At 75.1% G+C, this 57,033-nt stretch carries 47 protein-coding genes (2 of these 47 only partly in view); 20 read left to right on the plus strand and 27 right to left on the minus strand.

The features are described from left to right. A protein-coding gene (locus AB0881_RS00750) for a roadblock/LC7 domain-containing protein (protein WP_366613144.1) crosses the window boundary here: on the plus strand, positions 1-373 show its 3' portion. Its footprint begins 65 nt before the window's first position; 373 of the gene's 438 nt are visible here — the last part of the coding sequence; the start codon falls outside the window, past its left edge; the stop codon is at positions 371-373. A 63-nt stretch (positions 374-436) separates the two neighbouring features. Then, positions 437-1,660 (plus strand): MFS transporter, encoded by a 1,224-nt coding sequence (locus AB0881_RS00755; protein ID WP_366613146.1) that lies wholly within the window; start codon positions 437-439, stop codon positions 1,658-1,660. On the opposite strand, the gene AB0881_RS00760 is transcribed toward AB0881_RS00755, so the two are convergent. Further along, complete coding sequence (locus tag AB0881_RS00760; protein WP_366613148.1) at positions 1,617-2,588, minus strand: WYL domain-containing protein; 972 nt, start codon at positions 2,586-2,588, stop codon at positions 1,617-1,619. The genes AB0881_RS00755 and AB0881_RS00760 overlap by 44 nt on opposite strands. A gap of 62 nt (positions 2,589-2,650) precedes the next feature. Between AB0881_RS00760 and AB0881_RS00765 the strand changes: the two genes are divergently transcribed. Next, positions 2,651-4,006, plus strand: coding sequence for an FAD-binding oxidoreductase (locus AB0881_RS00765; RefSeq protein ID WP_366613150.1), 1,356 nt, complete (start codon positions 2,651-2,653; stop codon positions 4,004-4,006). 19 nt (positions 4,007-4,025) lie between these two features. Here AB0881_RS00765 and AB0881_RS00770 read toward each other — a convergent pair whose 3' ends face one another. Then, positions 4,026-4,979: a DUF5954 family protein gene (locus AB0881_RS00770; protein ID WP_366613152.1), complete on the minus strand. Its 954-nt coding sequence runs from the start codon at positions 4,977-4,979 to the stop codon at positions 4,026-4,028. 306 nt (positions 4,980-5,285) lie between these two features. Beyond that, positions 5,286-6,155 carry a hypothetical protein gene (locus AB0881_RS00775; protein WP_366613154.1) on the minus strand — a complete coding sequence of 290 codons (870 nt, stop codon included), beginning with the start codon at positions 6,153-6,155 and terminating at the stop codon, positions 5,286-5,288. Between the two features lie 117 nt (positions 6,156-6,272). On the opposite strand from AB0881_RS00775, the gene AB0881_RS00780 reads away from it, so the two are divergent. Beyond that, the gene (locus tag AB0881_RS00780) at positions 6,273-6,728 is read left to right on the plus strand and encodes an RNA-binding S4 domain-containing protein (RefSeq protein WP_366613156.1); all 456 of its coding nucleotides are present in this window, start codon (positions 6,273-6,275) and stop codon (positions 6,726-6,728) included. Here the strand turns inward: AB0881_RS00780 and AB0881_RS00785 are convergent. Next, a complete protein-coding gene (locus AB0881_RS00785; protein WP_366613158.1) occupies positions 6,725-8,674 on the minus strand; it encodes a serine/threonine-protein kinase in 1,950 nt (649 codons plus the stop codon). The genes AB0881_RS00780 and AB0881_RS00785 overlap by 4 nt on opposite strands. Positions 8,675-8,736: 62 nt before the next feature. Then, positions 8,737-9,318, minus strand: a complete 582-nt coding sequence (locus AB0881_RS00790) for a TetR family transcriptional regulator (protein WP_366613160.1) — start codon at positions 9,316-9,318, stop codon at positions 8,737-8,739. A gap of 136 nt (positions 9,319-9,454) precedes the next feature. Here AB0881_RS00790 and AB0881_RS00795 point away from each other — a divergent pair, with 136 nt between their 5' ends. The 4 genes from AB0881_RS00795 to AB0881_RS00810 all read left to right on the plus strand — a co-directional run bounded on the left by AB0881_RS00795 (position 9,455) and on the right by AB0881_RS00810 (position 13,515). Next, complete coding sequence (locus AB0881_RS00795) at positions 9,455-11,002, plus strand: carboxylesterase family protein (RefSeq protein WP_366613162.1); 1,548 nt, start codon at positions 9,455-9,457, stop codon at positions 11,000-11,002. A gap of 123 nt (positions 11,003-11,125) precedes the next feature. After that, positions 11,126-11,674 carry an NAD(P)H-dependent oxidoreductase gene (locus tag AB0881_RS00800; protein ID WP_366613164.1) on the plus strand — a complete coding sequence of 183 codons (549 nt, stop codon included), beginning with the start codon at positions 11,126-11,128 and terminating at the stop codon, positions 11,672-11,674. A gap of 12 nt (positions 11,675-11,686) precedes the next feature. Further along, on the plus strand, positions 11,687-12,673 hold the full coding sequence (locus tag AB0881_RS00805; RefSeq protein ID WP_366613166.1) for an ATP-binding cassette domain-containing protein: 987 nt from the start codon (positions 11,687-11,689) through the stop codon (positions 12,671-12,673). Beyond that, the gene (locus tag AB0881_RS00810) at positions 12,670-13,515 is read left to right on the plus strand and encodes an ABC transporter permease (protein ID WP_366613168.1); all 846 of its coding nucleotides are present in this window, start codon (positions 12,670-12,672) and stop codon (positions 13,513-13,515) included. The genes AB0881_RS00805 and AB0881_RS00810 overlap by 4 nt, the downstream gene beginning before the upstream one ends. Before the next feature lie 39 nt (positions 13,516-13,554). Here AB0881_RS00810 and AB0881_RS00815 read toward each other — a convergent pair whose 3' ends face one another. Then, the gene (locus AB0881_RS00815) at positions 13,555-16,719 is read right to left on the minus strand and encodes an AAA family ATPase (protein WP_366613170.1); all 3,165 of its coding nucleotides are present in this window, start codon (positions 16,717-16,719) and stop codon (positions 13,555-13,557) included. Positions 16,720-16,835: 116 nt separating this feature from the next. On the opposite strand from AB0881_RS00815, the gene AB0881_RS00820 reads away from it, so the two are divergent. Together AB0881_RS00820 and AB0881_RS00825 are read left to right on the plus strand one after the other, a co-directional pair. After that, the gene (locus tag AB0881_RS00820) at positions 16,836-18,002 is read left to right on the plus strand and encodes an acyl-CoA dehydrogenase family protein (protein WP_366613172.1); all 1,167 of its coding nucleotides are present in this window, start codon (positions 16,836-16,838) and stop codon (positions 18,000-18,002) included. Positions 18,003-18,028: 26 nt separating this feature from the next. Next, positions 18,029-18,586 (plus strand): TetR/AcrR family transcriptional regulator, encoded by a 558-nt coding sequence (locus AB0881_RS00825; protein WP_366613173.1) that lies wholly within the window; start codon positions 18,029-18,031, stop codon positions 18,584-18,586. Between the two features lie 17 nt (positions 18,587-18,603). Here AB0881_RS00825 and AB0881_RS00830 read toward each other — a convergent pair whose 3' ends face one another. The 4 genes from AB0881_RS00830 to AB0881_RS00845 all read right to left on the minus strand — a co-directional run bounded on the left by AB0881_RS00830 (position 18,604) and on the right by AB0881_RS00845 (position 23,311). Beyond that, on the minus strand, positions 18,604-19,464 hold the full coding sequence (locus tag AB0881_RS00830) for a transporter substrate-binding domain-containing protein (RefSeq protein ID WP_366613175.1): 861 nt from the start codon (positions 19,462-19,464) through the stop codon (positions 18,604-18,606). A 41-nt stretch (positions 19,465-19,505) separates the two neighbouring features. After that, positions 19,506-20,852, minus strand: coding sequence for a hypothetical protein (locus tag AB0881_RS00835; protein WP_366613177.1), 1,347 nt, complete (start codon positions 20,850-20,852; stop codon positions 19,506-19,508). Between the two features lie 82 nt (positions 20,853-20,934). Further along, positions 20,935-22,482 carry a sulfatase-like hydrolase/transferase gene (locus AB0881_RS00840; RefSeq protein ID WP_366613179.1) on the minus strand — a complete coding sequence of 516 codons (1,548 nt, stop codon included), beginning with the start codon at positions 22,480-22,482 and terminating at the stop codon, positions 20,935-20,937. Between the two features lie 304 nt (positions 22,483-22,786). Then, positions 22,787-23,311: a hypothetical protein gene (locus AB0881_RS00845; RefSeq protein WP_366613181.1), complete on the minus strand. Its 525-nt coding sequence runs from the start codon at positions 23,309-23,311 to the stop codon at positions 22,787-22,789. A 171-nt stretch (positions 23,312-23,482) separates the two neighbouring features. On the opposite strand from AB0881_RS00845, the gene AB0881_RS00850 reads away from it, so the two are divergent. From AB0881_RS00850 to AB0881_RS00865, 4 genes are all read left to right on the plus strand, one after another. Continuing rightward, positions 23,483-26,149 (plus strand): DUF4132 domain-containing protein, encoded by a 2,667-nt coding sequence (locus tag AB0881_RS00850; protein WP_366613183.1) that lies wholly within the window; start codon positions 23,483-23,485, stop codon positions 26,147-26,149. Then, positions 26,146-29,079, plus strand: coding sequence for a DUF4132 domain-containing protein (locus AB0881_RS00855; RefSeq protein WP_366613185.1), 2,934 nt, complete (start codon positions 26,146-26,148; stop codon positions 29,077-29,079). The genes AB0881_RS00850 and AB0881_RS00855 overlap by 4 nt, the downstream gene beginning before the upstream one ends. Before the next feature lie 83 nt (positions 29,080-29,162). Further along, positions 29,163-29,669: a SigE family RNA polymerase sigma factor gene (locus AB0881_RS00860; RefSeq protein ID WP_366613187.1), complete on the plus strand. Its 507-nt coding sequence runs from the start codon at positions 29,163-29,165 to the stop codon at positions 29,667-29,669. Further along, entirely contained in the window at positions 29,659-30,921 is a 1,263-nt protein-coding gene (locus tag AB0881_RS00865; RefSeq protein WP_366613189.1) for a hypothetical protein, read from the plus strand. Before AB0881_RS00860 ends, AB0881_RS00865 begins: the two co-directional genes overlap by 11 nt. Positions 30,922-30,965: 44 nt before the next feature. Here the strand turns inward: AB0881_RS00865 and AB0881_RS00870 are convergent, their stop codons facing one another. After that, on the minus strand, positions 30,966-32,573 hold the full coding sequence (locus AB0881_RS00870; RefSeq protein ID WP_366613191.1) for a right-handed parallel beta-helix repeat-containing protein: 1,608 nt from the start codon (positions 32,571-32,573) through the stop codon (positions 30,966-30,968). A 114-nt stretch (positions 32,574-32,687) separates the two neighbouring features. Between AB0881_RS00870 and AB0881_RS00875 the strand changes: the two genes are divergently transcribed. Then, entirely contained in the window at positions 32,688-33,638 is a 951-nt protein-coding gene (locus AB0881_RS00875) for an alpha/beta hydrolase (RefSeq protein WP_366613193.1), read from the plus strand. On the opposite strand, the gene AB0881_RS00880 is transcribed toward AB0881_RS00875, so the two are convergent. Genes AB0881_RS00880 through AB0881_RS00910 form a run of 7 tightly spaced genes read right to left on the minus strand, consistent with a single transcriptional unit; the run spans position 33,607 to position 41,616 of the window. Further along, positions 33,607-34,293: a putative N-acetylmannosamine-6-phosphate 2-epimerase gene (locus AB0881_RS00880; protein WP_366613195.1), complete on the minus strand. Its 687-nt coding sequence runs from the start codon at positions 34,291-34,293 to the stop codon at positions 33,607-33,609. The genes AB0881_RS00875 and AB0881_RS00880 overlap by 32 nt on opposite strands. Next, entirely contained in the window at positions 34,290-35,111 is an 822-nt protein-coding gene (locus tag AB0881_RS00885; protein ID WP_366613197.1) for an ROK family protein, read from the minus strand. Before AB0881_RS00885 ends, AB0881_RS00880 begins: the two co-directional genes overlap by 4 nt. Then, a complete protein-coding gene (locus AB0881_RS00890) occupies positions 35,108-36,061 on the minus strand; it encodes a dihydrodipicolinate synthase family protein (RefSeq protein ID WP_366613199.1) in 954 nt (317 codons plus the stop codon). Before AB0881_RS00890 ends, AB0881_RS00885 begins: the two co-directional genes overlap by 4 nt. Beyond that, a complete protein-coding gene (locus AB0881_RS00895; RefSeq protein WP_366613201.1) occupies positions 36,058-37,071 on the minus strand; it encodes an oligopeptide/dipeptide ABC transporter ATP-binding protein in 1,014 nt (337 codons plus the stop codon). Before AB0881_RS00895 ends, AB0881_RS00890 begins: the two co-directional genes overlap by 4 nt. Beyond that, positions 37,068-39,029, minus strand: coding sequence for a dipeptide/oligopeptide/nickel ABC transporter permease/ATP-binding protein (locus AB0881_RS00900; RefSeq protein WP_366613203.1), 1,962 nt, complete (start codon positions 39,027-39,029; stop codon positions 37,068-37,070). Before AB0881_RS00900 ends, AB0881_RS00895 begins: the two co-directional genes overlap by 4 nt. Next, entirely contained in the window at positions 39,026-39,985 is a 960-nt protein-coding gene (locus tag AB0881_RS00905) for an ABC transporter permease (RefSeq protein WP_366613205.1), read from the minus strand. Before AB0881_RS00905 ends, AB0881_RS00900 begins: the two co-directional genes overlap by 4 nt. A gap of 38 nt (positions 39,986-40,023) precedes the next feature. After that, on the minus strand, positions 40,024-41,616 hold the full coding sequence (locus tag AB0881_RS00910) for an ABC transporter substrate-binding protein (RefSeq protein ID WP_366613208.1): 1,593 nt from the start codon (positions 41,614-41,616) through the stop codon (positions 40,024-40,026). Positions 41,617-41,815: 199 nt separating this feature from the next. On the opposite strand from AB0881_RS00910, the gene AB0881_RS00915 reads away from it, so the two are divergent. From AB0881_RS00915 to AB0881_RS00925, 3 genes are all read left to right on the plus strand, one after another. Then, positions 41,816-42,559 carry an FCD domain-containing protein gene (locus tag AB0881_RS00915; protein ID WP_366613210.1) on the plus strand — a complete coding sequence of 248 codons (744 nt, stop codon included), beginning with the start codon at positions 41,816-41,818 and terminating at the stop codon, positions 42,557-42,559. A 102-nt stretch (positions 42,560-42,661) separates the two neighbouring features. Further along, on the plus strand, positions 42,662-44,419 hold the full coding sequence (locus AB0881_RS00920) for a sialidase family protein (protein WP_366613212.1): 1,758 nt from the start codon (positions 42,662-42,664) through the stop codon (positions 44,417-44,419). 168 nt (positions 44,420-44,587) lie between these two features. Further along, positions 44,588-45,067 (plus strand): hypothetical protein, encoded by a 480-nt coding sequence (locus AB0881_RS00925; RefSeq protein ID WP_366613214.1) that lies wholly within the window; start codon positions 44,588-44,590, stop codon positions 45,065-45,067. Between the two features lie 159 nt (positions 45,068-45,226). Here the strand turns inward: AB0881_RS00925 and AB0881_RS00930 are convergent, their stop codons facing one another. From AB0881_RS00930 to AB0881_RS00945, 4 genes are all read right to left on the minus strand, one after another. Further along, positions 45,227-46,045, minus strand: coding sequence for an FAD:protein FMN transferase (locus tag AB0881_RS00930; RefSeq protein WP_366613216.1), 819 nt, complete (start codon positions 46,043-46,045; stop codon positions 45,227-45,229). Then, entirely contained in the window at positions 46,045-46,542 is a 498-nt protein-coding gene (locus AB0881_RS00935; RefSeq protein ID WP_366613218.1) for an FMN-binding protein, read from the minus strand. Before AB0881_RS00935 ends, AB0881_RS00930 begins: the two co-directional genes overlap by 1 nt. Positions 46,543-46,575: 33 nt before the next feature. After that, positions 46,576-48,111 carry a ferredoxin reductase family protein gene (locus AB0881_RS00940; protein WP_366613220.1) on the minus strand — a complete coding sequence of 512 codons (1,536 nt, stop codon included), beginning with the start codon at positions 48,109-48,111 and terminating at the stop codon, positions 46,576-46,578. A gap of 131 nt (positions 48,112-48,242) precedes the next feature. Further along, positions 48,243-48,536, minus strand: a complete 294-nt coding sequence (locus AB0881_RS00945; protein WP_366613222.1) for a hypothetical protein — start codon at positions 48,534-48,536, stop codon at positions 48,243-48,245. A gap of 83 nt (positions 48,537-48,619) precedes the next feature. Here AB0881_RS00945 and AB0881_RS00950 point away from each other — a divergent pair, with 83 nt between their 5' ends. Further along, positions 48,620-51,775, plus strand: a complete 3,156-nt coding sequence (locus AB0881_RS00950; RefSeq protein WP_366613223.1) for a DUF4132 domain-containing protein — start codon at positions 48,620-48,622, stop codon at positions 51,773-51,775. Here the strand turns inward: AB0881_RS00950 and AB0881_RS00955 are convergent. Both AB0881_RS00955 and AB0881_RS00960 read right to left on the minus strand, forming a co-directional pair. Continuing rightward, a complete protein-coding gene (locus tag AB0881_RS00955) occupies positions 51,772-53,193 on the minus strand; it encodes a M20/M25/M40 family metallo-hydrolase (RefSeq protein ID WP_366613225.1) in 1,422 nt (473 codons plus the stop codon). The two genes, AB0881_RS00950 and AB0881_RS00955, sit on opposite strands and share 4 nt — an antisense overlap. A gap of 94 nt (positions 53,194-53,287) precedes the next feature. After that, positions 53,288-54,490 (minus strand): cysteine desulfurase-like protein, encoded by a 1,203-nt coding sequence (locus AB0881_RS00960; RefSeq protein WP_366613227.1) that lies wholly within the window; start codon positions 54,488-54,490, stop codon positions 53,288-53,290. Positions 54,491-54,618: 128 nt separating this feature from the next. Here AB0881_RS00960 and AB0881_RS00965 point away from each other — a divergent pair, with 128 nt between their 5' ends. After that, complete coding sequence (locus AB0881_RS00965) at positions 54,619-55,413, plus strand: SAM-dependent methyltransferase (RefSeq protein WP_366613229.1); 795 nt, start codon at positions 54,619-54,621, stop codon at positions 55,411-55,413. 29 nt (positions 55,414-55,442) lie between these two features. Here the strand turns inward: AB0881_RS00965 and AB0881_RS00970 are convergent, their stop codons facing one another. The 3 genes in view from AB0881_RS00970 to AB0881_RS00980 are tightly spaced (at most 53 nt apart) and all read right to left on the minus strand, a layout consistent with a single transcriptional unit that may run on beyond the window. Next, the gene (locus tag AB0881_RS00970; RefSeq protein ID WP_366613231.1) at positions 55,443-56,246 is read right to left on the minus strand and encodes an enoyl-CoA hydratase; all 804 of its coding nucleotides are present in this window, start codon (positions 56,244-56,246) and stop codon (positions 55,443-55,445) included. Positions 56,247-56,299: 53 nt separating this feature from the next. Further along, the gene (locus tag AB0881_RS00975; protein ID WP_366613233.1) at positions 56,300-56,674 is read right to left on the minus strand and encodes a DUF4180 domain-containing protein; all 375 of its coding nucleotides are present in this window, start codon (positions 56,672-56,674) and stop codon (positions 56,300-56,302) included. 25 nt (positions 56,675-56,699) lie between these two features. Continuing rightward, a protein-coding gene (locus AB0881_RS00980; protein ID WP_366613235.1) for an alpha/beta fold hydrolase crosses the window boundary here: on the minus strand, positions 56,700-57,033 show its end. It continues 506 nt past the right edge of the window; 334 of the gene's 840 nt are visible here — the last part of the coding sequence; its start codon lies off the right edge, out of view; it ends in the stop codon at positions 56,700-56,702.

Below are 57,033 nucleotides of genomic sequence, written 5' to 3' on the forward strand. Positions count from 1 at the left end.
CGAGAGCGTGCCGCAGGTGACCAGGGCGGTGGTGCAGTCCGCGGACGGCCTGCTCATGGGCGCCTCCGCCGGCCTGAGCCGGTCCGACGCCGAGCATCTCTCCGCGCTGGCCGCCGGGCTGCAGAGCCTCGCCCAGGGCGCGCGCCGCCGGTTCGACGGCGGCGAGGTGCGCCAGACCGTCATCGAGATGCGCGACGCGGTCCTGTTCGTCACCGCCGCCGGGGAAGGCGCCTCGCTGACCGTCCTGACGGACGCGGACGTCGACCCGGCCCGCATCGGGTACGAGATGGCCGTCCTGGTCAGGCGGGTCGGCGAGCACCTGTCGTCCAGGCCCCGCCCGGACGCGGCCGCCGGCCCCGCCGTGACCACATAAGGTCGCCTCCGGGACTCCCCGGTACCTCTGCGTGAGGAATCGTGAGCACTTAGTGTTCGCATGGTGTCGTTCGCGCTGATCAGGGATCGTTCGGTGGCGCCGCTGCTCGCGGCCCGGCTGGTGGGGAACGCGGGGGACGGGTTCGGGCAGCTGGCGCTCGGCTTCGGGGTGCTGGAGCTCGGGCACGGGCCGGGCGGGCTGTCGGCCGTGGTGGCGTGCAAGGCGCTGCCGATGCTGCTGGTGCCGGCCGGCGGGGTGGCCGGGGACCGGTTCCGGCGGCACCGGGTGATGGCCGCCGCGGAGGTGGCGGCGGCGGTCGCGTGGGCGGGGCTGGCCCTGTGCCTGCTCGGCCGGGCGCCGCTGGCGGTGGTCTGCGGGCTCGCGCTGGGCGCCGGGCTGGCGCGGGCGGTGCTGCTCCCCGCGGAGCGCGGGATCGTCGCGGACCTCGTGCCGGAACGGGACCGGCAGGTCGCGAACGCGCTGGTGGGGCAGACGGTCGCGGCCGGGCTGCTGGTCGGGCTCGGCACGGCCGGCCTCGTGGTGGCGGCGGCCGGGCCGGGATGGGGCGCCGCGGTGAAGTCGGGGACGGCCGTCGCGGGCGCGGTGCTGCTCGGCCGGCTGCGGACGCCCGCGCGGGCGGCGGAGCGCGCCGGGCCGCTCGCGGAACTGCGCGGCGGGTGGCGGGAGTTCACCGCGCACCCGTGGGTGTGGGCGCTCACGGCCCAGTTCACGGCGGTCGCCGTGGCGGCCGGAGCGTTCGCCGGCGTCATCGGGCCCGTCTACATGGAACGGGGCCACGGCGGCGCCGGGGCCTGGGGGCTGGTGGTGGCGGCCGAGGCGTCGGGGGCGCTGCTCGGCGGGCTGGTGGCGGTGTGGTGGCGGCCGCGGCGCGCCCGGGTGGTGCTGGCCGTGCTGCCGGTGGCGGCGGCCGGGCCGATGCTGCTGGCGGGCACGGGCGCCTCGTGGGCGGTGCTGGCGGCGCTGATGACGGTGCCGGGGGCGTGCCAGACGGTCTACGGGGTGCTGTGGACGACGTCGGTGCAGGCCGCGTTCCCGCCGCACGTGCTCGCGCGCGTCAACAGCTGGAACGTCCTGGGCGCGGCCGCGGTCACGCCGGTCGCGGTGCTGGCGGCCGGGCCGCTGATCGAGGCCGTCGGGGTGCGGGCGGCGGCGGCCGGTGCGGGGTGCGCGGTCACCGCCGTGACGGCGGGGGTGCTGGCGTCCGGCTGGTTCGCCGGGATCTTCAGCGAGCCAGCGCGAGGCCCAGTCTCCGTACCCGGCCGGTGATCTCCTCCGGCGCGTCCAGCGTGAAATCGGCGCCCAGGCTCGCGAGCGCGGCGACGTACTGGACGACCAGTTCCGCCGAGTCGGCCGTGAGGCGGACGGCGGAGGCGCCCGGGCAGGCCGGTTCGATCGTCCCGGGGAGCGTCGCGAAGAGCCGCGAGCGGATCTCCTCAGGAGGAAGGCGCACGGTCATCCGCGCCGTGTAGCGGTACGAGGCGGTCGCGAACGAGCGGGTCAGGTACGCGGCCGCGTCCGGGGCGGGCAGCTCGCGCGGGGCGAACCGGCGGTGCGTGCGGACCGGGCGCTCGATGCGGTCCACGCGGAAGGTCCGCCAGCCGGCCCGGTCCGGGTCGTACGCGAGCAGGTACCAGTGGGCGTTCAGCGTCACCAGGGCGTACGGCTCGACGCGGCGCGCGGTGCTCGCCCCGGAGCGGGCGCGGTGGTCGAAGGACAGCACTTCGTGGTCGCGGGAGCAGGACGCGAGGACGGCGAGCACGCCGGGGTCGACGTGCGGGGCCTTGGGGTGGGGGACGGCCGCGGTGACGCCGCCGAACGACGCCAGCCGGGGGCGCAGCCGGGCGGGCAGGACGCGTTCGAGCTTCGCCAGCGCCCGCATCGCGATCTCCTCGATGCCGGGGACGCTGCCGGCGGCGGTCGCGAGGCCGAGCGCGACGGCGACCGCCTCGTCGTCGTCCAGCAGGAGGGGCGGCAGGTCGCGGCCGGAGACCAGCCGGTAGCCGCCGGCGGTGCCGGTGACGCCCTCGACCGGGTAGTCCAGGGCGCGCAGCCGGTCGATGTCGCGGCGGACGGTGCGGTCGGTGACGCCGAGGCGTTCGGCGAGCTCGGCGCCGGACCATTCGCGCCGGCTCTGCAGCAGGGACAGCAGGCGCAGCATGCGTCCCGGCATGTCCCGGGGGGTGCGGTCGCTCACACGACCAAGATTGCCACGCTTGCGGACAAGTTGTGTCCGGAACGGTCCCTAGCGTGGGCCCCATGAACGAGCAGAGCAACGCGCTTTCCGTGGACGGGCCCGTCTTCCGGCCGGAGGACGGCGGATACGACGAGGAGAGGACCGGCTACCAGCTCCTGTCACCGCACCGCGCGGCGGTGATCGTGGGCGCGACGAGCGCCGAGGACGTGCGGGCGGCGGTCGCGTACGCGGCCGGGAACGGGCTGAAGGTCGCGGTGCAGGCGAGCGGGCACGGGCTGGCCGGCGCGCTGGAGGGCGGCGTACTGATCACCACCGGCCGGATGTCCGGGGTGCGGGTGGACCCGGCGGCGCGCACGGCGTGGATCGAGGCCGGCGCCAAATGGGAGCAGGTCGTCGCGGCGGCCGCCCCGCACGGGCTGGCGCCGCCGGCCGGCAGCGCGCCCAGCGTGGGCGCGGTGTCGTACACGCTCGGCGGCGGCGTGGGCCTGCTCGCCCGCCGGCACGGGTTCGCCGCCGACCACGTGCGCCGCTTCGAGATCGTCACGGCCGACGGGAGGCTCCGCGAGGTGACGGCGGAGAGCGACCCCGACCTGTTCTGGGCGCTGCGCGGCGGCGGCGGGAACTTCGGCGCCGTCACCGGCGTCGAGATCGGCCTGTTCCCGGTCGAGAGCGTCTACGCCGGCGTCCTCCACTTCGACGTCGGGCAGGTCCCCGACGTGCTGGACGGCTGGCGGCGCTGGACGGCCACCGTCCCGGAGGAGACGACCTCGGGCGTGGCCATGCTGGTCTACCCGCACCTGCCGATGATCCCGGAACCGCTGCGGGGCCGGCACGTCGCCCAGATCCAGATCTTCCACCTCGGCACGCCCGAGGACGGGGAACGGCTGGTGGAGCCGCTGCGCGCGCTCGGGCCGCTGATGCGCGACTCGCTGCGCGAGCGGCCGCTCGCCGAGGCAGGCGAGGCGTTCGAGGAGCCCGTCCGGCCGCACGCGTACCGGTCGGACAACCGCCTGGTGACCGGCCTGTCCCCGGCGGCACTGGCGGGGCTGGTGAAGGCGGCGGGCCCGTCCGCGCCGGTGATGTGCGTGGTCGGGCTGCGGCATCTCGGCGGCGCGCTCGCCCGCCCGCCGGCGGACCCCGGCCCGGTCGGCCACCGGGACGCCGCGTACCTGGTGTCGGTGCTCTCGCCGGTCGAGCCGGGCGAGGAGCGCACGGCACGGGACCTGCACCGCGAGGCGCTCGCGCCGTTCGAGGACGCGGCGCTCGGCCGGTCGCTGAACTTCGCGTTCGGCCCGCTGGACGAGGACCAGGTGCGCACCGCGTACGCGCCCGGCGACTACCGGCGGCTCACCGAGCTCAAGGCCCGGTACGACGGCGGCGTCCTGTTCCACGCCAACCACGCGATCCCGCCGCGCTGAGCCGCCGGCGGGGCGACGGTCAGCCGGACGTCCCGGCGAGCCCGTACCGCTCCTGGTCGGACGGGCGGGGCGCCTCCGGGCCGTCCCGCCCGAGCCGCAGCATCCGCGACACCCGGACGGTCCGGAACGTCCGGCCCAGCGCCGTGTACACGGGCCCCGCCGACGCCAGGATCTCGCCGGCGGCCGCCTCCCACTCGGCGATCTCGGCGGGCGCGGCCGGGTCGCCGTGGAACTCGCGCAGCCGGGGGAGCAGCCCGGTGAAGTAGCCCGCCAGCCGGTCGCGCGCCTGGAGGGGGTCGTCGCCGCCGGTCAGCGGCTCCCAGCGGCCGTCCTCGACCTCCACCACCGTGAACGTGGGCGGCAGCAGCACCACGCCGGGATGCGTGCGGACCGCGTGCAGCGCCTCGGTCCGGACGATGTCCGGGACGGTGCCGGGGATCGGCAGGTGCCCGGACAGGTTGAGCCGCAGCTGCGCCTCCCACAGCCCCGCGGGGGCCAGCGGGTCGACGGCGAGGCCGTCCAGGGCGTCCCGGGCGCAGTGGAGGGCGTCGGTCGAGCGGGGCGGCTCCATCAGCCCGTTCCCGATCAGCGTGAACTTCTCGATCCGGATCACCCGGTAGCGGCGGTCGCCGATCTCCCACTCGTCCTTGGCGAGCTGCTCGCCCTCCTCCGGGTCCAGCCGGCCGGCCGCCGCCAGCATGGCCGGGGCTTCGCCGGGGTCGTCCCGCGCGAGCATCCGCAGCCGGTGCCCCAGCGTGTAGCGGGCGGCCGCGGGGTCGAGATCGCCCGCGCATTCGATGCGCCAGCCCTCCTCGTCCTGCACCGCCAGCCCGAAGTCGGGGGAGCCGGCCGGGAACAGCTTGGGGAATTCGCGCATCCGGTCGCCCAGCTCCCCGTCGCGGACGGCCGCGACGGGGTCGAGTTCGGCGACGACGTTGATGTGGTCGTACCCGTGCGTCAACGGGAAGCTCATGCCCCCATCCTGCGCAGAGATCGCCCCGTCACGCAGCGGAACGACACGATTCCCGAACGTGATCGCTATGCCGCTCATGCCCGGTTCGGGCGTCAGGCCATCGGGAACGAGGCCACCGCACGCACCCGGATCAAGGTGACCGCGCCGCAGGTCCTCGCGACCGGAGAACCCGGCCCGCGGCTAGCCGCTGCGGGCCGGGTTCTCCAGCTTGAAGAAGTCGCTCGTCATCCCTCGTGTACGTGCGTTCCGTCTCCGGCCGGCCCTCCAGGACCCACCGGCAGGTTCCTGTGCTGACCTGCGGGTTCCTCACCAGAAGGCGCCGGACTCCTGCGGGCGCGTCTCGGGATGCCGGGACGGGCCCGGCCCGCGGGCCGCGCGGACGGCCATCGTCCCCAGGAGCAGTACGGCGGGCAGCCCGAGGGGGACCGCCGCCAGCGGCGCGACGGTGGCCAGATCGAGCGCCCGGCCGTCCAGCAGGCCCGCCACGCCGAGGTTCTCGCCCTGCCGCCCCGCCGAGAACGCGATCGCCGCGGCGGCCCCGGCGACCGCCGTCCCGGCCGCCGGCACCGCGACCAGCCGCCGCCGCGCGAAGAACGCCAGCGCCACGCCGGCCGCGCCCGCCACGGGAAGCGCCATCGCCCCGTACCAGCGGGCGGGCTCCGGCCTCATGACGATCTCCAGTTCGGGCGCCGGCCGGTCCTTCCGCAGCCGCCAGCCGAGCCTCTCCGAGTCCGGGTCGTGCGGCGCCGCCTCCACGGCGGCCGGGACCGCCGGCAGGTAGAGGCGCAGCCCCGCTTGCTCGAACCCCTGCGCGCTGATGTGCCGCCACGCCCCGGCGGTCGCGATCCGCAGCGACGCCGTACGGCCCGGACGGTACGCGCCGGCGACGTCCGCCCGCGCGAACGGCCGCCCGTGGCTGCTCGCCATGCGCACCCGGAACCCCGCCGCCTCCGGGAACGCCTCCCCGGCGACCCGCCGCGCCAGCGCCACCACGTCGGCGTCCGTGCGGATCCGCCGTCCCGACGCGAACAGGTCGAGCTGCGCGTCCCCGTTCGGCAGCAGGGCGATGTGCACCCAGGCCCCCGGTTTCCGCGGCTCGGGCGCCGCCCCGCACGAGGCCGGCGCGAGCAGCGCGAGGGTCGCCAGACCCGCCGAGATCCACCGCCGTACGGACATCCGAGCCCCCTCCGCCGCCGACCGCCGTCCCGGTCCAGCGTGCGGGCCGCGGGTCGCGCCGGTGTCTCGGTCCGGCGGTGTTTCCGCAAGTTCCGGGACGCGCCATAGAGTGCGTGCATGGCTGGTGAGGGCGAATCGGTACGGGTCGATCTGTGGATCTGGTCCGTGCGGCTGGTCAAGACGCGCTCGATGGCGACCGACGCCTGCCGCGGCGGCCACGTCCGGGTGAACGACGTCCGGGTCAAGCCCGCCGCGACGGTGCGGCCCGGTGACGAGGTGCGGGTGCGGCTCGACGGGCGGGAGCGGATCGTCGTCGTGCGGAAGATCGTGCGCAAGCGGGTCGGGGCGCCCGCCGCCGCCGAGTGCCTGCTCGACAAGAGCCCGCCGCCACCGCCGCGCGAGGCGCTGATGCCGGTGGCCCGCCGGGAGCGCGGCGCGGGCCGCCCGACCAAGCGCGACCGGCGCGAGCTCGACCGGCTGCGCCGCGTCCACGCCCGGGCGACGGCCGCCGGAGCCGAGCCCGCCGGGCCCGAGTCCGCCGAAGCCGGGTTCACGGAGCCGGACGGGCGCTAGGTCAGCTTCCAGAGCCGGACGGTACGGTCCCCGCTCGCGCTGGCCAGCGCCGTGCCGCCGGGGTGGAAGGCCAGCGCGGCGACCGCGCCCGTGTGCCCGTTCAGCGTGCGGTCGACCTCGCCGGTGGCGACGTTCCACAGCGTGATCTCCTCGGGGCCGTGGCCCTCCTCGCCGGGCGCGGTCGCCAGCAGCCGGGCGTCGCGGCTGAACGCGATCGGCCCCGACGAGTTGCCCATCCCGGTGAACTCGCGGACCTTCCTCCCGGTCGCGAACTCCCACAGCGCCGGCGGCCCCTCGGCGCCGCTCGCGGCGAGGAAGCGGCCGTCGGGCGAGAGCGCGATGAGGTGCACGGCGCCGCGCATGCCGGGGAACGTCCGCAGGGCCCGTCCCGTGGCGACGTCCCAGAGCCGGATGCTCTCGCCGCCGCCCGCCAGCGCGCGGCCGTCTGAGGTGAAGGCGAGCGAGTTGGCGGCGTTCCCGGCGAACGACCGGACGGTCCTGCCCGTGGCGATGTCCCAGAGCAGCGCGCTCCCGTCCGGGCCGTCCGTGGCCAGGTAGCGCCCGTCGGGGGTGGCGGCCAGGGTGACGAGCGCGGAGTCGAATCCGCTGCGGTCGCGTCCCTGGGTGGCGATGCTGCCCGTCTCGCGGCCCGCCGCCATGTCCCACACGCGGACGATCTCGGCGCCGGACACCAGGGTCCTGCCGCCGCGGGTGAGCTCCATCGCCACCACGGGATAGGTGTGCCCTTCGAGCGTGCGGATCCGCCGGCCCGTGGCCGTGTCCCACAGCATGATGGGGCCGTTGACGCCGCCGCTGAGCAGCGTCGCGCCGTCCGGGGTGAACGTCACGCGGCTCACCCCGGCGCCGTGGCCCGTGAGCACCCCCGCGTGGACGGGCCTGGGCGGCGAGGCCGAGGGCCGCCGCGGCGCCGCCTTCGCCCCGGAGTCGCGGGTCGCGATGATCACCGCGGGAACGGCCACCGCGCCCGCGCCGGCGGCCGCGAGGCCGCCCAGCAGCAACCGCCGGCGGGTGAGCGAGGTGCCGGCCGCCGGGCCGTCCGCGACCGGCGAGGTGCTCACCGGGGCGCCGCCGCGCGGCCCCGTGGCGGGCGAGGCGGCGGGCGGGACGGGGAAGGCGGACTCGGGGGCGCCGCCGGACAGGCCGGCGAGGATGGCCGCGGCGGTCGGGCGGGCGGCGGGATCCTTGGCCAGGCAGGCGGCGATGAGGCCGCGGAGGCCGCCGGTGACCGTGCCGAGGTCGGGTTCGGCGTTGACGATCCGCAGGACGGTCGCCGGGAGCGTGCCGGCGGCGAACGGGCTGCGGCCGGTGGCGGCGTACGCGAGCACCGCGCCCAGCGAGAAGATGTCGCTGGCCGGGCCCACGTCGCCCGAGCTGACCTGCTCGGGCGACATGAACGCGTACGTCCCCACCACCGCGCCGTCCTCGGTCAGCACGCTGGCGCCGTCCATTCGGGCGATGCCGAAGTCGATGATCCGGGCCCCGCCGGCCGCCATGATCACGTTGCCGGGCTTCAGGTCGCGGTGCACCAGCCCGCAGGCGTGGATGGCGGCCACGCCCTCGCTGAGCTGCGCCGCCAGCGCGCGCACGTTCTCCGCGGAGAACGCCCCGACCTCCTTCACCAGCTGCTGGAGGGACGGCCCGGGGATGTACTCGGTGACCATCCACGGGGGGTCGGCGTCCGGGTCCGCCGCCACGACCTGCGCGGTGTGGTAGCCGCCGACGCGCTGCGCGGCCGCGACCTCGCGGGCGAACCGGCGGCGCGCCTTCGGGCTGCCGGCCAGCTCGCTCCGGACGACCTTCACCACCACCTCGCGGCCGCCGGGCGAGCCGGCCAGGAAGACCTCGCCCATCCCGCCGGCGCCGAGCCGGCCGCGCAGCCGGTACGGGCCGACCTGGCGCGGGTCGTGCGGCCGCAGCTCTTCCATGCGCGTCGTCCACCCCCGGAGAGAAAGCCAAGGGATCATGCTAGGGCCGGGGCGCGGGCGGGTTACCCGGGATCGGCGATCTTCGCCAGGGCGCGCAGGCCGGCCAGCACCTCGGCCGCGGTGGGCGCCTGGCCGGGCGGCGCGCTGAGGGACTGAACCATCACGCCGGTCATCAGCGCCGTCTGGATCATCCCGAGGGTGCGGGCGGAGCGGTCGGAGACGGCGTCCTCAGGGACGCTCTCCAGCATCGCGGCCATGCCCCGCCAGCCCTGCTCGACGCCGCCCGCCAGCTGCTCGCGCAGCTCCGGCTGCCGCTGCGCCTGCATGAACAGCTCCACCGTGGCCAGCCACAGGTCCGGATGCTCCCGGAACTGCTCGACCAGGCCGTCCCACATGCGCTCGAAGCCGCGCGCGGCGTCGTCGCCCGCGCCGGGCGCGAGCGCGCGGCCGAGGCCGTCGCCCCACTCGTCCAGGAGGGCGAACAGCGCCTGGCTGAGCAGCGCCTCCCGCGACCCGTAGTGGTAGCCGATCGCGGCCATGCTCACCCCGGCGGCGGTGGCGATGTCGCGGACGCTCGTGCGGTCGTAGCCCTTCTCGCGCAGGCACCGCTTGGCGCCGGCGAGCAGATCCTCGCGGTTCCCCATGCGCGGCACCCTACCAAGCGGCTGGCGCGAACGCCTTAGGCGATCGTCTTGCGCGGTCGTCTTGCGCGATCGCCTTGCACGTTCGCCCAAATCCCGGCTACGGTTCTGCCATCGCCCGACCGACGAGGAGCAGGACATGAAGAAGATCGCGCCGCTGGGCCTCGGGCTCGCGCTGCTCGGCACGCTCGTACCGGCCGCCGCCGCCCAGGCCGCCCCCGACCCCGACCCGGCGGTCGTGGTCACCGCGCAGGGCGCGGTACGCGGTGAGGCGGGCCCGAAGGTGCGGTCGTTCCAGGGCATCCCGTACGCCGCGGCCGCCCGCTTCGCCGCCCCGCGCCCGGTCCCCGCGTGGACCGGAGTACGGGACGCCACCGAGCCCGGCAAGGTGTGCGCGCAGCCGGCCGGCTACCCGATCGGCAAGGCCAGCACCGACGAGGACTGCCTGAACGTCAACGTGACCGCGCCCGCCGGCAAGCGCGGGAGGCTGCCGGTGATCGTGTTCATCCACGGCGGCAGCATGATGTTCGGGATGGGCGACCTGTACGGCCCCGACCGGCTGGCGGCGGGCGGTGCCGTCGTGGTGTCGATGAACTACCGGCTGGGCGTCACCGGCTTCCTGACCCACCCCTCGCTGAAGGAGTCGGGCGGCCTGGCGCTGGACGACCAGCGCGCCGCGCTGCGCTGGGTGCGCCAGAACATCGGGGCGTTCGGCGGCGACCCGCGCAACGTGACGATCATGGGGGAGTCGGGCGGCGGCTTCAGCGTCTGCGGGCACCTCGCCTCGCCCGCGTCGGCGGGCCTGTTCCAGCGGGCGATCGTGCAGAGCGCGCCGTGCGGCACGCCGGGCGGCGCCTCCCGTACCCGGGCCGAGGCGATCGACGACAGCGAGACGGTGATCCGCGAGGTGGGCTGCGAGGACGCCGCCGACGTGGCCGCCTGCCTGCGCGCGGCCGACATCGAGAAGCTGCTGGAGGAGTACGGCACCAAGCGGGAGCCGCGCCCGGTCAGCGGCACCCCGTCGCTGCCGCTCCCGGTCGACGAGGCCCTCCGTACCGGCCGGTTCAACCGGGTGCCCGTCCTGATCGGCGTCAACCACGACGAGGAGAACGGCATGGTCCTCGGCGAGGAACTGGCGACCGGCAGGCCGATGGCCGCCGAGGCGTACGAGCCGGCCGTCCGGCGGCAGTTCGAGGCGAAGGCCGACGCCGTGCTGAAGCGCTACCCGCTCGGCGCCTCCCCCGGGCGGACGCTGGCGAAGGTGAAGACCGACGCGACCTGGTCGGCGCCGACCCTGGACACCGCCCGCACGCTGTCGCGCTGGACGCCGACCCGGATGTACGAGTTCACCGAGCAGGACACCCCCTGGTACGCGGGCTACCCACAGCCGAGCTTCCCGGCCGCCTCCCAGCACATGGCCGAGCTGCCGTACATGTTCGACCTCGCGCTGTTCGACAGGCTGACGCCCGCGCAGGCCGCCCTCGGCGACCGGATGATCGGCGCCTGGGTCCGCTTCGCCGCCACCGGCGACCCGAACGGCGGCGGCGAGGCCGCCTGGCCCCGGCTGAGCGACCGGCGCGGCCAGGCCGGCTGGCACATCCAGTCCCTGACCCGCGGCGCCTGGAAGCGCGCCGGCTTCGTCGAGGACCACTCGTACCGCTTCTGGAGCGGCGCCGCCCGGCGCTGACCGTCCAGATCCGCCGGAAGGCCGGACCCGCGAGACCGGGTCCGGCCTTCCGGCGTTCCACCGCTAGATCACATCTAGCGGTAGATCTCGCGCCTTAGGGATAAAGGACGCGGGAGGTGGACGATGGGCGGGCCGGTACGGGTAGCGGTGATCATCGGCAGCACCCGGGAGGGCCGCGCGGGCGAGGACGTCGCGCGCTGGTTCCTCGCCCTCGCGCGCGGCCGGGACGGCATGGACGTGGACGTGGTCGACCTGGCCGCGTTCGACCTGCCGGCCCGCTACGAGTGCGAGGTCACGCCCGGCGTGGCCGCGTTCACGGCCCGGGTCGACCGGGCCGACGCGTTCGTGATCGTCACTCCCGAGTACAACCACAGCTTCCCGGCGCCCCTCAAGCAGGCGATCGACTACGCCTACGACGAGTGGCAGGCCAAACCCGTCGGATTCGTGGCGTACGGGCACGGATCCGAGGGGCTTTACGCGATCGAGCATCTCCGGACGATCTGCACGGAACTGCACATGGTCCCGGTGCGGGGCCGCGTCAACCTCGACCTGCTCGGCGGCGGCACCGGCGGGGACGGCCCGGCGCGCGCGGCCGAGGCGATGCTCGACCAGCTGACCTGGTGGGCGCTGGCCACGCGCGAAGCCCGGGCGGTCCGCCCGTACGTCTCCTGAAAGGACAGCGATATGAGTGAAGAACCGGCCATCGAGACATCGGGCGTCGTCAAGACGTTCGGCAAGACCCGGGCGCTGGACGGGCTCGACCTCACCGTGCCGCGCGGCACGGTCTACGGGGTCCTCGGGCCCAACGGCGCGGGCAAGACCACCGCGGTGCGGGTGCTGTCCACCCTGCTGCGCCCCGACGCCGGCGAGGCCCGCGTCTTCGGGCACGACGTGCGCCGCGAGCCGGACGCCGTCCGCACCCGGGTCAGCCTGACCGGCCAGTACGCGTCGGTCGACGAGGACCTCACCGGCACCGAGAACCTCATTCTGCTCGCCCGGCTGATCGGCTACGGCAAGCCCGCCGCCCGCGAGCGCGCGGCCCGGCTGCTGGAGGCGTTCGGGCTGACCGACGCGGCCGGCCGCCAGGTCAAGAACTACTCCGGCGGCATGCGCCGCCGGATCGACATCGCGGCCAGCATCCTCAACACCCCCGACCTGCTGTTCCTGGACGAGCCCACCACCGGGCTCGACCCGCGCAGCCGCAACCAGGTCTGGGAGATCGTCCGGGTCGTCGTCGCCCAGGGCACCACCGTCATGCTGACCACGCAGTACCTGGAGGAGGCCGACCGGCTCGCGGGCCGGATCGCGGTCATCGACCACGGCAAGGTGATCGCCGAGGGCACCCCGGGCGAGCTGAAGTCGTCCGTGGGCGCCGGCTCGGTGCACCTGCGGCTGCGCGACGCCGGCCGCCGCACCGAGGCCCGCGAGCTCCTCGTCCGCGTCCTCGACGCGCCCGTCGCGATGGAGGCCGACCCGGTCGCGCTTACCGCCCGGCTCACGACCGAGAGCACCGAGCGCGGCGCCGCCGAGCAGGCGTCCCGCGCCCTGGCCGAGCTGGCCGCGGCCGGCATCACCGTCGACGACTTCTCCCTCGGCCAGCCCAGCCTGGACGAGGTCTTCCTGACCCTGACCGGCCACCCGGCCGAAGACGACAAGGAGGTGGCGGCATGACGACCACCACGCAGGAGGCCCCCGGCGCCTACGTCCCCTCGGCCGAGGTGATCGGGGCGGTGCTGACCCGCACCGAACGGCCCAAGCGCCCCAGCGCGCTGTCGGCGTCGATGACGTTCGGCTGGCGCGCGATGCTCAAGATCAAGCACGTGCCCGAGCAGCTGTTCGACGTCACGGTCTTCCCCGTGATCATGACGCTGATGTTCACGTACCTGTTCGGCGGCGCGCTGGCCGGCTCGGTGACCGACTACCTGCAGTACCTGCTGCCGGGCATCATGGTGATGAGCGTCATCATGACCACGATGTACACCGGCGTCTCGGTCAACACCGACATCGAGAAGGGCGTCTTCGACCGCTTCCGCACGCTGCCGATGTGGCGCCCGGCCCCCATGGTCGGCTACCTGCTCGGCGACATGTTCCGGTACGCCTCGGCCTCGGCGGTCATCCTCGTCCTCGGCCTGATCCTGGGCTTCCGCCCGGACGGCGGCCCGGCGGGCGTGCTGGCCGGGATCGCCGTGCTGGTCGCGTTCTCGTTCGCCTTCTCCTGGGTCTGGACGATGTTCGGCCTGCTGATGCGCTCGGAGAAGGCCGTCATGGGCGCCAGCATGATGGTGCTCTTCCCGGTGACCTTCCTCAGCAACATCCTCGTCCGCCCCGAGACCATGCCCGGCTGGCTCCAGGTCTTCGTGGACGTCAACCCGATCACCCACCTGGTCGCCGCCGTCCGCGCCCTGATGGACGGCTCCGCCGCCGGCACCGAGCTGGTCTGGGTCACCTCCTGGGCGGCCGCGTTCATCGTCGTCTTCGGCTCCCTGACGATGTGGCTCTACAACCGCAAGTGACCGCCTGACGGCGCGGGGACCCGGCCCGGAGCCGGCGGCTCAGAGCCGCCAGCTCTGGGCCGGGTCCTCCGGCGTGTATGAGCAGGTGGTGCCGGTGGAGACGGTGGCGCGGAGGTGGGCCGCCAGGGCGGGGTGGCGGTCGTCGAGCTTGCGGAGGGTGTCGCGGATGCGGGCGGTGACGGTCTTGCGGGCGCGTTCGGCCTCGTCGCCCAGGCGGCGGTCGCGGCCCGCGAGGCCGGCGGCGGCGCGCAGCTCCGCCAGCAGGGCGGCGCGTTCGCGGTCGTACCGGGCGGCGCGGTCGTCGTCGCCGGCCGCCGCGGCACGGTCGATCTCCTCGTCGAGGCGGCGGAGGCGCTCCTTGTAGCGGGCCTTGGCCTCCTCGTCGAGGACGGGGTCGCTGCCCAGCCGGCCGGCGGCCGCCGCGAGGGCGCCGTCGGGGGACAGCAGGGCGGCGGCCGGGATCGGGGCGCCGGGGTTGGCGAGGAGCTCGCGCAGGTCGCGCAGGCCCTTGGCGTCGGGCATGTGGATCGTGCGGCCGGCGAAGGCCAGCGTCCAGACCTCGCCGTCGAAGCGGAAGGCGTCCTCGCACGGCGCCCCGGCCGGCCCGCCGGCCTCGCCGAGGCCGGCGAGGGCGCGGCGGGCGCGGGCGGCGATGTGCGGCATGTCCAGGCCCTCGGCCTCGGTGGCCGTACGGGACAGCAGGGCGCGGGCGGTGTCGCGGTCGCCGCGGCCGGCTAGCGCCTCGCCGAGGACCGTCCGGGCCCGTACCGACCAGGGCCGGGCCCGCAGCCGGTCGGCGGACCGGTACGCGCGGGTCAGATGGTCGACGGCCGCGTCCCAGCGCTCCTCGGCGGCGTCGACGACGCCCAGCCACAGGTCGATCGGGCCGCTGACGTCGCAGCCGTACAGGGCGACCGCCCACAGCCCGCGGTACGGCCGGAGCTCGGCGCGGGCGCGCTCGCAGCGGGCCGGGTCGCGGGACGCGGCGGCGGTCTGGGCCAGGAAGCGCAGCCACAGCGGCTCGATCGCCCGCGGTTGCCGCTCCGGGGCGGCCGCGAGGTGGGCGAGCGCGGCGGCATCGTCGCCGCTCTCCACGGCGACGATGCCCTCCAGCAGCGCGGCGTGGGGGTGGCCCTGCGCGCGGACGGTGTCCTGGAGGGCGGCCGCCTCGTCGAACCTGCCCCGCAGCGTCTCCAGCGCCCACCGCAGGTGGACGGCCATGTAGCCGAAGTCGTGCGTGGCGCCGTCGCCGGCGAGGACGGTGTCGATCTGGGCGCCGGCGGTGGCGAAGTCGCCCAGCAGGGTGTTGATGATGCTCTGGTCGACCAGGGCCGACATGCTCCAGATCGTGGACTCCTCACCTCCGTTCATGCCGAGGAACTCGTGGTAGGCGTCGAGGTAGCGCGGGTCGCCCTGCTCCAGCAGGGCCACCCAGCGGAACGAGGTGGCGAACCCGGCCGTGGTGCGGTCGCCGGAGCGGCGGGCGAGCTCGGCCAGCTCGATCGTCAGCGCCTCGCGCTCGACGGCGGTGCCGAGGCCGAGCAGGGAGTCGTGGCGGGCCCAGAGCCCGAACGACAGCGCCTCGTCGTCGCCGTCGGCCCTGGCCATGCCGGCGAGCCGGGCCGCCAGCTCCTGGGCGATGTGCATGCGGGGCGGCGGCGGGCCGTCGGAGACCAGCCGCCGGTACGCCTCCTCCAGCAGGACGCCGCTGTGGTCGCGCTCGTGGCGGTACATGGCGAGCGCGACCCGGGCGAGCAGCTCGGGGTCGCCGGCCTCGCGGGCCAGCCCGACGGCGAGGTCGAAGGCGTCCCGGACGACGTCGGGATCGCCGCTGTGGGTGAGCGTGCCGCCGAGTTCGACGGCGAGCAGGACGCGGTCGCCGACCCGGTCGGGCGGGACGCGCTCCAGGGCGCGGCGCAGGTGCCCGGCCGCCTCGTCCAGCGACAGCCGGAACGAGGCGTGCGACGCGGCGGCCTTGAGCAGCGCGACCGCCCGCATCGGGTCGATCCGGTCGCCGGCGAGGTGGGCGTGCCGGGCCGCCTCGGCGGGCAGCATCCGTTCGGCGAGCGGGGGCGAGCGGTCGATGGCCCGCACGACGGCGGCGTGCGCGGACCGGGCCGCGTCCTCGCCGAGCGCGCCGTACAGCGTCTCCCTGACCAGGTCGTGGGCGAACGCGAACCGGCCGCCGCCCAGCGCGGTCACCAGCCGGGCGGCGACGGCCTGGTCGAGCAGGCGGTCGACGTGCGGCACCGGGACCCCGGCGGTGGCCGCGAGCACCCGGCGGTGGAACCGCCGGCCGAGCACGGCCGCCGAGGTCAGCAGCTCCGCGACCGGCGGGGCCAGCAGCGACAGCCGGCGCCGCACGGCGTCGCGCACGCCCGGCGCGATCGCGGTGGCCGTGCCGCCGCCGTGCCAGAGCCGGGCGGTCTGCTCGACGAAGAACGGGTTGCCGCCGGTCCGCCGGTGCACCTCGGCGACCAGCTCGGGATCGGGCTCGCGGCCGACCGTGCGGCTCATCAGCAGCCCGGCCTCGGCCGGGCCGAGCCCCGCCAGCGGCACCGTGGTGGCCTTGGCCGCCAGCGCGGCGAGCGTGGGCCGCAGCGGATGGTCGGCGGACTCGACCTCGGCGTCGCGGTAGGTGCCGATCAGCAGCAGCCGCTCGAACCAGGTGTGCCGTGCCGCGAACTCCAGCAGCCGCACGGACGCGGCGTCGGCCCAGTGGAGGTCGTCGAGGACGACCACCACGGGCACCCGCTGCGAGGCCGTCACCAGCGCGGTGGTCACGGCGTCGTACAGCCGGAACTCCCCGGTCCCGGGACTCGCGTCGCCGGGGTGGCCGCCCGCGCCGCCCGCGCCGCCCGCGCCGTCGGAGGCGGGGGGCTCGCCGAGGAGGATGGCCAGCTCTTCGCCGGCCGCCGCCTGGAGGGCGGACCACTCCTCGGGGGCGGTGCCGCGGCGCAGCGCGCGGATCACCTGGGTCCAGGGCCAGTAGCCGGGGGCGGCGGCCTGGTCCCAGCAGGCGCCGCCGAGGACGAGGGCGCCCTGCTCGCGGGCGCGCCGCGCGGCCGCGGTGACGAGGGCCGTCTTGCCGATCCCGGCCTCGCCGACCACCAGCGCGAGGCCGCCGTGGCTGGTGAGCGTCCGATCGACCGCGGCGTCCAGCACCGCGGCGGGGTGGTCCCGTCCGATCAGCGCGGGGGTCATGGTGGCTACCGTCTCCTCTTTTCCGGCGCGTTCGACGACGGTAGCGGCCGGGACCGACAATTCGCCGCTCCCGCCCCGTGGACATCATCCATACTTGGGGGTACGGTCTCCGTACTATGGAGTATGGAGATGAGATCGTCCGCCGCGTGCGGGAACTTGCCCCCGTCCTGGCGGAGCGCGCCCGCGCGGCCGAAGAGGCGCGCCGCCTGCCCGACGAGACCATCGCCGACCTGGCGGACGCCGGGCTGTTCGGCATGCTCGTCCCGGAGCGCTTCGGCGGCGCCGGGCTCGGGCTGGAGCCCATGGTCGCGGCCTGCCGCGAGATCGGGACGGGCTGCGCGTCGACCGGCTGGCTGTCGGTCATCTACACGCTGCACAACTGGATCCTCGCCCTCTTCCCGGAGGAGGCGCAGCGGGAGGTGTGGAAGGACCGCCCGTACGGGCTGATCCCCTGCACGCTGGCGCCGACCGGCACGGCCGAGCCGGCGGACGGCGGCCACCGGGTCACCGGGCGCTGGTCGTGGGGGAGCGGCGTGATGCACGCCGACCACGTGATGGTGATGGCCCTCGTCACCGTGGACGGCGGGATCGAGCCGCGGCTGTTCCTGCTGCCGCGCGCGGACGTGAACGTGCACGACGTCTGGCACACCAGCGGCATGCGCGGCACCGGCAGCAACGACATCGAGGTGCCGGACGTCTTCGTGCCCGCCCACCGCTCGGTGCCGCTGGCCGACCTCACCGAGGGCCGCTCGCCGGGGGCGGAGGTCAACTCGGGCTCCCTCTACCGGATCCCGCTCGTCCCGGTGTTCGCGCTGACCGGGGCCGCGCCCGTACTGGGAGTGGCCGAAGGGGTGCTCGCCCGTTTCGCCGACCGCATGCGGACCCGGGTGATGGCCTACAGCGGCGCCAAGCAGCGCGACCTCATGAGCGGCCAGATCAGGCTGGCCAGGGCGACCGCCGAACTGGCCGCCGCCCGGCTGCTGCTGGACGAGGCGATCCGCGACCTGAGCACGGCGTACGAGTCGGGCGAGGGCTACGGGATCCGCGAGCGGGCCAAGGCGCGGCTGGTCGCGGCCCACGTCGCCGGGACGGCCCGCGCGGTGGTGAACGAGCTGTGCTCGGCGGCCGGGGCGAGCGCCCAGTTCAGCGAGTCGCCGTTCCAGCGGGCCCAGCGCGATGTGAACACGATCTCCTCACATGTGGTGTTCGACCCGGACGCGACCTACGCCCTCTACGGCAGGATCGAGATGGGGATCGACCCCGACCCGATGACGCTGGTCTGAAGTCCGAAGGACGTGTGAGGAGCGCGATGACGGCCCGTACGAAGGTCAGCCGGCGCGACTGGATCGAGGCGGCGTACCAGGAGCTGGCGCGGGCCGGCGAGCGCGGCGTGGGCATCAACGCGCTGGCGGCCCGGCTGGGCGTCACCAAGGGCAGCTTCTACTGGCATTTCAAGGACCGGCCGGAGCTGATGGCGGCGCTGCTGGACCGGTGGGCGCACGAGCGGACCGACGAGATGCTGGAGCTCGCGCTCGGCAGCACCGGCGACCCGCGCGAGCGGCTGCGCCGCATCCAGGCGCTCGGCCGGGACGTCGCGCCGGTCGACCGGGCGATGCGGCTGTGGGCGCGGCACGACGCGGCCGCGGCGGAGGCGGTGCGGCACGCCGACCGGGCGCTGCTCGGGCACATCACCGCCTGCCTGGACGGGCTCGGCTTCGCCCCGGCCGACGCCCGCCTCCGCGCCCGGCTGATGCTCCGCTCGTGGATCGGCGGCTACCTCCTGGCGGACGGCGACGACGGCGACCCGCCCGCCGGGCCGGACGCCGACGACCGCGCCCTGGAGATCTTCCTGGGCGGAACCCCCTAGCCGCCCCCCCCCCGTCCTCAGCAGCCTTCGAAGGCCGGGACGGTCGTGGTCACGTCCAGCCGCGCCGTCCCGTACCACTCCTGGAGCAGCGTCTCCGCGGCGCCGCTCTGGTACATCTCCGTGATGTGCCGGTTGACCGCCAGGCAGGCCCGCACGTCGCCCTCGCGGAGGCCGATGCCTTGACGTTCCGCGGCGAACGGCGCGTTCAGCGGCACGGCGCCCCCGTCCCCGGTGGTGGCGGCGAGGCGGGCGAGCAGCACGTCGTCGCCGGTCACGGCGTCGACGCGGTTCCGGGTGAGGGCCTCGACGCAGTCGCGGTAGGTGCCGGCGGGCACCGGCGTGGCGGCGATCCCGAGGCCCTCGACCACCTGGCGCGCGGCGCCGGCGCCGGGGCCGCCCGTCACCTGGCACAGCCGCTTGCCGCGCAGGTCCCGCACGTTCCGGATCGTCTCGTCCCCCGCGCGTACGAGGAGGTCCTCGTGCACGACGTGGTACGGCCCGGCGTACGTGGCGCGGCGGCGTCCCTCGGGCGCGATCGGGTACGCGCCGACCACTATGTCGACCGTTCCCGCGGCGAGGTCCCGCTCCCAGCCGTCCCGGGTGGAGTGCCGGAACGCGACGCGGTCGCGCCCGAACCCGAGCCGGCCCGCGAGGTAGGTGGCGACGTCGGTGTCGAAGCCGTCGAACCGGGCGTTCCGTACCCCCGGCCAGGAGCCCGGGCCCCGCTCCGGCATGCGGGTGGCGACCCCGACGACCAGCCGCTCCCCGTCCATCAGCGAGGGCTCCCGGCCGTCCGCCCCGGCGCGCAGGACGACGGCCGCGGCGACGAGGACGGCGGCGGCCGCGAGCACGGCGGCGATCTTCGCGGTGGTGCGCACGCCGGGCCTCCCTCCCTTCCCTCTCCTCCCTCTCTTCCGGTTCACCGGTACTCCGCGAGCCGCGGCCAGACGCCGCCGATCACGAGCGCGGCGATGGCCAGGAGCGACAGCGGCCGTATCCACCCCCACGCGGCCAGCGCGCGCTCCCCGTCCCGTACGGCGCGGCCGGTGACGTACCGGTGGTGGCCGATCCGGCCGTCGAGCGCCTGCTCGTGCTCCCGGAACAGCGGATGGGGCAGCTGCGGCCACTCGGGATCGACCTGCGCCCGGGCCGCGGCCGCGCCGGCGTTCCCGGGGTACCCGGCGTAATGGTCGAGGAGCCTCTTCCCGGACGGGAGCCCGGGACCGGCGAGGACCGTCCGGGACCTCTCCCGGTACGCCTGCCCGTACAGGTCGGCGCGTCCGGGATCGAAGAGGGAGCGGCTCCGGTCGGCGTGCAGCGTCCTGGCGTCCGCCTGCGCCCGCGCCAGCGCGAGCGCGGGATCGGCCCCGCCCTCCTTGGCCGCCCGCAGGTGGTCCCGTTCCGTCGCCAGCAGCGACGCGCCCGCGGCGGTGAGCGCCAGTGTCGCGAGCGTCGCGCCCGCCAGGCCCAGGTTGAGCACGCGCCGGAAGCGCACCCCGAGGTAGAGCTGGAGCAGCACCAGGACGGCGACCGCGAGCGCGCCGAGCGCCAGCACGCCGGCCCGGCCCGCCCCGATCTCCGAACGCTCGCCCTCGTACACCGTGTCCAGCTCGGCCGTCCAGTCGAGGGCGAGGTTGCCCGCCTTGGGCATGAGGTCCTTCGCCATCACCTCGTGGGCCGCCCGGTACTCGCGCAGCGCGCCCGGCGGGAGGGGGCCGTAGGCGTGCCGCGTGCGCGCGCCGTCCCGCATCGCCGCCTGGACGTGCTGCTCGTAGCGGTGCAGGCCGTCCAGCACCGCCTGGACGGTGCGCAGCCGTACCGGATCGCCGCCCGCGAGCCGCGACGCCTGGAGCACGGCCCGCTGGGCGTCCTCGCGGCGGATGTCGTAGCGGTGGCGGGGCGGCTCGCGCACGCACGAGGAGTCCTGGCCGGGATCGCAGAGCCAGCCGCTCTCGCGGCCGGTCAGCAGGACGGCGGCGACCTCGGCGTCCATGTCGGCGAGCGCCAGCCGCACGTCGGCCATGGTGGCCACCGTCGGGCCCTCCTCGTGCCCGACCGCGCGCAGCGCCTCCCGCGCGTCCGTGACGGCGGCGCCGGTGACGGCGTACAGGAGGGCGGGCATCAGCAGGGCCAGCGCGGCCAGCGCCCGGACGCGCGCCGGAACGCCGCGAAGCCCGGGGAACCCGGCGGAACCGCTCGTGGTGGGCTTCCTGAAGCCGCCCGTAGCCAGAAGACCGCCTCCCGCTCCGCCGATCCCGGTGATCAACACTAGGCCGAACGCGGCGATCCGCCGGAATCTGTCCGGAACCGGCCGCCCACGCGGCCGTACGCGCGGCGGACGGCCGGCGTCAGGGCTCGCTGAACGCGGCCAGGAAGCGGTCCCGGAAGGAGCTCATCCGCCACACCGGGGCCTGCGGCCCTGGCTTGAGGCCCTCGTTCCAGCCCCAGCCGGAGATCCGGTCCAGCACGGCGCGGTCGCGGGCGACGACGGTGATCGGCACGTCCCGGCCGGAGCCCTCGCCGGCGACCTTCGGCAGCGGCTGGTGGTCGCCGAGGAACACCACGACGAGGTCGTCGTCGCCGTGGTTCTCCACGTACGAGATCAGCGTGCCCACCGAGTACTCGATCGAGCGCCGGTACTCGCCGCGGATCCGCTCGGGGCCGGGCCACGGCGGCCTGGTCCGGGCCTCCGGCATGCTCCGGTAGACCGAGCCGTCCCCGACCTGGTCCCACGGGATGAACCGGGGGATGGAGCCCCAGGACGCGTGGCTGGACAGCAGCGGGATCTCGGTCATCGTCGGGCCGAGGTCGCGCCGCCCGCGCTCCAGGCGCTCGAAGGCCGACAGCGTGTACTGGTCGGGCATCGTCGACCAGCCGAACTTCGGGCCGCGGTAGCCCAGGTCCCGGCCGGTGTAGACGCGGTCGTACCCGAAGAACGTCCCCTCCGGCCAGGCGCGGGTGACGCCGGGCATGACGCCGACCGTCCGCCAGCCCGCGCGCCGGAAGGCGCGGTTCAGGGTGAGCCGGTCGCTGTCGACGAGGTTGCGGTAGCGCTGCTCGTTGTCGATCCACAGGCCCGACAGCAGCGTGGCGTGCGCGAGCCAGCTGCCGCCGCCGGCCGTCGAGGAGGTGAGGAACGCGCTGCGCGAGCCGTACCCCCTGGCCTTCAGCCGCCGGTCGCCGTCCGCGAGCAGCGCCCCCACCCGCGGCGCCATCTCCGGGTCCTCGACGGCCGACCGCCCGTAGCTCTCGACGAACGCGAGCAGGACGTCCTTGCCGCGCAGCGCGGTCAGCAGCCGGTCGCCGGGCACGTCCCGGTATGCGTCGACGGACGCCTCCGCGGCGAACGCCCGCCGGTCGTGCAGGCCCGCGCCGATCTGGACGGTGTGCCGGTAGGCGACCTTGGTCGATCCCTTGGACGCCAGCGGCACGCCCGGGACCAGGTGCGCGCCGAGCGCCGTGGCGGCGAGCCACACCGCCGTGAGCACCGGTACCGCGCCGGCGGCCGCGGTCCGGTGGCGGCGCAGGAGCCGGGACAGCCGTACCGCCGCCAGCGTCGTCGACGCGATCACGGCGACGGCGAGCAGCACGGCCCCCGCGACGGCGCCGAGCGCCGAGGCGCGGCCCCGGGTGCTCTCCACGAACTCCACCCCGGCCCGGATCGACACCCCGTCCAGGACCGGATCGAACGAGCGGGCGAGGAAGTAGTGGAAGCCCATGTCCATCGCCTTGAGTATCGCCAGCACCCCGAGGCCCGCGCCGAAGGCGAGCACGAACGCCCGCCGCGTCCGGCGCGGCAGCACCAGCACGAGGAAGGCGGCGATCAGCGCCTCCACCGGGATCCGCGCGAACCACTCGGGTTCCAGCCGGCCGATCCGTACCGGTGCCAGCAGCACGAACAGGACGAGCGCCGCGGCCAGGCAGTCGACGCCCCAACCGGCGGCGCGCCGCCACCATGGGCGGGCCCGGCCGCGCGCTTCCGCGGGCCCGCGCTCGTCCTTCTCCGGGCCTTGCTTCTCTGGGCCTTGCTTTTCCGGGCCTTGGCCTTGGTCGTCCCGGAGGCCGCCGTCCACCTCGGCGGGCGCGGCCTCCGGCCGGCTGTCGATAGTCAGGGCGTCCTCCGTGCGTCGTACCGGGCCGACACCGTCAGTACGTCGGCCCGGCCGCCGCCGGTTCAGCCGCTGCGCCGCACCCGGTGGACTAGCGCGGGCGGACGCGGTCGTCGACGTTCAGGGTCGGCTTGGGGCCGACCAGGGCGCCGGTGATCTGGACGGGCTTGCCGCGGCGCCACTTGCCCTTGGCGTGCTCGTGGCTGCGGGACGAGTGCCAGGTGCTCCAGCGGTGGCGGTCGCCGTCGCAGCGGACCCCGGTCCGGCCGGGCGACTTGAGCGGCTTGGGCCCGACGTGCGGCCCGCCCGGCTGCTGGGCGATGAGGACGAGCCTGCCCCGGTGGCCCTTGGCCTTGCACTTGACGGTGCCGTGCACGTACAGGATGCGTCCCCTGATCCACGCGTGCGTGACGTTCACCCGGGCGGCCCGCTGCGCCTTCGCGGGCGGCGCGGCGGCCTTGGGCCGCTGCTTGCTGATCAGATGCGCCGGCGCCGGGACCGGTACCGGCTCGGCCGCGGCGGGAACGGCCGTGAGGACGGCCGCGGCCGGCGCGAGCACGGCCAGCGCCGCGGCGGACGAGGTCAGGGCGCGGGCGCCCCGGATGGTGGTTCTCATTGAGCGATTTCCCCCTGATGCGTGACCACAAAATGCCATGTAGTCGCTACTTAGAGTAGTAATGGCTGGGTGCGGCGGGGGTCAACGGGGCGACCGGGTCTTTGCGGAGCGGCGGCCCGTCCATTGCGTTCGGCGGCGGGATGTCGGCGCCCGGCCCTACGGTGATCGTCCATGAGTGATCAACCGCGCGACGAGGACGTTCTGGTCATCCCCGACGCCTGGCGGGACGCCCTGCTCCCGCGCCGCGGCGGCCGCACGCCCGTGCCGGAGACCGCGCCGGACGGGGCCGAGGCGGAGCGGATCCGGCACGCTCTGGAGGTCGCCCGGCCGGACGTCGAGACCGTCCTGGCCTACGGGACGACGGACCGCCGCCTCGCCCTGGCGGCCGAGGGCTACCTGCGCGGCGAGCCCGACGCGCTGGGCGCGGCGGTGGTCGCGGTCGCGGAGACGCGGATCCGCACGGGCGCGCCGTACGCGACGGACCCGGCGTGGGTCGACTTCCTGGCCGCCGAGCACGGGCTCGCGTTCGCCGCGCGGGCGTTCGCGGAGTTCGACGGGATCCAGGCCCCGTGGCACGACTCGGTGGCCGACTGGCCCTGGGCCGTCCTCCACGACGGCTGGTCCACCCGCCGCGCGCACTGGACCCTGAACGAACCGGGGCGGCGGATGCGGGCGCTGCTGGCCGCGGCGGGAGACGACGAGTACGCCGCCGCCGTCGAGGGCCTGGCACGGCACCGCGGGCCGCGCCTGCAACGCCTGGTGGTGTCCTTCCTCGTGCCGACGCGGCAGGACTGGGTGGACGAGTGCTGCGATGAGCCGGAGCCGCGCGACTACTGGGCGTCGGACGAGCCCCTGCTGCTGTGGTGCGCGCTCGGCGACGAGGCGCGGCTCGAACGGCTCGGACCCCTCGCGCGCGTCGAGTACGGCACGCGGCTCCGCCCGGTCGTCGCCACCCTGGTCGGCGAGCTGGGCGCCGCCGCGGCGCCCGCCCTGGCCGCGGCCCTCCACGACGAGACCTGGTACCACGACCCGGCCGAGGCGGCCGGGCGGCGCCGGGCGCTGCTGGAAGGGCTCGGCGCGATCCCGACCGACGAGGCGTTCCGGCTCGTGATCGAGGCGCTCGGACGGCCGCAGGTCCTTGTGGCCGCGGCGGAGATGTGCGAGCGCTTCCCGGCGCGGGCGCTGCGCGTCCTGCCGGAGTTCGGCGGCGGGACGTCCGAGCGCGCGCGGCTGGCCGCCGGGCTGCTGAACGCGTGCGCGCGCGCCCGGCCCGAGCTGCTCGAACGCGCCGGGAGCGAGACCCGCGCGGCGGTCGAGGCCGTTCTGGAGGGCATGGTGGCGGAGGCGCCCGCGGCCGAGGTGCCGAAGGCGCTGCTGAAGGCCGCCGGCACCGCCACGCCCGTCTGGGCGCCGCCGGGCGCGCTGCCGCAGGTGCTGCTCAAGGGCCGGGAACGCGCCCTCCCCCTCGCCGCCACCGGCCACCTCATCGGGGCGCTGACCAGGGCGACTCCGCGCCGGAAGCCGAACGCCGCGGTGCGGGACGCGCTGGACGCGCTCGACCCGCGCTCCCTCTTCGAGTTCGGGTGGGCGCTGCTCGGGCTGTGGCGCGCCGCCGGCGAGCCCGATCGGGCCGGCTGGGCGCTGGCGCAGCTCGGCTGGACCGGCGGCGACGAGGCCGTGCGGCGGCTGGGCGCGATGGCGCGCTCCTGGACCGGGCAGGAGGGGATCCGGCTGCCGCTGGACGGCCTGGACGTCCTCGCGGGCTCGGGCGGCGACGTCGGGCTCATCCAGCTGCACCTGGTCGCCGCGAAGGCCAAGCCCAAGCGGCTCAAGAAGAAGGCCGCCAAGCTGCTCGCCGCGGCCGCCGAGGCGCGCGGCCTCACGCCCGACCAGCTCGGCGACCGGCTGGTGCCCGACCTCGGGCTGGACGCCGAGGGCGGCATGGCGCTCGACTACGGGCCGCGCCGCTTCACGGTCGGCTTCGACGAGCAGCTCAGGCCGTACGTGGTCGACGGGAGCGGCAAGCCCCGCAAGACGCTGCCCAAGCCCGGCGCGAAGGACGACCCGGAGCTGGCGCCCGCCGCGTACGCCGCGTTCACCGGGTTGAAAAAGGACGTCCGCGCCGCCGCGCCCGAGCAGATCCGCCGGCTGGAGCGGGCGATGTGCGAGCAGCGCCGCTGGGAGACCGGGGACTTCCGCGCGCTGTTCGTCGAGCATCCGCTGCTCTGGCACATCGTCCGGCGGCTGGTCTGGCTGCACGAGGACGACGCAGCCGGCGAGGGCGGGAAGGTCACCGCGTTCCGGGTCGCCGAGGACCGCACGCTCGCCGACGCGGCCGACGAGACCCTGGCGCCGCCCGCGGCGGGGGGCGTCCGGATCGCCCACCCCCTCCACCTCGGCGAGGCGGTCAAGGCGTGGGGCGACGTCTTCGCCGACTACGAGATCGTCCAGCCGTTCGCGCAGCTCGGCCGGCCCGTGTACGCGCTCACCGAGGAGGAGCGCGGCGCGTCCGTCCTGGAGCGCGTCAAGGACGTCACGGTGCCGACGGGGCGGCTGCTCGGCCTGGAGCGCGACGGCTGGGCGCGCGACACCGCCGAGGACGGGGGCGTCCAGCACGCGCTGGTCCGCGAACTGCCCGGCGGGACGGTCCGGATCCATGTGAACCCCGGTTTCCCGGTCTGGTCGCCGGCCGACTGGAAGGAGCAGACGATCGGCGCGGTCAGCGTCCGCGGCGGCCGGGCCCCGGCCGCCCCCCACCGCTTCGACGCCCTCGACGACGTGACCGCCTCCGAGCTGCTCCTCACCCTGAGCACACTCACCGAAGGAAGCGTGCAGTGAACGAGAACGTCCTGGTCGTCCCGGACAACTGGCGGCGGTACCTCCATCCGCGGCGCGGCGGCGCGCCCGGCCCGAAGATCAAGATGCCCGCCGGCGCGGCCGAGACCGTCGCGGCGTGCGTCGACGCAGGCCGGGACGGGATCGAGCGCGTTCTCGCGCGCCGCACCACGGCGCCGGAGCTCGTCGCGCCGGCCCGGGCGTACCTCTCAGGCGAGCCCGATCCGCTCGGCGCGGCGGTGGCCGCCGCCGTGGCCGGCGAGGTCTCCGCCGGGTCGGACGACGCGCGCTTCGTCGACGGCTGGACCGCCGCGCACGGGGTGGCGTTCGCGGCCTGCGCCTTCACCGAGCTGGCCGCGCTCTACCCGCGCTTCGAGCACGGCAAGGGATGCACGGCGCTGCGGCTCAAGGCGCCGGACTCGGGCGACCCGACCCACAACTTCGCGGAGGGGATGTGCCGCCGGATGCGGGCGCTGCTCGCCGCCGCCGGCGACGCCGAGTACGAGGAGGCCGTCGAGCGCCTCGCCGGGCACCGCGGCACGGCCCTGCGCCGCCTCGTGACCGCCTATCTCGTCCCGACCCGGCAGGACTGGGTCACCGAGTGCTGCCGGACGCCGCCGAAGGAGGGGCGGGACGTCCTCTGGACCGCGCTGGGCTCGGCGGAGCAGCTGGAGATCCTCGGCGACTGGACCCGGCTGACCCACTCCGACTGCTGGAGCCCGGGCACCGTCCTCACGCTGGCCGAGGGCGTCGGCGCCGCCATCGCGCCGCTGCTGGCCGAGGCGATCGACACCCTCGAACCGAACGCGCGGCGGCGCAAGGGGCTCCTCGGCGCGCTCGGCGCGCTGCCGTCCGACGAGGCGTTCCGGATCATGCTGGAGCGGCGGTCGAACAAGCACGTCGTCCCGGTCCTGATGGACGCGATGAAGCGGTTCCCCGTACGGGCGATCCGCGAGCTGGCCGCCGCGGGCGAGCGCGACCTGCTGGCCGACCATGTGGCGGCCCACCGCGACCTGGCCGAGCGGGTCCTGCCCGACCTGCCGCCGCGGGCCCGGGCGGCCGTCCACCGGATCATCGGCACCCGCCCGGACGTCCCGGACGCGGCCGCCGCCGACCTGCCCCGCGTCCTGGCCGACCCGCCGTGGGCGCGCCCGGCCGCCAAGCCGAAGCGGACCGCCGTCAAGGGCCTGGCCGCGCCGCCGCCCCGCGCGGTCTGGAACGACGGCGAACGGGAGAAGTGGGCCAGGGAGCGCGTCACGTACCCGAGCTCCTGGTACTACGACGGCGGCTCCGACGAGCACAACGTGCACACGCGCGTCCCGCCGGCGGACGCGGTGACCGAGGCGTGGCGGCGGCGGGCGGCCGCGTTCGAGGCGGGCGACCTCGCGACCCCGCGGCAGATGGCGCTGCTGGCCGCCGGGCCGGAGGAGCTCGCCCGGCCCCTGCTGCGCGGCTGGTTCCCCGAGGACTGGACGTGGTTCGGCGCCACCGGCGACCCGGACGAGTGGATGAAGGTCCTCCTCGCCCGCTTCGAGGCGGACGCGCTGCCGGCCGCCCTGCGCTTCGCGCGGAGCAAGCCGGTGCGCTTCGGGTTCCTGCTCGTCCCGTTCGCCGACGCCGAGGTGGCGGCGCTGATGGGCGACTGGCTGCTGCGGCTCAAGAGCGCCCGCCGGCACGCCGAGGACTGGCTGCGCAGGCACGGGCCCGGCGCCGTGCCGCCGCTGCTGCCGGCCGCGCTCGGCCGCGCCGGGCGGGCCCGCGCCGGCGCCGAGTACGCGCTGAACGACCTCGCCGCCCGGCTCGGCCGCGACGCCGTCACCGGGGCGGCGGGCGAGCACGGCGAGGCGGTCGCGGCGCTCCTCGACCAGGGCGCGCCGGAGATCGTCGCGCGGGACGTCCCCAAGGTCGGCGACTGGGCCGACCCGGCGATGCTGCCCCGCGTGCTCCTCACCGGCCGGGACCGCGCGCTCCCGCCCGCCGCCGTCGCCCATCTGACCACCGTCCTCGCGATGCCGGACGGCCGGTATCTGGACGAGGCGCGCGCCGCCTGCGACGCGGCCTCCCTCAGGGAGTTCGCCTGGGCGCTCTTCGAGCGCTGGCGCGAGCACGGCGAACGTCCGGGCGACCTGTGGACGCTCGCGGCGCTCGGCCGGGTCGGCGACGACGCCACGGCGCGGCGGCTCGCGCCGATCCTGCGGACCTGGGGGTACGGCGACCCGCAGGCCGACACCGGCCTGGACGCGCTCGCCGCGATCGGCACGGACACCGCGCTGATGCTGCTGGACGCGCTCGCCCGCGAGCACCCGGCCGACCACCTCGTCCGCCAGGCGGGGAACCGGATCGAGAAGGCCGCCGCGGAGCGCGGGCTGACCCGCGAGCAGCTCGCCGACCGGCTCGTCCCGGGGTTCGATCTCGACCCGGACGGCAGCATGACCCTCGACTACGGGCCGCGCCGCTTCACGGTCGGCTTCGACGAGCAGCTGAGGCCGTACGTGACGGACGCGGACGGAACCCGCCTGGTCTCCCTGCCCAACCCGTCGGGCCGGGACGACCCCGCCCTGGCGCCGGCCGCGCACGCCGCGTTCGTCGTCCTCCAGCGCGACGTCCGCGCGGTCGCCCCGGTCCAGGTGGAGCGCCTGCGGGAGGCCATGGCCGCCGGGCGGCGCTGGACCCTCGCGGAGTTCCGGGAGTACCTCGTCGGCCACCCGCTGATGTGGCACATCGCGCGGCGGCTGGTGTGGTCCGCCGGCGGCACCGCGTTCCGCCTCGCGGAGGACCGCACGTTCGCCGACGTCGAGGACAGGGCGTTCACCCCCGCCGGGGACGCGGAGATCACCCTGGCCGATCCCGCGTCGCAGGACCCGGCCTGGCAGCAGATCTTCGCCGACTACGAACTGGAGCAGCCCTTCCCGCAACTCGGAACGTCCGCGTAAGCCGCGCAAAGCGGGTCCGTGCAACAGATCGGCGGAGTGGCGCGTCCTGGGTGCGATGGAGAGGACGGCCTTTGGACGACGGCGTGACGTACGAGAGATTCGTGACCACCCGCGCGCGGGCGCTGCTCCGCTACGCCTACGTGCTCACCGGCGACCCCGACGACGCGGCCGACCTGCTGCAAGAGGGTCTGATCCGGTTGCGGGGGGCGTGGCCGCGGGTCGTCAACAAGCACGACCCCGAGGGGTACGTGCGGACGATCATGGCGCGGCAGCACATCAGCGCGTGGCGGCGGCGCAGGCGCGAGCACCTGGTCGGCAGCGTTCCGGAGCGGCAGTACGTGGATCCCGGGCTGGAACGCGCCGAGCACGACCCGCGGCTGTGGGAGGCGCTGATGGCGCTGCCGCGGCGGCAGCGGACGGTGCTGGTGCTGCGCTACTACGAGGACCTGGCCGACGAGGAGATCGCCAGGGTGCTCCGCATCTCGCGCGGGACGGTGCGCAGCCAGGCCGCCCGCGCGCTGGGCAAGCTGCGCGCGGAGTGGGGTCCGCCGCTCGACACGGCCATGACGGGAGTCCAGCATGAGCGATGAACTCGACCGGACGCTGCGCGGCACGCTCGCGACCGTGGCCGGGGACGCGCCGCCGCCGGTGGCGGACCTCCTGGAACGGGTCGAGACCGGCCACCGGCGGCGCCGGCGCCGGCGGCGGCTGGCCGCCGCGCTCTCGATCGCCGTCGTTCTCGGCGGTACGGGGACCGTCGGCGTGGCGGCGCGTTCGGGGGAGGGGGCGGCGCCGGTCGCGGCCAAGCCGTCCGGCCTCGCGCCGGTCCCGCTGTCGGGGCTGGGCGAGCCGGTCCAGATCCGGAAGAAGTGGCCGGGCGCCGTACGGTCCCTTCCGGCGCGGCTGCCGAACGGCCGCGAGTACCGCCCCGCCACGATGCTGGGCCCGGACTCGATGCTGGTGTCCACCTGGTCCTCCTTCGAGCGGACGGACGCGCTGTGGGAGTACGACTTCCGCGACCGCCGGGTCAGGCGCGTCGCCGACGTCGTCGTCCCGCCCGGTGCGAAGATCTTTCCCTCGGACTTCACCGTCGCCGGGGGACAGGTGGTGTGGTGGCTGGTCACCAGGGCGGCCGGAGCCGAGACCGTGCAGTTCTGGGCCGCGCCCCTCGCGGGGGGGAAGTCCCGCAGGATCGCCGCGATGCCGCTGGCCGGCGGGAGACCGGCCGACATGATCGTCGATGGCGGCGATGTGGTCTGGACGCTGGGCGGCGGCAGGTCGGCCGCCATCTACCGGGTGCCCCTCTCCGGCGGCGCCCCGCGGAAGATCCCGGGTACGGACGGCCTGCGGATCCTCTCCTGGCCCTGGGCCGGTGCGCCCGGGGACGAGCGGAGCGCGCGCGTCGGTGACGTGCGCTTCAAGTCGATCCGCAATCTCCAGACGGGCGAGCGCCGTACGGCGAACGTCGCCTCGTTCAAGGGCGTATGGGATTGCAGCGTGAACTGGTGTGTGGGAGGCCCGGCCTCCGACGTCGTCTACAAGAGTGACGAGCTGGCCACGCCCGTGCAGCGCCGGAACGGCAGGGACGGCCGCAGCCTCCCGGTGGACGCCGGCATGCACGGAGGCGTCCTGTACGAGCGGTTCGTCCGCTACCAGCCGCGCGAGTTGAGGACGCGGAACCACGTCCTGTACGACCTGGAGACCGGAACGCTCCTCGACACCGGGATCCGGCGGGGCAGCAGCGGGATCGCCCCGAGCGACAGGCGCGACGGCCGGAATCCCTGGTTGCTGCAGGGGAACGAGAGCGGGACCTTCCTCATCGACCTGTCCAAGATCCGCTGACTCGGACGGCGGCCCGGCCGTCGGCCGGGCCGCCGTAGGGGCCGTCAGCCCGCGGGGCGCGGGGGCGTGTCGAACCAGTCGCAGCCCTGCGGTCTCGGCCTGTCGCGCCCGTACTCCGAGCACGGCAGGCCGGACAGCACCTTGGACGGCCGGCCGATCAGCGAGAAGACCGTCCAGCCGGACGGCCGGTCGCAGGTCGGCAGCTTCGCCGGATCGGACCTGACCGTTCCGTACGACGAGGTGTTGTCCTGCCAGCAGTTGCCGTCGCCCTGCTCGTCCCACCAGACGTCGAGGCCGTTCGGGAGCCTCCCGCCGTCGGGGGCGATGCCGAAGGCGTTGCGGGTGTAGCGGTTGCGGTGCGAGGTGTCGCGGAACTTCGCCAGGTCGTTCTCGCCGCGGATCGGCGCGGGCACCCAGATCTGCCGGAAGCCGCTGCGCCAGTTGTCGTACAGCCGGTTGTGCGCGTAGCTGTTGTCGTTGCCGCCGCCGAGGAGGAGGCCGGTGCCGACCGGGATGGGCGGTGCCGGGCACACGACGCCGCGCTCGTGGCCGCGGTCGCGCGGCGGCTTGGCGCAGGTGCCGTCCCAGATGTTGCCGTAGTAGTTCTCGTTGTTGCTGTAGATGAGGTTGTTCTCGAACGTGGCGTGGTTCTGCGGCAGGCCGGGGTGGCCGGGGAACGCGCTGTCCATCGACACGCCCGCCGAGTTGTGGTGGAACGCGTTGTCGTGCGCGTAGACCGAGTCGCCCGCCGTGCCCGAGTATCCGAGCGCGTTGTGGTGGGAATCGCACCGCTGGATCTCGATGGAGTGGCGGCGGCCGTTGAGCGGTGAGGCGGAGCCGGGGTAGATGCCGGCGTCGCCGTTGCCGTGGCCCTCGCAGTCGGTGTAGAGGCCGTGGTCGCTGGCGAAGGTGAGGAAGCCGTACTCCTCGTTCCAGCGGGCCAGCGCGCGGTCGATCACGAAGCCGTCCTGCTCCAGGATGTAGACCCCGTTGAACTCGAAGAGCTGCGTGGTGATGTTGCGCAGGTAGAAGCCGTCGGCGCGGTCGGAGCGGATGCCGTTGAGCTTCGCCCAGCTCCCGTCGTCCTTGAATCCGCCCTCGATGACGACGTCGGTCATCTCCCGGCCGGTGCCCTCCAGTTGGAGGTCGCAGCGCGGGCTGTCGCACGAGTAGTCGTCGTCGTCCGGCGTCCGGTCCCCGAAGATCGCCACGAGCTGCTGGAGGTTCGGGCAGGCGTACTGCTCGGCGTACGTGAGCAGGTCCTTGCCCTCCAGCGGGGCGCAGCGCTCGCTCGGCGCGGCGCGGCTGGGCTCCTCGCGGTACGTCCCGGGGAGCACGTAGATCGTCGTGCCGCGCTTCCCGACGGCGTTCACCGCGGCCTGGATGTGCCGGTACGAGCACTCGGCCAGGAGCCGCTCGTTGAGCGTCCGGAGCCATCCGGTGTAGCTCCTGATGCGTTCGGCCGAGTCCGGCTTGCACACCACGAGCCGGGGCGAGGCGGGGGCCTTCCGGTAGGTGGGGACCTCGCCGGTGCCGGCGGGGAACCTGACCTCCCGCTCGGCGTGGGCGAAGGCCGGGGCGGCCAGGAGCCCGAGGGTGACGGTGACGACGAGCGCGACGACTGCGCCGCGCGGTACGCGCTTGCCCTTCATGGCCCGGAATATGAACGGTGCTCGCGATTCTGCCCAGGCCCACTCACCGGCCACTTAAGGCCATCCCCACCCCTCTCGGACATAGGATGTCCGATGTCTTGGGAAGGGAGCTTCGTGAACAGGTTCGATGACGGCATCGCGGAATGGCTGCGGCGGCGGGCGCAGGACCCGACGGCCGCCGACACCTCCGTGGCAGGCGCCCGGCGGCACTCCGTGGCGGTGAACGACCGGTCCCGCGCACTCCTCGCCGATCCGCCCGTGCCGGCCGCGGAACGCGACGTCCGCCACGGCTCCGTGCCGGTGCGCGTCACCGAGCCCGCCGGCCGCACGCCCGGGACGACGATCGTGTTCTTCCACGGCGGCGGCTGGATCGCCGGGGACATGCGCACCCACCTCCAGCACATGCGCCGGCTGGCGGGCGAGACCGGCTGGAGCGTCGCCGGCGTGGAATACCGGCTGGCGCCCGAGCACCCGTTCCCGGCGGCGTTCGAGGACTGCCTGGCCGTGACCGAGGAGATCGCGGGCACGGGCGAGCGGGTTGTCGTCGCCGGTGACAGCGCGGGCGGGCAGCTGGCCGCGTCCGTCGCCCTCGCCTGCCGCGACCGCGGCGTGCCGCTGGCGGGCCAGCTCCTCATCGTGCCCGTCATCGACGTCACCGGCGGCTACGAGGACCCGGAGGTGAACGCCCGCTACCCCTCCCGGACGGAACGCGCGGAGGGGTACGGGCTCACGCGGGCGGGCATGGCGTGGTTCGCCGGGCTGTACGCCCGGCCCGCCGAGTGGGACGACTGGCGCGTGTCCCCGTGCCGCGCCGCCGACCTCTCCGGCCTCCCGCCCGCGGTCGTCCACACGGCCGGCTTCGACCCGCTGCGCGACGAGGGCAACGCGTACGCCGCCGCGCTCCGCGCCGCCGGCGTCCCGGTGGTCCACCGCGAGTGGCCGACGCTCAACCACGGCTACTTCGGCCTGGGCGGCGTCTCCGGCGCGGCCGAGCGCGCCGCCCGGCAGGCCGCCGCCGACCTGCGCGACCTGCTCAGCCGAGCGCGGCCGCGAACCGCGACGTGATCCACCGCGGATCGGTGATCGCGGTCCCGACCACCACCGACGTCGCGCCCGCCGCCAGCGCCGCCGCGGCCGCCTCGGGGGAGTGGTAGCGGCCCTCGGCGACGATCACCGCGGCCGGCAGCCTCCGCCGCAGCGCCCGCACGAGATCCAGGTCCGGCCCGTCCGGGACCGGGCCGGGTCCCGTGTACCCGGCGAGGGTGGTGGCCACGATGTCGGCGCCCGCGGCGTCCGCCGCCACGCCCTCCTCCAGCGTGGCGACGTCCGCCATGAACAGCGCCCCCGCCTCGTGCACGGCCGCGATCGACTCGCCGAGGGGGCGCCCGTCCGGCCGCGGCCGGAACGTGGCGTCCGCCGCCACGATCCGCGCGCCCGCCGCCACGACCGCGCGGGCCGCCGCGACGGTGGGCGTGATGAACACCCCGTCCGTCCCGTCCTTGGTCAGCCCGATGACGGGGACGTCCACGGCGCCCGCGATGGCCGCCACGTCCGCGACCCCGCCGACCCCGCCGCACCGGATCGCGACCGCCCCGCCCGCAACGGCGGACCGCGCCATCCGGGTGAGCGCGGCGGTGTCGCGTAGCGGATGCCCCTGCCCGGCCTGGCAGGAGACGATCAGCCGCCCGCGCGCGAGCGCGGCGAACGATTCCGGATTCACGTGACTGCTCTCTTCGCTAGGAGGGCGGCGCCCACCAGGGGGGCGTCGGTGCCCAGGGCGGCGGGGAGGATCGGGAGGGCGCGCAGGGGCGGGAGGGCCTCGGCGCGGAACGCGGCCGTCACCGCGTCCAGGAACGGGGCGCCGATCTGGGCCACGCCGCCGCCGAGCACGACCGCGTCGGGGTCCAGGACGGCGAGGAGCCCGGCCAGCGCCCGGCCCAGGACGCCGCCCGCGCCGGCGGGGTCGCCGGTGGCGGCGATGGCGGGGCCGGCGGCGACGGCCTCCAGATGGTCGCGGCGGCCGCAGCCGCACGGCACCGGCCCCCGTTCCGGGACGAGCAGGTGCGCCAGCTCGCCCGCGGTGCCGTGGGCTCCGCGTTCCAGTTCCCCGGCCGTGGTGAGGGCGCCGCCGACGCCCGTGCCGACGGACACGTGCAGGACGCGGCGGAAGGCCGCGCCCGCGCCCGCGCGGGCCTCGCCGTACGCCATGGCGCGCACGTCGTTGACGACCGCTACGGGCAGGCCGGTACGCTCCGCGAGCGCCTCCCGTACGGGGGTGCCCGCCCAGCCGGGCAGGACGTCGGTGGCGGACACGACGCGGCCCGCCGGGTCGACGACGCCGGGGGCGCCGACGCCGATCGCCGCGACGTCCTCGGCCGCGAAGCCGTCCAGGAGGCGGGCGGCCGCGTCCAGGACGGCCGTGCCGCCGCCGCGCGGGGTCGGCACGCGGGCGCGGCGCAGGACCGTTCCATCCCCGTCCGCCAGCGCGGCGGCGATCTTGGTCCCGCCGATGTCGAGCGCCGCGTACAGGCCGGTCACAGCAGTCCGGCGGCCACCAGCAGGCGGCGGACCCGGTCGGTCTCGGCGGCGTCCAGCGGGATCTGCGGCGGGGCCGTGACCGGGCAGTCGATCACGCCGAGCAGGTGCAGGGCGGCCTTGAACGAGCCCAGCGCGGACGACCCGCGCCCCATCCGGTCGGTGCCGCCGGCGTTGACGATGTCGAACAGCCGCAGCAGCCGCTCCTGCTCCGCGCGCGCCTCGTCCCAGCGTGCCTCGGAGGCGTGCCGGTACAGCCGGACGTAGCCCGCCGGGTCCACGTTGCCGAGGCCCGGGACGACGCCGTGCACGCCCATGGCGACGGCGGTGTCGACGGTCAGCTCGGCGCCGGTCAGCACGCTGAAGCCGGTCGTGCCCGCCTCGCGCAGCCGCAGCAGCAGCGTGCGCATCCCGCCGTCGTCGCCGCTGGAGTCCTTCACGCCCGCCAGCACGCCCTCGGCGGCCAGCCGCAGCAGCATCCCGGCGTCCAGCTTGCTGTGCACCGAGACCGGCAGGTCGTAGGCGTAGAGGGGGACCGGCACGGCGGCGGCGACGTCCCGCAGGTGCCGCTCGATCTCCGCCGGGTGCGTGCGGGTGTAGAACGGCGCGGTCGCCACGATGCCGTCGCAGCCGATCTCGGCCGCGGCCCGGGAGTGCTCGATCACCCGCAGGGTGGTCATGTCGATCGCGCCGGCCAGCACCGGGACCTGCCCCGCGACGTGCTTGACGACCGTCTCCAGCACGGTGCGCCGGTGCGCGTCCGGCAGGAACGCGACCTCGCTGGTGGAGCCGAGCACGAACAGCCCGTCCACGCCGGCGTCGAGGAGGTGCCCGACGAGCCGCTCCAGGGACGCGGTGTCGACCTCCAGCCCGGGGGTCAGCGGCGTGCAGACGGGCGGGACGACGCCGCCCGGCGCGGGACGTCCGGACGGGTCGGCGGGAGCGGCGGTCACGGATTCTCCTTGGTCACGGCGACGGCGAGGTCGGCCGGGTCGGTGATGGGGTGCAGGCACCGGAACAGGTGCCCGGGCTCGGACGCGGGCGCGAAATCGGGCATGGCCGTCCCGCACTCGCCGGTGGCGCGCCAGCAGCGGGTCCGGAACGGGCAGCCGCTGGGCGGGCGCACCGCCGACGGGACGGGCCCCTCCAGCCGGATCGGCTCCATCGGGTCGAGCAGGCTGGGGGTCGCCGACATCAGCGCCCGCGTGTACGGGTGGCGGGTGTCGCCGGCGGTCACCGCGCCGGCCGGGGCGTCCTCGACGATCCGGCCGAGGTACATGGTGACGACGCGGTCGGAGACGCGGCGGACGGTCTGGATGTCGTGCGACACGAACACCATCGACAGCCCGAGCCGGTCCTTCAGGTCCAGCAGCAGGTTGAGGATCTGCGCGCGGACGGACACGTCCAGCGCCGAGGTGGGCTCGTCGGCGACCAGCAGCGACGGCTCCAGCATCAGCGCGCGGGCGATCGCGACGCGCTGCCGCTGCCCGCCCGACAGCTGCCCGGGCAGCGCCGCGGCGGCCGACGCCGGCAGCCCGACCAGCGACATCAGCTCGCGGACGCGCTCGTCCCGCTCGGCGGGCGTGCCGCGCCGGTGGACGTCGAGCGGGTCGCGCAGGATCGCGCGGACGGGCAGCCGCCGGTTGAGGGCGGTGGCCGGGTCCTGGAAGACCATCCCGACGGACGCGCCGAGCCGCCGGGACCGGTCGGCCGAGCGGAGCGTCCCGAGGTCGTCGCCCTCGAACAGGACCGTCCCGGAGGTGGGCCGCTGGAGCCCGACCAGGACCTTCGCGAGCGTGGACTTGCCGCATCCGGACTCGCCGACGATCCCGACCGTCTCGCCGGGGGCGACGGCGAGGTCCGCCCCCGTCAGGGCGTGCACGTGGGCGCGCCGGAAGACGGATCCGGTACGGACGGGATGCCGTACGTGGACGTCCCGCAGCTCCATCACGGGCGTGCTCATCGGGTGCCTCCCGTCTTCGCCCCGGCGGCCGCGCCGAGGGGGTGGTGGCAGGCGAACGCGTGCCGGTGCCCGTCGCCGGACGGCTCCGGCCGTACCGAGCACGCGTCCGTGGCGGCGGCGCACCGGCCGGCGAACCGGCAGCCCGCCGGGAAGTGCGACGGCGACGGCACGACGCCGGGGATCTGCGCGGGCCGCGCGTCCGGGGTCTCCAGCGACATGACGGCGCCGAGCAGGCCGCGCGCGTAGTGGTGCCGCGGCGCGGCGACGACGTCGGCCGTCACGCCGGTCTCGGCGACCTGCCCGCCGTACATCACCACGACGCGGTCGGTGACGTCGGCGACCAGCGCGAGGTCGTGCGAGACGAGGACCAGCGCGAAGCCGAGCTCGGCGCGCAGCCGCAGCAGCAGCCGCATGACCGTGGCCTGGACGGTCACGTCCAGCGCGGTGGTCGGCTCGTCGGCGATGACCAGCCGCGGGTCCCGCGACAGCGCCATCGCGATCAGCACCCGCTGCCGCTGGCCGCCCGACAGCTCGTGCGGGTGGCTGCGCAGCGTCCGCTCGGGGTCCAGGCCGACCAGTTCGAGCAGCTCGGCCGGGGTGCGGGTGCCGCCGCGCCGGGTGAGCTGGCGGAGCTGGGCGCGGACGGTCATCGCCGGGTTCAGCGACGACAGCGCGTCCTGGTAGATCATCGCCATGTCGTGGCCGAGCAGCCTGCGCCGCTCGCGGGCCCGCATGGTGCGCAGGTCGCGGCCGTCGAACAGCAGCTCGCCGCCGATCCTCGCGGCGCGCGGCTCCAGGCCCATGACCGTGAGGCTGGTGAGGCTCTTGCCGCAGCCGCTCTCGCCGACCAGCCCGACGACCTCGCCGGGCCGCACGTCCAGGGACACCTTGTCGACCACGTTCACGTCGCCGTACCGGTCGGGGAACCCGATCGTGAGGTCGCGGACGCTCAGCAGCGGCTCGCCCTCGGGCAGCGGCCGGGCCCGCTCGGCGAGCCGCTGGCCCGCCTCGCGCAGCCCCTCGTCCACGGTGGCGTCGCGCGCCTCGTCCCGTTCGGGCCGCTCCACCGCGACCGCTGCGGGGGCGGTGGCCGCATCGTCGCCGGTACGGCCGGCGGGCGCGGCCCAGGCGTCCGACACGCCCTCGGACAGGACGTTCAGCACCAGCACCGAGACCAGGATGAACAGGCCGGGGAAGAACGTCGCCCACCAGCCGCCCGACAGTACCAGCGCCTTGCCGTAGGCGATCACGCTGCCCCACGACGGGTCCGGGTCCTGCACGCCCGCGCCGATGAACGACAGGCTCGCCTCGAACACGATCGCGTTGGCGACGACGATCGTGACGAACACCAGCACCGGCGCCGCGCAGTTGATCACGACGTGCCGGCGCAGGATGTGGCCGCGGCGGGCGCCGATGACGCGCTCCGCCGCGACGTAGTCCTCGCCGTACTGCGCCAGGACGTTCGCCCGCACGACCCGCGAGATCTGCGGCGTGTAGAGGAACGCGATCGTGCCGATCAGCACCGGCAGGCTCTTGCCGAACACGGTGACCAGCACGGCGGCCAGCGCGACGGCGGGGAACGCCATCACCACGTCCAGGCACCGCATGATCACTTCATCGACGGCGCGGTGCGAGGTGGCGGCCAGCGAGCCGAGCAGCGCGCCGGCGAGCAGCGCCAGCAGCGCGGCGCCCAGCCCGATCGCCAGCGACCAGCGCGCGCCGTGCAGGACGCGGGCGAACACGTCGCGGCCGACCCGGTCGGTGCCGAACCAGTGCTCGGCGGACGGGGCCTGCCCCGCCATCCCGGTGGTCAGCGGATCGTGCTGCGCGATCAGCGGCGCGCACAGCGCGGCCGCCACGATCACCAGCAGCACCGCCAGCGCGGCGCGGGACGCGGGCCGCAGCCGGCGCAGCGCGCGGACGGGCGCGGCCAGCGGGGCACGTGCGGCGCCGCTCATCGCGTCGCTCCCTTCAGCCGGGGGTTGGCGAACAGGTAGAGGATGTCGACCAGCAGGTTGACCAGCAGGAACGCCAGCGCGATCGACAGCACCACGCCCTGCACCAGGGCCGGGTCGCCCGCCGTCACGCCCTGCATGATGAGGGTGCCGAGGCCCGGCAGCCCGAAGATCGCCTCGACCACCACGGCACCGCTCAGCAGGTAACCGATCTGGAGTCCGAGCACGGTCAGCGGGGTGATCAGCGCGTTCCGCAGCACGTTGCGGCCGACGACCACCACGGGCGGCAGGCCGCCGCCGATCGCCGTCCGCACGTAGTCGCGGTCCAGCTCCTCGACCATCGCGGTACGGACGACGCGGGCGAGCAGCGACCCGACCGGGAACCCGACCGCCAGCGCGGGCAGCGCCATGCTGTTCAGCCACCCGCCGAACGAGTCGGCCGGATTGACGTACCCGCCGGTCGGGAACCAGTCGAGCCGCAGCGCGAACTGCTGGATCAGCAGGATGCCGAGCCAGAACGAGGGCATCGCGACGCCCGCCATGGACACCACCCGGATGAGCTGGTCGGGCCAGCGGTCCCGGAACAGCGCCGCGGTCACCCCGAGCAGCAGCGCGAAGACCACGCCGACGAGGACCGACAGCAGGGTGAGCTGCAGGGTGAGCGGGAAGGCGGTCCCGATCGCGCCGGTCACCGGGCGGCTCGGCGGCGCGGTGACCCCGAGATCGCCCTGGAGCAGGTCGCCGAGGAACCGGACGTAGCGCACCGGCAGCGGGTCGTCGAGCCCGTTCGCGGCCGCGTACGCCTCCCGCGCCTCGGGCGTCGACCCCTCGCCGAGGGCGTTGTACGCGGGATCGTTCGGGGAGAACCGCAGGACGACGAAGACGAACAGCGTGACGCCCAGGATCATGGGGATCAGGGCCAGCAGCCGTCCCGCCGCCATCCGCAGGATGGTCGCCATCTAGGTGGTGTCCGTTCTGTCAGTTCAGTCGGGCTCGGTCAGGCGCGGCCGACGTTCAGGAACGACAGGCCCGTGGTCGCGACCGGCTGGAAGCCCGCGAGCGCCTTGCCGTCCCAGGCCGTCACCAGCTTGCGGTGGAAGATCGGGTACAGCGCGGCCTGCTCGGCGACGATGTCGATGGCCTGGCCCCACAGCTTCTTGCGGGCCGCCGCGTCCGTCTCGCGCGCCGCCTCGTCCAGCAGCGAGACGACCTTCTTCGCCTCGGCCGTGCCGGAGTTGTAGCTGCGGGTCTCGGGCCAGGTGCCGACGTAGAACCAGCGCATCAGCAGGTCGACGTCGTTGCCGAACACCGACGGGTCGCCGGGCGCGGCCATGACCTGGTACTTGCCGGTGTCGACGCGGTTGGCGTACTGCCCGCCGGACTGGCCGACGTTCAGCGTGGTGGAGACGCCGATCGCGTCCCAGCTCTGCTTGATGAGGGGCGCGCAGTCCTTGACGAAGTCGGTGTCGGTGGTGAGCAGTTCGACCTTGAGGTTGCTCACGCCCGCGTCGGCGAGCAGCTTCTTCGCCTTCGCCGGGTCGTACCCGTAGACCGTGGACGCCTTGACGTAGTCGGGGTGCTCGGCCTGCAGAAAGCTGGTCGCGGCGGTGGCGTTGCCGAGCAGCGCCGTCTTGATGAGATTCTCGGTGTCCATCGCGTAGTGCAGCGCCTGCCGTACGCGCACGTCGTCGAACGGCTCGACCTTGCAGTTGAACATCAGGAACAGCAGCCCGAAGCTCTGCACCGACCGCACGTCGCTCTTCTTGGCCAGCGCGCCGGCGTTCAGGTACGGGACGGCCTCGATCGCCTGGACGCGGTCGGACTGGAGGGCGGTGACGCGGGCGTTCGGGTCGGTCAGCAGCAGCCAGGTCATCTTGGCGACCTTCGCGGGCCGCGGGCCGTTGTAGGCGTCGAACTTCGCGAACGACAGCCCGTCGCCGGCGTTGGCAGCGGTGAGCCGGTACGGGCCGGACCCGACCGGCAGCGAGTCGAACTTCTTCTGGTCCGCCTGGACGAGCTTCTTCGGCACGATCCGGACGACCGAGAGCCGCTCGCCGAAGAGGGCGAAGGCGTACTTCAGCGTGAACTCGACGGTCCTGCCATCGACCTTCTTCACCTCCTTGAGGAACGGGAGGAACTGCGCGAACAGCGAGGCGTTCTTCTCCTCCAGCACCCGCTCGAAGCTGAACACGACGTCGTCGGCGGTGACGGGCGAGCCGTCGTGGAACGTGGCGCCGTCCCGGAGCGTGACGCGGTAGGTCGTGTCGTCGACCTTGCTCGGGCTCTCCTTGGCCAGCGCGTTGTACGGCGCCCGCGACACCGGGTCCAGGTCGACCAGCGGCTCCAGCACGTGCAGGTTGGCGGCCACGGCGACGGCGCTGGAGGCGGTCATCGGGTCGAACCCGCCGGACAGCGCGTAGGAGAGCGCGGCCTGGATGGTGTTCTTGTCGCCGCCCGCACCGGCGCCGGTGGAGGAGGGCCCGCCGCACGCGGCCACGCTCGCGGTGATCGTCGCCGCGGCGCCGAGCAGTCCGGAGTAGCGCAGGAAGTCGCGGCGGTTCAGGCCGCGGGCGGACTGGAGATCGGTCACGTCGTCTCCCGGTGTTCGGAGGGATGTCGGGGGGTTTTCGGGGGCTGAGCGGTGGAGCGGTGGGCGGCGACGCAGGTCCCGGGGGAGGTAGGACGTCCAACGTCACTCGTCGGTGTACCGTAGGGCGCGGCACCGGCCAGGTCAAGGGCCGGTGCGCGAGGCGACGCCGGGTGAACGACGGTATGGGGAGCGTGAGCTGATGACCGCAGGCCGGACGCGGGGGCGCTCGACGAGCGGCCGGGCCAGCCGGACCGAGGAGGTGCAGCAGCGGATCAAGCAGCTGATCCTGGAGCGCGGCCTCGCGGTCGGCGACCCGATGCCCACCGAGTTCGAGCTGGTCGAGGAGCTGGACGTCAGCCGCAACTCGCTGCGCGAGGCGCTCAAGGCGCTGCAGGCCGTGGGCATCGTGGAGATCCGGCACGGGTTCGGCATGTACGTCGGCCGGATGTCGCTCGGCGCGCTGGTCGACGAGCTGACCTTCCACGCCCGGATGTCCCGCCGGCAGGGCCGCGACGACCTCGCCCACCTGGTCGACGTCCGGGAGATCCTGGAGCGCGGGCTGATCGAGCAGGTCATCGACCGCGGGCTGACCGCCGGCTCGCCCGAGCTGGACGAGATCGTGCGGCGGATGGAGGCCGAGGCGGCGGCCGGCGAGGTGACGCCGGAGACCGACCGGCTGTTCCACGAGCTGCTGTACAAGCCGCTGGGCAACCCGATCGTCAGCCAGCTGCTCGGCGCGTTCTGGGACGTGTACCGGACGCTCCAGCACGATCTGCCGCCGGTCGTCCAGGAGGCGGCCGACGTCGCGCAGCGGCACCGCGACATCTACGACGCGCTGCTCGCGGGCGACCGCACCGCGGCCGCCGCCGCGATGGCCGCGCACTTCCGCGGCATCAGGGTCCGGCTGGAGCTCGGCCGGGACTCCGCGGCGTCCGGGGCCTGAGGGGCGCCGGGGGTTGACGGGCGGGGCCGTCCCGCCTAGCTTCCCCGAGGGAGGGACATCCTACGTCCCACATCCCAGCTGGTCCGTCCGAAGGGTGAAGCCATGCCCCCGCACGCCCGACCTCAGCAACCCAGGCCCCCGCACGCCCGGCCCGCTCCCCGCCGCGCACCCGGCCGACGCGGGACCGCCGCTGCCGCGGCGGCCGCCGCGCTCCCCGTCCTCGCCCTGGCGTCCGCGCCCCCGGCCGCGCACGCCGACGCCCCCGGCCAGTCCGCCACCGTCACGCAGGACTGCACGTCGAGCCGCATCCAGGCGACCGTCGTCAACCGGACCGCCGCGGCCACCACGTTCACCCTCACCTGGCCCGGCACCGGCACCTGGACGGCCCGCGTCGCGGCCGGCGACAGCGCGCACTTCCACTTCACCAAGCCGACCGGCACCGCCTACACGCTCCGGACGACCACGCCCGAGGGCTTCGACCAGACCGACAGCGGCGTCCTCGACTGCTCCACCGCCATCAGCGCCCGCGCCACCATGGACTGCGGCTCCCCGCACCGCCTCCGCCTGATCCTCGCCAACCGCACGCCCGCCGCCAGATCGTTCACCGTCACCTGGCCCGGACGCTCCACGTCCACGGTCAGCGTCCCGGCGGGAGCGGGCGACGACTCCCTCTACTGGACGGTCCCCGACGGCACCGCGTACAACGTCCAGGTCTCGGCCGGCTCCTGGACGCGGACGCTCTCGGGCTCCACCGGCTGCGGCCTGGACGCCGGCGAGCCGGGCATGAACGCGCGGACCGTGCTGACCACGTCCACCGTGATCGAGGGGCTGGGCAAGGCCGCCAAGTCCGTGCGCATCCCCGCGCTGGCGGTCTCCAACGGCGGAACGGTCATCGCCACCATGGACGCGCGCGTCGACGGCAGCTACGACCTCGGCGGCGGCACCAACAACATCCAGATCGCCATGGCGCGCAGCACCGACGGCGGCACCACGTTCAGCACCCCGAAGATCATCGCGAAGGCGCCGGCCACGTCCCAGGGGTACGGCGACCCGAGCCTGCTCGTCGACCGGCGCACCGGCAAGATCTTCTGCTTCTTCACGTACTCGCCGCGCCCCGGCGTCGGCTACTTCTCCTCCACCCCCGGCGACACGTCCGAGACCGCGCCGGACAACACGCACATCCGGTACGTGGCCTCCACCGACGACGGCGCCACCTGGAGCGCCCCGGTCGACCTGAACCCGCAGGTGCGCAAGCCGGACTGGGCGGGCATGTTCGCCTCGTCCGGGCACGGGATCCAGCTCGCCTCGGGACGGCTCGTGCAGCCGATCGTCTACAAGGACGCGACCGGCGACCACGCGTCCAACATCTACTCCGACGACCAGGGCCGGACCTGGCGCAACGGCACGGCCGCGGCCACCGGCGTGAACGAGAGCAAGGCCGTCCAGCGCTCCACCGGCCGGGTCGCGCAGAACATGCGCAACAACGGCGGCGGCAACCGCTGGTACGCGACCGCGGCCGACGTCACCGCACCGTTCGGGACGAGCTGGAACAGCGGGCTCATCGACCCCGGCGTCAACGGCGACGAGATCTCCCACGTGCGCCCGGCCGCCGGAACACCGACGCTCACGAACGTCGCGCTGCACAGCAACACCGCCGCGACGAGCCGGACGAACCTGACGGTACGGGTCAGCCGCGACGACGGGACGAGCTGGCCGCGCGAGGCGCTGGTCAAGCCGGGCGCCGCCGGCTACTCCACGATGGCCGTGCTGCCTGACGGCTCCGTGGGGAACCTGTACGAGATCGGCGACACCGGCGGCATCGTCTTCACCCGGTTCACCCTGCCCTGGATCGAGTCGTGACGGCCGCGGGGACCAGGGCGGGAACCAGGGCGGGAACCAGGACGCGTCCGCGCGCGTCCTACCCGGTGCTCCCACGTACTCGAAGGGAGCCCGATGTCACGATCAGCCGCCCAGAACTCAGGCGCCAAGAACTCCGGAGACAAAAAATCCGGAGACAAGACGAGCCCGGTGGGCGTCATCGTCCTCTTCTCCATGTGGCTCGCCCTGGGGCTGATGCCGATCCTGTTCTCCCTGGGAGACATGCGGCTCGCGTTCGGGCTGACCGGCGAGCCGGGGACGGCCGTCGTCCAGTACTGCGCGGACCTCGGCGACGACCGCTACGACTGCCGCGGCCGCTTCGAGCCGGCGGACCCGCGCCGCGCCGCGACCGAGGACGTCCATCTCCCGCCGGATTCGGACGAGGGCGAGATGTTCCCGGCTCAACTGCGGCCGGACGGGGAGCACGCGGCGCCCGCGGGCACCCAGGGCCGGCTCGCGTCGCTGGCGCTGCCCGCGCTCGGGATGGTCTTCCTCGTACCGCTCCCGTGGGGCCTGGCCTCCCTGGTCACCAGCCGGCGGCCCGGACGGCTCTCGCTGTACGTGATGGGCGTCCTGGCCGGGGCGTTCGCGCTCCTGTGCGTGGTGGGCATGGTCGCCTCGTCGGCGTAGCGCCCTAGCCGGGGACCGCGGCCGGGGCCGCGGTCAGGGGCGGTCGGCGGCGGGGCTGGGCGGCGGCGCGTTCACGCTGAGCGCGACCGACATGCCCAGCCCCGCCGCCAGCGCCATCGTGACCAGAACGAAGAAGAAGCGGTGCATGGAGCCGTCCTCTCAGGTGCGCGCGGCGGCGGGCTCGGGCTCGGGGGCGGCGGGGGGGTCGGCGGTGGGGTCGTCTGGGGCGACCGGCAGGCCGCCGGAGGTGTAGGCGTGCCCGTCGTTCGTGATGGCGGCCGACTCGTACCCGGAGCCCGAATCGGCCAGCCGCGCGAGCCACAGCAGGCCGTCCATGCCCATCGCCAGCGCGGCGGTGGCGTACGCGTCCGCGAGCCCCAGGTCGGGTCCCGTGACGGTGACCGAGCGCAGGGCGCGCGCGGGCTCGCCGGAGTGCGGGTCGATGACGTGCGGGCCGCGCTCGTACGTCCCGGACGTGGCGACCGCGAAGTCCGTGCCGGCGACCACCCAGGCCGACCGGTCCGGCTCCCACGGATGCCGGATCCCGACGCGCCAGTCGCGGCCCGGCTCGGGGCGCCCCCGGCCGCGGACGTCGCCGCCCGCGTTCACGCAGTGGTTGAGCGCCCCCGCCCGCGCCAGCCGCGCCGACGCGACCTCGACCGACCAGCCCTTCACGTACCCGGACGGGTCGAGCCGCCCGGCCGCCCGCGCGTCGAAGGTGCCGCCGGTCTCGCGGCGCAGCGCCTCGCAGGCGTCCAGCACGGCGCGGGTGTCCGGCGAGCAGTCCGCGAGGGACAGCTCGCCGCGGTCCAGCCGGCTGATCTCGCTGTCCTCGCGGTACGTGCTGAACCGCCGGTCCACCTCGTGCAGCCAGGCGCACGTCCGCTCGACGAGCCCGGCCAGCGTCGCCGCGGGCAGCGGGTCGGTGATCTCGATGGTGACCGCGGTGCCCATGACGTCCTCGACGTGGTACACCATCAGGCCCTCGCCGCTTCCAGCGCCGACCGCAGCGAAGTGGCGAACGAGCCGCTGGTGTAGGTGGCGCCGGAGACGGTGTCGACCCGCGCGCCCTGCGCGCGCAGCGTCTGCTGCCGCAGGACGGGGATGGCCCGCCGGTTGACCTGGAGGGTCTTGGCGGGGGTGGTGCCGTGCTTGGCGGCGACGCCGGTGATCCGCCCGTTCGCCACCCTGATGGTGACCTGGATGGGGCCGTGCCGGTTGACCGAGGTCGCCCCGCGGTACACCCCGTCGTTCAGCCCGTTCCCCGCCGCGCTCCGGCGCGTGTTCCGCGCCTGCGGCGACTTGCTCGCCGTGCGGGACGGGCTCGGCTCGGCTTCCAGGTCGCCGCTCTCCCCGGCGGCCTGGTTCGCCCCGGCGTTGTCGGCCTCGAACGCGGCGTCCGCCCCGAACTTGGCCCCGAGGAGCAGGGCGGTCCCGGCCAGCGTGCCGGCGACCGCCGCGGTGGCTCGGCGCATCACGTACCTCCCAATGGTCAGAACGGGCTGGGTCTAGAACTCGAAGGGGTCCAGGTGGATCTGGCCGCGGCGCACGCGCAGCCGCCGCAGCGTGGCGAGCGCGGCCTGCACCATCCCGGGCGGGCCGCACAGGTACACGTCGCGCTCGCGGACGTCCGGGACCAGCTCCCGCAGCCCCTCGGGCGTGAACAGGCGCTGCGGCCCCGGCTCGTCCCGCGAGCCCAGCACGTACCGCAGGTCGTGGCCGCGCCGGTGCGCGACGCCGCGCAACTCGTCGCGGAAGATGACGTCGCCGGGCCCGGTGGCGCGGTAGATGACGGCGGTGCCGCCGGGCAGCTCGTCCATCAGGGCGCGGATGGGGGCGATCCCGCTGCCGCCGGCGATCAGCAGCGCCTTCGGCCGGGTGCGGTGGCCCGCGGTGAACGTTCCGGAGGGGCCGCTCGCGAGCACCCGGACGCCGGGCCGCATCCGGCTCAGCTCCTCGGTGTGGCCGCCGACCGCGTTCACCGTCAGCCGCAGCCACTGCTGGTTGGGTGCCGCCGACAGCGAGAACGGGTGCGACTGCCACCACCCGTTCCCGGTCAGGAACCGCCAGCGGAAGTACTGCCCGGCGCGCGCCTCCAGCCGGTCCAGCCGCCGGCCGCCCACGTAGATCGAGAACATCGTGTCCGACTCGGCGACCACGTCGATCACCTGGAGCCGGTGCCGCAGGTTGAACCACAGCGGCTCCACGACCCGCCCCCATGCCAGGCACGCGATGACCAGCGCGTAAAGGCTCATCCAGAACCAGCGGCCGAAGCCCTCCCGGGACAGCTCGGTCCCTTCGGTGAACTGGTGCCCGTACCCGAGGATCAGGATCGCGTACGTGGCCAGGTGCAGCCAGTGCCACAGCTCGTACGGCAGCCGGCGGCGCAGCCCCCGGATCGCCAGCGCGCTGATCGCCACCATGATCCCGACCGCGGCGAACGCGCCGGTCAGCGTCCCGAACAGGGTCCTGGTCTCGGCGACGATCGTGACGCCGTCGGTCATCGCGTACCCGACCGTGATGTAGCCGGCGTGCGCCAGCACCATCACCAGCAGGTACGCGCCCAGCCGCCGGTGCCAGCGCATCAGGTCGCGGCCGCCGACCCACGTCTCCAGCCACGACACCCGGCTCATCAGCAGCACCTGCACGAGCAGCAGGTAGCCGCCGACCAGGCCGGTCACCCGCCCGGCGGCGGTGACGACCTCGGCGGGCTCGCTGAGGCCGCTGGGCGGCGTGCCGAACACCCACAGCGCGACGCTGGTGGCCAGCAGCGCCCAGAAGAGCATGACGACCAGCAGCCGGTTCCCGGCGGTCCGCGCCGCCGGCGCCGGTGCCGCCCGCCGCCGCGGGGGCGCCGCGCGCTCGGTCCGTTCCCAGAGGCCCGCGTCCCGCGAGTAGCGCGGGCCGCGCGGGTCCTCCAGGACCGCCGTCGGGTTCTCGGGCCGCGCGCCGTGCCGCGGATCCGGCGGCCACGACAGATCAGGCGCCTGGCGCACGCGGCGCCGGTCCCAGGCGCTGCCGTACGCCTCGCCGACAGAGTGCACACCGACCTCCGTGAGGGTTCGGGGGCCCACCGCTCCGGAAGCGTCCCGTCCACCCGGAGCCTGACGGCATGTCGTACGGTCGGCCCCGCGCGTCCGGTTCACCTCACGGCGGCGCGCGTGCCCGCCCTACCTCACGAGCCGCGCGGCGGCGGTGGCGGGCTGCCGGGATGCCGGCCCAGCTCGCGCTCCCAGAACAGCGCGGCCTCGCGGTCGGCGTCCGTGCAGCCGCACTCGCGGGCGTGCCGGGTGAGCGAGGCGGCCCGGCGGATCAGCGCCGAGGCGCGCACGGCGGCGCAGCCGCACCGGTGCGCGACCGGCGCCCCGGTCGTCGGGCTGACCGGCGGCACGGGCCCGGCGCAGTCGCACAGCGGCGAGCCGCGCATCTCCAGCTCGTCCGCGAACATCGCCCGCCGCACGTCGCCCATGCCCGCCATCCTCTCGCCATCGCCTCCCCCGGCGAACGGAAAACGCCATGGAATGTCGGCCGCCGCCCGTACGGTGATGCTCCATGATCGATCACCCCCCGCCGGCCGAGGACGTCCTGACCATCCCGCCGGGCTGGCGCCGCGGCATCCATCCCCGGCACGGCGGCATCGCCGGTCCCAGGATCGCGCTCGGCGCGGCCGCGGCGGAACCGCCCGCGCGCGCCCTGGACGAGGCCCGCGCGGACGTCGAACGCCTGCTCGCGGACCCGGCGACCGCCCCCGCCCTGGTCGCGGCCGCCCGCGCCCACCTGGACGGGACCCCGGACCCGCTCGGCGCCGCCGTCCTGGCGAGGATCACCGGCGGCTGGGCGGGCTCGTCCGTCCGGAGCCACGAGTTCGTGGACGCCTGGGCGTTCGAGCACGGAGCGGCGTTCGCGGCCCGCGCGTTCACCGAGTGGTGCGCGCTGGAAGCCGCGTGGGAGCAGCCCCGGGGAGCGCGCGAACGGCACTGCGCGCAGATCGGGTACGCGCCGCGGGGAACGGTCGACGCGCGGGCCGCCCACCGGGCACGGTCGCTGCTGGCGGCCGCGTCCGAGGAGGAGTACGCCGAGGCCTGGCGGCGGCTCGCGGAACACCGCCGCACCCACGTGCAGTGTTACGTCACCGCCTACCTCCTCCCCGGGCGCCGGGACTGGGTGACCGAACTCTGCCGCGATCCCGACGAAGTACCGCGCGTCCTGCTGTTCGCGTCCCTCGGCACGCCGGACCAGCTCGACCTGCTCGGCGACTGGGCGACGCTCACCATCCCCGACTGCTACGAGAAGGAGACGCTCCGGACCCTGGCCGAGGGACTCGGAACGGCCGCCGCGCCGCTGCTGGCCGACGCCCTGGACCGGATGGTCGAGGACGCGACGCGCTGCAAGAACCTGGCGGAGGCACTGGCCGTCCTGCCGTCGGACGAGGCGTTCCGCGCGCTCGTCCGGCACCGCGGCAACCGGCACGTCTCCGCCGCGCTGGCCAAGGCCGCCGAGCGCTTCCCCGCGCGCGCCGCCCGCGAGCTGGGTACGGGAGGGCCCGCCACGGACGGCGACCTGGACGGCGTTCCGGCCGTGCTGGCGGACGCGCCGTGGACGCGCGAACCGGAACGGCCGGAGCCCGTGGTCGTCACCGGGCTGCCCGTACCGGAACCGCACATGGCCTGGGACGGCGGCGAGGCCGAGGCGTGGCGGAAAGCGGCCTGGTTCCCCATCCCGTCCGGCTGGTACGGCGACGGCGCGGCGCGCGGGCCGTGGGACGGGCGCATCGCCGACTTCGAGGCCGGCCGGCTGGCGAGCCACCAGCAGGTGGCCCTTCTCCTGCTCGCCCCGGTGGAGGAGGTCCGGCACCTGCTCGACGGCTGGTACCCGGCGCGGGACGACCACACCGCGGAGACGACCGAGCATTGGGTGCCCTCGCTCGCCGCCCGCTTCGGGCTCGACGCGCTCGACGCCGTCCTCAAGGGCGCGCGGAAGAGGCCGGGGAAGTGCGGGCACGCGGTGGTGCCGTACGCGGCCGAGCCGGTCGCCCTCCTGGTGAGCGACTGGCTGCTGCGCGTCAAGTCCGGCCGCCCGCACGCGGAGGCGTGGCTGCGAAGGCACGGTGCCGGCGCCGTACGGCTGCTCCTTCCCGCCGCGCTCGGCAAGCCCGGCAAGCGGCGCGACGCGGCCGAGCGCGCGCTGCACTTCCTGGCCGGCGAGCTGGGACACGAGACCGTCGTCGAGGCCGCGCCGGACCAGCGGGCGGCGCTCGGAACGCTGCTGGATTCGGGCCCCCGCGAGCTCGCGCCGCGCAAGGTCCCGGAGGTCGGCCCGTTCGCCGACCCGTCCGCGCTGCCTCCGGTACGGCTGAGAACCGGCGGCAGGGCGCTGCCGGCCACGGCCGTCCGGAACCTGCTGACCCTCCTCGCGATGCCGGACGCGCCGGGCCTGGACGAGGTGCGGGAGGCCTGCGACGCGGAGTCGCTGGCCGCGTTCGCGTGGGCGCTGTTCGAGCGGTGGCGCGAGTACGGCGAGGCGCCCGGCGGCGCGTGGGCGCTGACGGCCGCCGGCCTTCTCGGCGACGACGCGGCCGCCCGCCGCCTTGAGCCGATCATCCGCGCCTGGCCGGGGGAGAACGGCCACCACAAGGCCGTCAGGGGCCTGGACGCGCTCGCGCTGATCGGCTCGGAGACCGCGCTGATGCTGCTCGACGGCATCGCGCGGAAGTCCGGATTCAAGGCGATCAAGGTGCGGGCGGGGGAGAAGATCGAGGAGGTCGCCGGCCGGCTCGGCCTGACGGGCGAGCAGCTCGCCGACCGCCTCGTTCCCGGCTACGGCCTCGACGCCGACGGCGGCATGACGCTGGACTACGGGCCGCGCCGCTTCACGGTCGGCTTCGACGAGCAGCTCAAGCCGTACGTGACCGACGCCGAGGGCAGGCGCCGCGCCGCGCTCCCCAAACCGGGCGCCAAGGACGACCCCGACCTGGCGCCAGCCGCGCACGCCGCGTTCAGCCGGCTCAAGAAGGACGTCCGGGCGGCCGTGCCGAACCAGGTCCGGCGCCTCGAACTCGCCATGACGACCGGCCGCGCCTGGACCCTCGCCGAGTTCCGCGACCTCCTCGTCCACCATCCCCTGATGTGGCACCTCGTGCGGCGGCTGGTGTGGGCGGCGGACGGCACCGCGTTCCGGCTCGCCGAGGACCGCACGTTCGCCGACATCGACGACAAGGCGTTCACTCCGGACGAGAACGCGACGATCACCCTGCCGCACGCCGTGTCGCTGGACCGCGCGTGGCGGCACGTCCTCGCCGACTACGAGATCGTCCAGCCGTTCCCGCAGGTGGACCGGCCCGTCCACCACCTGACCGGGGACGAGCGCGGCGCCGTCCGGCTGGCCCGCTTCGAGGGGCGCACGGCGCCCTGGGGCAAGGTCCTCGGGCTTCAGAAGCGCGGCTGGTACCGCGGCGAACCGCAGGACAACGGCACCGAACGCTGGATCTCCCGCCCCGTCCCCGGCGGCCTGCACGTCGTGATCGGCCTCGATCCCGGCATCCAGGTCGGGTACGGCGACCAGAACGAGGACCAGATCCTCGACGTCGTATGGCTCGCGGCCGAGCCCGGCGACTTCCGCGGCGGGGACGACCACCCCCGCTTCGGCGGGCTGGACGCGGTTACCGTCTCCGAGGTCCTGGCCGACCTGGCGGCGATCACCGAGTCCTAGGACGGCACGGGGAACGCGACCGGGCTGCGGTGGCCGGCCCGGTCCACGGCGCGGACGCCGAAGAACACGTTGTCCTTCGACAGGTCGACGCGGGCCTCGGTGACGTTCCCGACCGGCAGGACGTGCGTCCAGTCCGGGTTGGTGGTCTCCCGCCACACCACCTCGTACCCGGCGAGATCGGGTTCCGTGCCGCGGTCCCACACCAGGTCGGTGTCGTTGGTGAGCCGGTCCGTCCGGATGCGGGCGTTCCTCGGCGTCCCCGGCGCCTGCGCCAGGGACCACAGGACCGCGGCGTTCACCCGGGCGACGCGGGCGATGTACGGGAAGTCGCAGAACTCGGGCAGGTCGCCGTACTGCTTGCCGTCCTCGACGCGGACGTCCTGGTGCTGGTGCGCGAAGTCCTCGTGCGGCTCGGTGAACCGGGCCGCGGGATAGCCCTGCTCCAGGAACCCGATGTGGTCGCCGCCGCGCAGGTAGCGGTCGCGCCGGTAGATGACGCGGATGTCCATGCCGGTCACGCGCCGGCCGGCGACCGAGCGGGCGAATCTCGCCAGCTGCCGGGACGGGGAGTCGTTCTCGCCGCCGACCGACCGCCGGACGTTCGCCTCCGCGGGGGTCTCGGCGGTCGGCACGCCCTCGGCGAACAGCCGCACCGTACGGGGATCGCGGGTGCCGTCGTCGGCCGTGCCGCTGCCGACGATGTCGTTGGTGAACATCGCCTGCACGTCGGCGCCCGCCTCCTTGTACCGGCGGGCCATGTGCCGGGCCCCGTACAGGCCCTGCTCCTCCCCGGCCACGGCGGCGAACACGATCGTCGCCTCCGGCCGCCGGGTCGCCATCACCCGCGCGAGCTCCATGGCGACCGCCACCCCGGACGCGTCGTCGTCGGCGCCGGGCGAGTCGGCGGTGGCGTTCATGACGTCGGAGACGCGGGAGTCGTAGTGCCCGGACACCACGTAGATCCGGTCGGGTGCCACCGAGCCGCGCAGCGTCGCCATCGGGTTCGTGATCCGGGTCGCGACCGGGATCCGCGAGGCGGGCTCCTGCACGTACGACTGCGCCTCCACGGTCATCCGCCCGCCGGACGCCGCCGCGTACCGCCGCAGCTCCGCCAGGATCCAGTCGCGGGCCGCGCCGATGCCGCGGCGCGGGTCGTCCTGGCTGGACAGCGTGTGCCGGGTGCCGAAGCCCGCGAGCTTGCGGACGATCGCCTCGATCCGGCGCTCGTCGATCTCGCGCAGCAGGGCGCGCAGCTCCGCGTCCGGCGGCTGCTCCCGGACGGGCCTCCCGGGGCCGTCCGGCCCGGCCGCCGCGGCGGGCGGCGCCGCGCCCAGCGCGGCACCGGCCGTGACGGCGGCCGTCGAAGCGGAGAGAAAGGTCCTGCGGCTCGCCCTGGTACGGCCCTCATCGTCAGTCACAAACCGGGTGTACGCGCCCCCGTACCGCGTGTCCAGGGTCGAAAGCTGCCAGCGATCGGAACGCCCGGCTGTGCAGAATTCGCCGGTGAGCCGGTCACCCGAGGAAGTCGGCGAGCCCCTGGAGGAGGCGGTCGACGTCTCCGGCGTCGTTGTACGGCGCCAGCCCCACGCGCAGGCCGCCGGTGTCGCCGAGACCGAGCCGGCGGGACGCCTCGATCGCGTAGAACGAGCCCGAGGGCGCGTCGACGCCGCGTTCGGCGAGGAAGCGGTACGCGTCGGCGGTGTCGCGGCCCTCGATGGTGAGCAGGAGGGTGGGGGTGCGCTCGGCCGCCCGCGACAGGACGGTGACGCGGTCGAGACCGGCCAGGCCCTTCTCGATCCGGACGCGGAGGGCGTCCTCGTGCTCCTCCAGGGCGGCGTACGACGCGATCAGCCGCTCGCGGCGGCCGCCCTCGGCGTGCGGCGCCAGCCCGGCGAGGACGTCGACCGCGGCGGTGGCACCGGCCAGCAGCTCGTAGGGCAGGGTGCCGAACTCGAACCGTTCCGGGACGGCGTCCGTCGAGGGCAGCAGCTTGTCCGGCCGCAGCGTCTCCAGGAGTCCGGGACGGCTCGCGAGGACGCCCATGTGCGGCCCGAGGAACTTGTACGGCGAGCACGCGAAGAAGTCGGCGCCGAGCCGTTCGACGTCCACGGAGGCGTGCGCGGTGTAGTGCACGCCGTCGACGTAGAGCAGGGCCCCGGCGTCGTGGACGGAACGGGCGATCTCCGAGATCGCGGGGCGCGTGCCGATCAGGTTGGAGGCGGCGGTGACCGCCACCAGGCGGGTGCGCTCGGACAGCACCGCGCGGACGGCCTCCGCGGGCAGCTCGCCGGTGGCGGGGTCGAAGTCGGCCCAGCGAACCGTGGCGCCCGCCCCCGCGGCGGCCTGGACCCACGGGCGGATGTTGGAGTCGTGGTCCAGGCGGGTCACGACGACCTCGTCCCCGGGCGCCCAGGTCTTGGCGAGCGTGCGGGCGAAGTCGTACGCCAGCTGGGTGGCGCTGCGCCCGAACACGATCCCGGCCGGGTCCGCGCCGAGCAGGTCGGCCAGCGCCCGCCTGGCCGCGGCGACGATCGCCTCCGCGTTGCGCTCGCCGCGGGTGACGTCCCCCCGGTTGGACAGCGGCGCGGACAGGGCGGCGGCGATCGCTTCGATGACGGGGCGCGGCGTCTGCGTGCCGCCGGGCCCGTCGAAGTGCGCGCCTCCGGCGTCCAGAGCCGGGAACAGCGCGCGGACGGCGGCGGCATCGTAGGCCATGGGGGAACTCCGTTCCGGGGTCGGCGGGGCCGGTGTCGGATGACCATATCTACCGGAATCGCCCCTGATCCGCGTTACCCTGGCGGGGGTTCGGGGGAACGCCGCATACGAGACGGGGAAGGCCGGTTATGGGCGAGGAGTTCGTACCCCCTGGGATCGATCCGACCGTGATGAGCCACGCCCGCGCGTACGACTACGTGCTGGGCGGGAAGGACAACTACGCGGTCGACCGGGAGGCGGCCGGGGCCGTGATGGCGCTGGCGCCGGACCTGCCGGTGCTGGGGAACGCGCAGCGCCGGTTCCTGCTGCGGGTGACGCGGATGTGCGCCGAGGCGGGGATCGACCAGTTCCTGGACATCGGCGCCGGGCTGCCGACGGCCCCGAACGTGCACGAGACCGCCAAGGCGATCGACCCCGACGCGCGCGTGGTGTACGTCGACTACGACCCGCTCGTGACCGTCCACAACAGCGCGCTGCTGGCCGGCGTGCCCGGCGTGGTGTCGATCGTGGGCGACGTCCGGGACCCCGACTCCATCATCGACGCGCCCGAGGTCGTGAAGCTGATCGACTGGGAGCGGCCGGTGCTGCTGCTGTTCGTCGGCCTGTTCCACCTGGTGGGCGACGGCGACGACCCGGCGGGCATCGTGGCGCGGTTCCGCGAGCGGGTGGTGCCGGGCAGCCACATTATGCTGTCCCAGTTCTGCTCCGACGGCAGCGATCCGAGCGCCCGGGCGAAGCTGGAGGAGATCTCGGCGGACTCGCCGTCCCCGATGTGCTTCCGCACGCGCGAGCACATCGCCTCCTTCTTCGAGGGGCTGGACGTCCTCGACCCCGGTGTCGTCGACGTCCAGGACTGGTGGCCGGACGAGTCGGCGCCGCCGACCGGGCTGAAGGTCGCGGCGGGCGTCGGCGTCGTCCGCTGACGCCCGCCGCCAGGCCCGCAGCGGCCGCGTCAGTCCCGGAACTCGGGCGGCCGGTTCTCCTTGCGGGCCTGCACGGCCTCCTGGAAGTTCTGCGTCGTGAGGCGGACGAACAGCTGCCCGAGCCCTTCCTGGCCCATGTGCGCGTCCAGGCTGCCCGCGTCGAGCCCCGACCACAGCGTCCGCTTGGTCAGCTCGACGCCGGGCCGGCTGAACGCGGCGATCCGCTCGGCGAGCTGGAAGCAGTCGTCCAGGAGCTTCTCGCCGGCGACGACGCGGGACACCAGCCCGATCCGCTCGGCCTCGGCGGCGTCCACGTCCCGGCCGGTGAGCATGATCTCGAACGCCCGGGACGAGCCGACCGCGCGCGGCAGCAGGTAGCTGAGGCCCAGCTCGCTCGCGGTCAGCCCGTTGTTGATCCCGGCCGCCCGGAACACCGCGGCGTCGGCGGCGATCCGGATGTCGGCGGCCAGGCTCAGGCACATCCCCCCGCCGATCGCCGGCCCGTTCACCGCCGCGATCACCGGCTGGTGGGCGCGGCGCATCGCGCGGACGACGTCGTCCAGCAGCTCCATCGAGCGCAGCGCGATCGAGGTGGGCGTCAGCCCGTCGATGCCCGGGATGCGGCCCGCCGACTCCAGGTCGGCGCCGGAGCAGAAACCCCGCCCGCTGCCCGTGATCACGATGGCGCGGGTGTCGTTGTCGCGGCTCGCCTCCTCCAGCGCCTCCCGGAACGGGACCATGACGTCGAACGCCATCGCGTTCATCCGTTCGGGGCGGTTGAGGGTGATGAGCGTGACGTGCGGGCGGGGCTTGTCGGTCAGGACGAACGGCATGCGGGCTCCTCGCTGTGCGGCCGGGGAGGGCACTGTACCCAGCAAGCGCTAGGTTACTTGGTGGCGAGCGCGCGCAGCCGGGCGTCCAGCCCGTCGAGGTCGGGGACGAACCACACGTGGCCGGACGTGTCGGACTCGCGGACCAGCGCCCGCAGCGCGGAGCTCTCCGCCAGGTGGCGGGAGATGTCGCCCACGACCGCCAGCCGCAGCCGGTAGGTGGCGAACTTCTGCATGATCTCGCCCGCGACGCGGGTGCCGAGGGTGAAGAACCGCGGGTCCAGCCGGTCCACCGGCACGGCCACCGCCTCGGCGCCGAGGAACACCGCGCCGATCAGGTCGAGCGCGTCCTCCAGGGTGGCCACCGGCGGGCCGGCCGGGTCGCACACCAGCACCGGCACCCCGGCCCGCTCCTGGATCTCGTCGGGCATCGTCTACCTTTCCTTTCGAGTTGCTTCAACCACGCAGGAACGCCAGCACGGTCTCGGTCTGGCCGAGGATCGCGTGGCCAGTGCCGGGCAGGACCTCGACGGCCGCATCCGGGACGTTCCGCCGCACGCGCCGCGCGGTCTCCGCGGAGTCGAACATCACGTCCCGCGCTCCGACGATCACCAGCAGCGGCATGCCCAGCCCGCGCAACTGCTCGTCGGAGAACACGGGCAGCCGCTCCGTACGCGGCCTGAACTGCGAGAACGTCAGCGTCAGGAAATCGAGCGCGGGCCCGTGCTCCGGCGCGTCCAGGCCCGCGACGACCGCCACCGACCGGCGCGTCCCCCGGCGGCCGAACAGG

Origin of the sequence: Spirillospora sp. NPDC029432 (assembly GCF_040703975.1) — a bacterium.
In the GTDB taxonomy this organism is placed as follows: domain Bacteria; phylum Actinomycetota; class Actinomycetes; order Streptosporangiales; family Streptosporangiaceae; genus Spirillospora.

What these genes read in the sequence shown, in the direction of transcription:
- AB0881_RS00905 (WP_366613205.1), bottom strand. Translation starts at nt 39,985, where the DNA reads ATGGCGACCATCCTGCGGATGGCGGCGGGACGGCTGCTGGCCCTGATC.
- AB0881_RS00805 (WP_366613166.1), top strand. Translation starts at nt 11,687, where the DNA reads ATGAGTGAAGAACCGGCCATCGAGACATCGGGCGTCGTCAAGACGTTC.
- AB0881_RS00850 (WP_366613183.1), top strand. Translation starts at nt 23,483, where the DNA reads ATGAGTGATCAACCGCGCGACGAGGACGTTCTGGTCATCCCCGACGCC.
- AB0881_RS00975 (WP_366613233.1), bottom strand. Translation starts at nt 56,674, where the DNA reads ATGCCCGACGAGATCCAGGAGCGGGCCGGGGTGCCGGTGCTGGTGTGC.
- AB0881_RS00945 (WP_366613222.1), bottom strand. Translation starts at nt 48,536, where the DNA reads ATGGGCGACGTGCGGCGGGCGATGTTCGCGGACGAGCTGGAGATGCGC.
- AB0881_RS00775 (WP_366613154.1), bottom strand. Translation starts at nt 6,155, where the DNA reads ATGTCCGTACGGCGGTGGATCTCGGCGGGTCTGGCGACCCTCGCGCTG.
- AB0881_RS00810 (WP_366613168.1), top strand. Translation starts at nt 12,670, where the DNA reads ATGACGACCACCACGCAGGAGGCCCCCGGCGCCTACGTCCCCTCGGCC.
- AB0881_RS00915 (WP_366613210.1), top strand. Translation starts at nt 41,816, where the DNA reads ATGACCGCAGGCCGGACGCGGGGGCGCTCGACGAGCGGCCGGGCCAGC.
- AB0881_RS00960 (WP_366613227.1), bottom strand. Translation starts at nt 54,490, where the DNA reads ATGGCCTACGATGCCGCCGCCGTCCGCGCGCTGTTCCCGGCTCTGGAC.
- AB0881_RS00965 (WP_366613229.1), top strand. Translation starts at nt 54,619, where the DNA reads ATGGGCGAGGAGTTCGTACCCCCTGGGATCGATCCGACCGTGATGAGC.
- AB0881_RS00870 (WP_366613191.1), bottom strand. Translation starts at nt 32,573, where the DNA reads ATGAAGGGCAAGCGCGTACCGCGCGGCGCAGTCGTCGCGCTCGTCGTC.
- AB0881_RS00900 (WP_366613203.1), bottom strand. Translation starts at nt 39,029, where the DNA reads ATGAGCGGCGCCGCACGTGCCCCGCTGGCCGCGCCCGTCCGCGCGCTG.
- AB0881_RS00815 (WP_366613170.1), bottom strand. Translation starts at nt 16,719, where the DNA reads ATGACCCCCGCGCTGATCGGACGGGACCACCCCGCCGCGGTGCTGGAC.
- AB0881_RS00935 (WP_366613218.1), bottom strand. Translation starts at nt 46,542, where the DNA reads ATGCGCCGAGCCACCGCGGCGGTCGCCGGCACGCTGGCCGGGACCGCC.
- AB0881_RS00895 (WP_366613201.1), bottom strand. Translation starts at nt 37,071, where the DNA reads ATGAGCACGCCCGTGATGGAGCTGCGGGACGTCCACGTACGGCATCCC.
- AB0881_RS00800 (WP_366613164.1), top strand. Translation starts at nt 11,126, where the DNA reads ATGGGCGGGCCGGTACGGGTAGCGGTGATCATCGGCAGCACCCGGGAG.
- AB0881_RS00825 (WP_366613173.1), top strand. Translation starts at nt 18,029, where the DNA reads ATGACGGCCCGTACGAAGGTCAGCCGGCGCGACTGGATCGAGGCGGCG.
- AB0881_RS00950 (WP_366613223.1), top strand. Translation starts at nt 48,620, where the DNA reads ATGATCGATCACCCCCCGCCGGCCGAGGACGTCCTGACCATCCCGCCG.
- AB0881_RS00845 (WP_366613181.1), bottom strand. Translation starts at nt 23,311, where the DNA reads ATGAGAACCACCATCCGGGGCGCCCGCGCCCTGACCTCGTCCGCCGCG.
- AB0881_RS00780 (WP_366613156.1), top strand. Translation starts at nt 6,273, where the DNA reads ATGGCTGGTGAGGGCGAATCGGTACGGGTCGATCTGTGGATCTGGTCC.
- AB0881_RS00930 (WP_366613216.1), bottom strand. Translation starts at nt 46,045, where the DNA reads ATGGTGTACCACGTCGAGGACGTCATGGGCACCGCGGTCACCATCGAG.
- AB0881_RS00820 (WP_366613172.1), top strand. Translation starts at nt 16,836, where the DNA reads ATGGAGTATGGAGATGAGATCGTCCGCCGCGTGCGGGAACTTGCCCCC.
- AB0881_RS00920 (WP_366613212.1), top strand. Translation starts at nt 42,662, where the DNA reads ATGCCCCCGCACGCCCGACCTCAGCAACCCAGGCCCCCGCACGCCCGG.
- AB0881_RS00785 (WP_366613158.1), bottom strand. Translation starts at nt 8,674, where the DNA reads ATGGAAGAGCTGCGGCCGCACGACCCGCGCCAGGTCGGCCCGTACCGG.
- AB0881_RS00795 (WP_366613162.1), top strand. Translation starts at nt 9,455, where the DNA reads ATGAAGAAGATCGCGCCGCTGGGCCTCGGGCTCGCGCTGCTCGGCACG.
- AB0881_RS00770 (WP_366613152.1), bottom strand. Translation starts at nt 4,979, where the DNA reads ATGAGCTTCCCGTTGACGCACGGGTACGACCACATCAACGTCGTCGCC.
- AB0881_RS00790 (WP_366613160.1), bottom strand. Translation starts at nt 9,318, where the DNA reads ATGGGGAACCGCGAGGATCTGCTCGCCGGCGCCAAGCGGTGCCTGCGC.
- AB0881_RS00970 (WP_366613231.1), bottom strand. Translation starts at nt 56,246, where the DNA reads ATGCCGTTCGTCCTGACCGACAAGCCCCGCCCGCACGTCACGCTCATC.
- AB0881_RS00865 (WP_366613189.1), top strand. Translation starts at nt 29,659, where the DNA reads ATGAGCGATGAACTCGACCGGACGCTGCGCGGCACGCTCGCGACCGTG.
- AB0881_RS00765 (WP_366613150.1), top strand. Translation starts at nt 2,651, where the DNA reads ATGAACGAGCAGAGCAACGCGCTTTCCGTGGACGGGCCCGTCTTCCGG.